Raw genomic sequence first — 49,573 nt, forward strand, 5'->3', positions numbered from 1 at the left:
AAAGAATGGAAGGATTATATTTTCCTCTTTCTAAAGAAATAATTGTTTGCCTAGATACTTTAAGTAAATCTGCTAATTCCTTTTGTGTCATACTATGTTTTTTTCTAAGTTGAGATATATTATTTTTCATTAGGTACCTCCTTCAAAAAGTAAAGTTAACTTTACATTAATCATACCATTTGTGCTTAGAACGTCAAGTAAACTTTACCTTTTATATACCAAAATCCCTGCTTATAAGTAATCGCCCCAATAGTAGGATCACCATTTTGCCAATTAATCACCTATATACCGTATCCAGTTGGAGGAGTATTTACTGGATGAATCTTTTCATTGAAAATTATTTCGGTACCTGGCAAAAGCACTCTGCAAAAGTGAAATATAAGAGACTAAAAATACGAAAGTTTTAGATAATGGGGATGTTCCTTTTACTGAATTCGATTTTGAAGTAGATGATGTATTAAAGGTTGATCAATCAAGTAAGCAAACAAAAAAGCAACTCCAAAGTTAACTTTTCTTGTTAATTTTGGAGTTGCTTTGTTTATTCTATGTTTGTTTCTAACGATACAGCTGAATAAGAATGGCCCTCACCTATAGTTAAGATGACTTCACATTGACGTAATCTCAATTCAAAGAGCGTTATCGAATCATGATATACTTCAGGATTTGATTTCATTTTTTGCAGTGTATCTTGTTTTTCTTGTATTTCTGAATGAGTGTTTTCTACAGCTTGTTCCAACGCGTCAAATGGATTTCTGAAGAACATATTAAGATCCCGCTCTAGTGCGTTTTCAAATAGCTCAAACTGCAAGAAAAATTTGTTCATAATAGTAGTAGTTACATCAGTATAATCTTCATTTTCTAAATACTGTTTGTATTTGTTATAAACAAAAGTATTATTTCTAGGAAGAACTCCAAATAATCTACCGGCACTTTTCAGTAAAAATTGTGCTGGTATAAATCGGCGTAAAATATTTACCTCTTCCAGTTGTACACTAGTTGTCATTCGATCGGTATCTCTACGCCAGTCATCAAGCACTTTAAAGTCCCCTTCTAACTGTATTCGATTTTCTCCATATAAATAATTAAGTCCTTCACTGATTTCTTCTAAGTACGATTGACTTTGAAGGAACTCGTTATTAGAAGTTGCAATCCAGTTTTTCATAGAGCGAGCAAGATTCGGTAACACAGTTTGTTCTAAATATGATTGAACTCTTTCGTTCATCGCTGTATTTAGTTCCATATCAATGTGCCCGAAATCACTTTCTTCACTAATTAATTCAGAACAATCCTGCAATAGTTTTGGAATATGTTCTGCAAGATCATTAGCGATAGCGTTTTTCATTGTCCGATATGATTCTGTAATGATCTGGACTTTTTCATCTTCAAAATCAGTAAGGTTATGAATAAACCCGTTTAATTTAACTAACATATCTTCATTCCAATTAATAGAATCCACCATGGTTTTTTCCATCTCGACGCGTTTATCCAAAAGATGCGTAATTGTTTTTCGAATGAAAAACAATAGCTTTTCAGTACGCTTTACATCAATATTTTTGTGGTTATAGTTAAAATGAATAAACTCAGTTAAATCGTTTAGCTGTAGACTGTTTGTATATAGAGAAGAGTATGGGAAAATTTTCGCTTGCGGGAAATATGTGTTTATTCTTGCTTGCGTGTCATGTATGACTCTTTCCACCTCTGCTTCACTGTAAATGTTATCAATTTTATTCAATAAGAAATGAATTGGTAGATTTGGTGTATGTTCTGAAATACTTAATAGAATATCACGTTCTTTGTCAGTAAAAGGTGAATCCGCATTTAATACAAATAATAATTCGTCTACAGAATTTAAATATTCGAAGGTCTCATCTCTAGTGTCATTGTTCCTATTAAAGCTAGGCGTTACAACGAATGTAAGTTTATTTTTACTTAGATATCTAGATGGTAATTTAAGTTCAATACATGCCAGATTGCCAGTTGTTTGGCGGTCTAGAGACATCATATTATGGAAATCAGAGAAGTTCTCCGTCGTTGTAATCGCTGAATCTGTTATCGCATTAATTTCTGTATGCGTATCATTTTTGAAGACAACTACATTTGAGATTGAGTTTTCTAATATATTTTCTCCCATTATCGAGTTAATAAATGAAGTTTTTCCGTTTCCTGAAGTTCCAGTAATTAAAAGGCGATTTGTTCTTAAATCTGCAAGCTCGTTAACTAACCATCTAAATCGATGGCCTATTTCTAAATCATTTCTTTGTGCCCACTTTGTAATAGATTCGAAAAGATGTAAACTATATTCTAAACCGTCTTCGAACTTGGCAGAATATGACATGAGATTTTCTGCATGTTGTACATCTGCTGCATCAATTTTGGAAGGGAAAATTTCATCCCATGCTAATACTGCTGCAGATGGAAATACAGAATGAGATGGATTGACTATCTTTAACCAATTTGTTAAAAGGTTTGGAATAATCTCATGTAATTCTTTCAACATATATTGACCTTGAATTAATTCAAAGTACGTTTCTTCATAAAGATAAGAAATTTCATCCCATATATCAGACGATTGTATTTCAATATGTAAGAAAAATTCATCTATTGTTGTAAGCCATTGTAAGTAATTTTGTTCATTTTTATAGCTGTGCCAAAGTGATGAAACCATTTGCGTGAATTGTACTTGATCAACATTATTTAATGTAACTAATACAGTATAAAAATAGTCTGGTGAAATATTTTTAGTATATCCTTTATCGATATATTCTTTTAGAACCTCGAACCATGAAATAGATTCTGTTCGAATTAACTCATTTACGGCAAGCTCAACGGCACTGTCAAAATCTTGCTGTTCTTCATAAAAGGCTCGAGCTATTGATGTCACATTTGGATAATCGGGATTTAAAGAAACTGCTTCTTTAATAACAGCGAAAGCTGAATCGAGTTTATTTTGCTCGATATAAAGAGAAAGTAATTGCAGTTTAATTTCAATCATTAGTATTTCGTTGTCAGTAGCAATAGAAGTATAAACTTTTTCAGCTGCTGATAATTGGTTAAGTTCTACGTTAGCATCTGCAATATTCTTTTGTGCCCATGGTGTTAATTCATTATTGACTTTCTCCCATTTAAAAATAGCTGATTCAAAATCTTGATAGTGATAATAAAATTCGCCTTGTGCAAAACGAATAGAAGATCCATCGGAAATCTCACTTTTTTCTTCGTTAAAATAAGCTTCTCCAAGTACTTGAAGAGGTGGCTGTGTTTCATTTTCCATTAGGAATGTTTGATAATATATCTTTTCTATTAGTTGTTTTTCTAAACTCATATTTTTCCCCACTATATCTTGAATTATACATTTTTCTCCATGTATCAACATTTTTTATATTATATTTTTAGTTTAACTAATAATTTTTTGAGGGAAATTTCATTTTTCTTTCATTTTTTAAGTAAGATTGGATTCTAATGAAAAAAGTTTCAGTTTATTTTCAATTTCCTTTCATTTGTAAAATAGCATTAGATGGTCCTAATAACTTGATACGAATATAATATTTCACATGAAGTTGTAACATTCCGTGTAGGGTTCCTTTTTATTGAATATGTTATATTTGCTCGTTGTAGAGAGAGTACATAAAAATTTCATAGTATAATATATTTGCTATTACTAGATAATTTTAAAAAAAGAGGAAATTTTATGGTTGAAGTTTGGGTGAATAAACCTGATGATACATATAAATTAAAAACGCTAAAAGAATCCGATATTAAAAGGGCTGAAAAATTTTTTGGCATTGGCTTACCGAAAGACTATAGAGCGCTAGACTCGGTATTTTTTTCTGATACTTTCGTTCGAATAATGCTCATATAAATAAAAGTGCCAGGTACCCACACAATTGAAGTCTCAATTATTAAACTAGAATTGTTTCAATACCTAACACTTTTATCTACCCTAGAACTTCACCTGCTATTTTTAAGCACGAAAAAAGACACCTTCATTTCAAAGTGCCTAAATAGCTGTTACCATTAATATTTTGTTTTTTCGTTTAACTCATGCTCTAAATCTCGACCACCATACATGACACGAATCACATTAACTAGATTTTGCTGGAATATTGACTATAAAGCAAGCCAAATAATGATCAACTGGCATAAATCTTAGTCCGCGAGATGTCCATGGTTCCTTTTGACATTGAGGGAAGCGTTCTGGAAATTCCTCTAGACTCAATATTCCTTTTTCAAGTCGATCAAGTTGACCCGCGGCATTGCCAGGAGACTTTAATTCAAAAGCAATATATTCGAAAATCCCCCGTAAATCGTTATCCGTTTGTTCGGTTACTTTTACTTCAAAACTCATCAACGATAGTCCTTGCGAATGTCAGCAAACGCAGCTTTTGCACTCTCGGTTTTTCCTTCCAACATATCCACATAGCCTTTTTCAAGTTCTCTATTCATTTCTTCTTCAGTTAAAGAGGAAGCGTCTAAAGCTTTTAGTGCTGGCATTTTCAAATCAAACGGAATACCTCTTTGAAGAATAATTTGTTTATAAAACATATTGATGGCATTAGATGCTGATATACCAAGTGCGTTAAGGATATTCTCTGCCTGTTCTTTTACATCAGGTTCAATTCGAGCATAAAGATTTGCAGTTTTTGCCATAATTTTGTGCTCCTTTCAAAAATTATCTAATTACATTATACATATTTGTAAGCACATCAGCAATACAATTACCTTTTAGAATCATATATCTCTCGGCAACACTTCATCCAAAAATCGCTCAACCTTAGACTTAGCTGGTCCATTATATTGCTTAAGACATTCCCGCAAATCTAATTAATTGCTAGTAGCTTTTACAGCTAAAATACAATTGTTTCGGTATCTGGCAACATCCCCAAATTTATTGCTCGTTTTTCAAGCGATAAAATGAGCAATAACGAAAAATATAAGCGATAAATTAAATCACAATTGGATTTTCTGGTACTCTAACTTGTTCCAATGCTTTAGTGTGCCAGCTATAGAGTGAAATTCCATGAGTAGGGGTTTTCTCCATCACCTACTGATACCATATACGATTTACGTTATTAATAAAATAAATTGAATCGCCTAGAATATTAATTATCGAAGGGTTCATTTTGGATATTTTCTTTTTTGAAGTTCCATTAATTTTTGTTTTATAAAAACCTTTATCATGTCTAGAGTAATAAATCCAGCCATTATTGACATTATAAGCTAAAACATTAGAAATAATCTTTTTATTTTTTGTTCCATTAGTTTTTACTTTACATACTGTACTACTAGATGTTTTGTAATATATCCAGCCATTTGATATTTGACATGATTGAAGATTTTTGGCTTTCTTAATGCATTTATTTCCTTTGCCATTAGTTTTCACCTTACAAATTCCTTTATTTAAACCTATATAATAGATCCATTCTCCTGATGTACAAAAAGGATCTAACCATTCTAGTTATACCAACTTTATTTTTTGTACCATCAGTTTTGATCTTATATAGCATCATTACAGTTATAATAAATCCATCCGTTATATAGCTTTTCTTTGCATCAAAAAAGCCCACAAAATTAACTTGAAGGCTTAGTAATTTATTCAATAACATCTAATTCATCTTTATTGATTATTGTTCCATCACCAATATCAATTCCAACTTCTGTAAAAGTTTTCTTTGCCAATTTAGCAATAGTTCTTGTCGTAACAGTATCGAATGTTCCACCAACAATGGCTCCAGCAAATGGGACAGCTTTCCCCAAGTTAATAGCTCCCTTGGTTCCAAACTTAGTAACTAGTCTAAACCCAACAGCCTGGTTAATTTTAGTTAGTGTTTTTCCAGGAACTTTCTTCACAACGCCCAACAACATTTTATTTCCAATAACAATACCGGTCTTTTTCATGATATCTGAAACTGAACTTCCTGCGAGTGTAGCGTAGACAAATGTTTGAACTTGATCGCTTTTTAAATCATATCCTCTAATCAAAGCAATAGCTGCAATCATACGCATTTGAAATAATATTACTGTTGTTACATTTGCCGGTATGGAGACTGGCATAGTGATGACACCACCAAAACCAGTTATAAATCCAGAAGTTGCTGCTTTGGTTATTTGAAAGTTAATCAGTTTATTGATTGCAGTCTCTTTGTCATACTTTGAAAGATAATCTTCGACTAATTCTTGAATATTTTTTTGACCCGGCAAACCAGTTAGAGTTTTTTCATATGCCCAGTCCAAAGTTTGCAACATTTTTTCTTGCGTAATGTTTACTGCATTATCTAAATTACTTTTAAGTTTATCACTGATATTATTCGCTATTTTTCCCACACCATCAAATAGATTAGCCATGCTATCGCCCTCGTCTAAATATTTGTTGTTAATAATTATACATCATAATTTATGGAATATAAGAAATCACCCTTGAAAATTGAATCTCCCCATATTTCTCTTTCGATTAATGTTGTCGCGATGAGTTCAATTGGCATTTCATTTACTAAAATCCTGGCATGGCATATTTATAGCCAGCAAAAGTTCCATTTAGCGGCATGATTATATCTTCATCAATAATTGCCTGTTCAATATTAGAAAAAGTAAAGGCTGTATGAGCCTCATTTTGAATCCGTTTGTCCAAAGAGGAATTTGGACTAGAAGCATAAAATTGAATCGGCAAAGAAAAACCATTAATATGTCCAGTGTACATATCAAACATTTGAGCGTAGCGTATTTTCAGATTATCTCTTATTTTTTCAAGTGTAGCACTGGCTTGCCAATGTGATGTGATATTTTTCACTACATTTTGAAGCGCCTAGACCACATTGCCAATAAGCAAATCGATATTTATATTAGCATTACCTAATCCTTCCATCAAGTTTGAAATGGACAACTGCATATCTTGAATAAACCCACTAATCATTTCAGTTCATCTTTTAAAAATTGTTACTCTGATTTTGTTTTAATCTTTTTTCCTACATGATAAGTTTAATAGAATCATAACACCTAAATTTCTGACCTACATCTCTATTCTAAAATAAATACAACCCTTGAATATGCCATCAATAGGTCGTTTTCAATGGATTTATATTAACATCAACCATACGACCAATAGTTTGTACCTTAATTTATTTAACCTCTACCTCTACATGCCATTGCTCAAGCGAATAACCCGCTTCATTAAATGATTTTATGCAAAATGCATTGATTGATTTTGCACTTAAATTCATCTCAACATAATGACCATTTTCAAGTTGCTTTGGAGAACGCATATTATTTGTTTTTTCGACCGATAACATGGATGAATGGGTTTTCAATAATTTTGAATAGTACTTTTGATTCTTTTTATATAAGTACATAAGTGAATACTCCAGTACCTCTCGCCAGGTTTTTACTTTAAAATGTTGATTATTTATGGATAATAAGCGTGGTGAACTTCCTGTTACGTCATTATTAACAATGTTATCTAATCCAAAATACGGCCATACTTTTAAGAAATGTTTCGTCATTTTTAATGTTCTATTTCGAATGGCCTGTTCATTCCACTTGTCATTTTGAGCAATTTGTTTATTTAACTCAATATTACTTTTTTCATAGTATTTCTTTTTAGTTAAGAATGGCTCATTAGAAAGTTGACTATTATAAGATGTTAGTGTGAGATTACCAATTACATGCAATAGAGTTTCATGTGTTTGTTCAGCATTTGCTCCTAATTCATCACGCCAATAATCATTTAACGTTTGAGGCATAATATGTTCAATAGTTGTATCTTCCAAATTGACTTTTTCCTTATGTCCAAAGCCTTCTTCTAAAACGGATAAAATAAATTTACATTTATCCCGTTTATCTCCTTGTCCGTATAAAGCTATCTTAGCCAAATCCTGTTCTACTTCTGAATCTTTTGGATAACCACGCACTTGTAAGAACATTTTTAGTTGTTTAATTGATTCTTCTGCATTATATGATTTGAGCTGATTATACAAAGATCCAAAGAGTTTATTTAACGATTTTGAATCAATAGAACATACAAAACGGCGAACTAGAAAATTATCAATAATTGCTAATATCGAACAAAACTGATCAACGGAATACTTTCCACGATCATAATCATTATAAATATATAGTAAAAATGGATAGGCTGTAGTTGCTTCAATTTTTAAAATACGTTCTAGATACGTTCGTATACTAATATGTGATTCTTTTTGGGGGTGTAATAATTTATCATAATAACTTGCAAAAATAGAGAGCTTTTTTAAATATTCTACGACATCCAATTTATCAGCTTGTTCTTTTAACTTCACATAAACATCTTTTTTCTTAACATTTAAATTGATACCTATTAAATAATGTCTAATAAATTCTGTTAAATGCCCTTGAAGATTATTTTGCATTGGGAGCCAATAACCTTTATACATTTCTTCTTGTTCATCAGGATGTATTCTCATGAATAAATAATTTCGAATTAAGTCTGCCTCTGTTAAAGGCTGTCCTTTTGCATTTAAGCTCTCAAATACTAGGTAGGGGTTATCATCTGTCGATAAAACAATACTTACAATGGATAGACTATGTAAAACTACATTCTTAAATTTTTCAAGTTCAATTTGAGTCTTAGATAGTTGCTTTATAAAGAAGTCATATGCCTTCACAAGATTAAAATCAGCAAATTCTTGCAAATTTTCATTTTTGATAATTTTTTTAAAAACCTCTTTATCCACTTGAGTAGGAAGTAGCTTAAAAAATTCTTCTCCTTTTTTAAATCTATTCACCAACATTGTTTCGTGTATTTCGCTAGATAACTCATCGTTCCCATGTTCTTTTGCTCTATCGCGTAAAGCGGACATCAAAATAAGTAGAGTGGTCAGACGCTGTTGACCATCAATAGTCAAAAACTGTTGCACCCCCGTTGGATTGGCATTTACAGGAATTGATACGATGGAACCAATGAAATGATTTTCGTAATCATTATCGTCTACTAACTCCATTAAATCCTCCCATAAAGTTTGCCACTGCTTGAGCTCCCAACTATATGTCCTCTGAAACATTGGTATAATATATTGTTTAGAACCTTCTATTATCTCTTGTAAGTTTGTTTCATTTGCTTTCACCAAATAATTCCCCTTTTTTTAACACGTATTTCTAATCAGCAATAACCACCAATTTAAAATTGATGTAGTTAGTTGCACTAGTTATATTGGAATCCTTACTCTGACTTCAACTTGTAATTACTAAATCCTATCTATATCGTTCGTGAGTACCTGCTTTTTTATCCCGATAATCATTATATTAACAGGTATTAACTTTTCTAACTCAGCTTATTTCTCCACTCTTGACATCAAGACAACACACTCCACATGCCCGGTATGCGGAAACATATCCACTGGCTGCACCTCCTGTGTCTGATAACCACCGTCTTCTAAAATCCGCAAGTCTCTTGCTAGTGTTGCTGGGTTGCAGGAGACGTAAACAATGCGCTTTGGGCGCTGTTCTAAAATGGTCTTCAATAGGGATTCGTCGCAGCCTTTTCTTGGTGGGTCGACCATCAAGACGTCTGCGTTTTTGCCTTCTTTGTACCAGCGCGGGATGACTTCTTCGGCTGGACCTGCTTCAAAATAAGTATTGTCTAATCCGTTTAGTTTGGCGTTGCGTTTGGCGTCTTCGATGGCTTGTGGGACGATTTCGACGCCCATGACGTATTTTGCTTTTTTCGCCATGAAGAGTGAGATGGTGCCGATTCCACAGTAGGCATCAATCACGGTTTCTTTGCCTGTTAGTTGCGCATAGTCAAGGGCTTGTTTGTACAAGACCTCTGTTTGAATGGGGTTGACTTGATAGAAGGATCGGGCTGAAATTTCAAAGCGAACACCGCCGATATGGTCTTCGATCGTGTCTTGTCCCCACAGATGGATGGTTTCATTGCCAAAAATAACATTTGTGGTTTCAGGATTAATATTTTGCATGATTGATGTTACATTTGGGACAAGCTTACGAATAAGGGCTATCGCTTCCTCTGCTTGTGGGAATTTACGTTTTTTTGTGACTAAAACGACCATCACTTCACCAGTTGCTCGAGCTTTTCTTACAACTACATGGCGTAGCATCCCTTGTTTCGTTTGCTCGTTGTATGGTTTGATGCCTAATTTCCAAAGACGTGGTTTTAAACCTGCTAAAATGGCATCTGCCTCTGGTGTTTGGATAAGACAGCGGTCTGTATCGACGATGGCATGGGATTTTGTTTTATAAAAACCTGCAATAGGTGCATCCCCGTTCAAACCGAATGGGATTTGTGCTTTGTTTCGATAGTGCCAAGGGTTGTCCATTCCTTTTACCGGATGAACAGGTGCATCTATTTTGCCGATGCGCTTCATGACATCGCGAACCATTTTTTCCTTCCATTTTAGCTGTGCCTTATAAGAAAGATGTTGCAGCTGGCAACCACCACACTGAGAAAATACGGGACATGGGGCATCTACTCGATCTGGTGAAGCCACTTCAATTTCCACAATTTTGGCAAAGCCATAGTTTTTTAATGTTTTTAAGACATGGACTTTTGCTTTTTCATCAGGCAGTCCACCTTGGATAAAAAGTGGATAACCATCTACTTTGGCGACACCTGCGCCATCATGTGTTAAATCTTCTATATCAACCGACAATTGGTCATTTTTCTTTACTGGTGCTGTCATTCGTGCATCCTCCGTTTCAGTCCTTCTATTGTATCATGACGCAAGCAAAGAAAAAATCCAAGAGCCCCTATTGCCCTTGGATTTCATTTTATTTATCCCGCTTGAACGGACAGTAAGACCCCCACCTCAAGATTTAGAGAAAAACGAGAAGATAGATGGGGGATCTGCCCGTATAAATCCGATTGGTTCGGGCGGGCAGGCTGTTGGTCACTCAGGTGTTTCCACAGGACGTGGCGCTTTAACCTGAGTTCCTCTATTTCAGTGGGGAAGAAGAAAACCCCACTGATGGAAGCTTCACTTTATTTATTTTTCATTCCTTGTAACAGCGCTATCTCTAGAAGCGACATAAAAGCCAATGACAATGGCGACAATTACTACGATAAACGGTGCATAGAAAATCAGAAATCTTTCCATTTGGCTTTTCCTCCTTACGCGTGATGATCTTTTTTCCCTCTTACATAATCTTTGTTAAATAGGAATAATTTCAGCACTAAATACAAAGATGGAATGAGTAATAACAACCCCAGAACAAAAGCGACGACTAAGGCAATGGCCATCGCCTGATTTGTGAACGAATCGTATAATGTGAGAAATGGGTACATTAAGTATGGATAATGCGAAATGCCATAGCCAAAGAAAGCAAATGCAAATTGACCGATCAATAGCCACAAGGCCACTCCATAATGTCGTTTCATAGCGATACACCAAACTGTTACTACAAACATCACTGCGGAAATAGCAAATAAATACCAAAAGTCAATCATTCTATTATAATGCTCAATATTGTGCTTTCTTAGCTCCACCATAATCCCGATCACTGCGATGACTAAAGGGAATGCCCAAATCAATGCATATTTTCGCAATAAACTGGTGGCCGCCGAATCGCCCGCTTTATTGGCATACCAAGTAAGAAATGTGGCGGAAATATAAAGAACAGCCGCTAGTGCTAGCACAACGATACTCCACGTAAGTGAGCTCGTAAACAGCGCACCATAATCCAATATAGGTTGATCATCAATAACGGTGACAAACCCTCCTTCAGAGATTGTCAATACAACCGATAATGCCGCGGGGATTAATAGTCCTGATACGCCATACATGAACGAATACCCTTTATGCCCCCTCGAACCATATGACTCAAATGCATAATAGCTCCCCCGAATGGCGAGTAACACCAATGCAATACTAGCAGGTACGAGTAAAGTGGTGCCATAAAAGAAAGCGGTTTTGGGGAAGAAACCGACAATTCCTACGAAGAAAAATACTAAAAAGACATTCGTGATTTCCCATACGGGTGATAAATAACGTTGAATGATATTGGTTAAAATGTGATTTCTTCCAGTGATCAGACTGTATGCATTGAAAAAACCTGCGCCAAAATCGATTGAACCGATGATGACATAGCCGAATAAGAATAGCCATAATACGGAGATGCCTAGCACTTCCAAACTCATGAGATACCACCACCCTTTTCAGCATGACGATCTGCAATTTCTTTTTCGATAGGATTTCTTTTAAACATGCGGCGAAGCACAACGACACTTCCGATTCCTAAGATGAGATAAACGACACAGAATATCAATAACATTAAATCTACATGATCACTCGAAGTAGCTGCTTCCGCTACCTTCATATAATGTACTAAGATCCATGGTTGACGACCAACTTCTGCAAGCCACCAACCAGCTTCAATAGCAATCATCGATAGTGGTCCACCAGCTACGACCACCCATCTAAACCATCTGGAATGGATAAAGCGCCATCTTCTTAACTTTCCAATCACATAAATGGCAGATACACCTACCATGAAGAAACCAATCATCACCATCAAATCGAATAAGAAGTGAATATAGAGCGGTGGCGTTTCATCCTCTGGAAACTCATTTAAACCTGTTACTTCGGCAAAGGGATCGTTATGCGCCAATAAACTTAAAGCGTATGGTATTCGAATGGCATATTTTACATCTTCCCCATCCCTTAGACCAAATACTAATAATGACGCACCTTTTTCAGTTTCAAAGTGCCACTCTGCAGCGGCTAGTTTTTCCGGTTGATATTCGACCAGATATTTGGCAGAAAAATCCCCAACGATGGCAGTGCCGATCGAAAAGACCAATCCTAGTTTCATAAATAAATACAAGGACTTTTTATAATAGATATGTTTAGAGCCCTTCAACATCCGGAAAGCAGCGATTGAAGCTAGCACAAATGCTGATGTCATATAGGCTGTTAATAGCACATGTCCGACCTTTGTCGGCATAGCTGGGTTGAACATAGCAATGATCGGTTGGATATTGACGATTTGACCATCAACGACATCAAATCCTCGAGGAGCATTCATAAAAGCATTCACAATAGTGATGAAAATAGCGGATACCGATGCGCCAATAGCAACAGGTATTAAAAGTAAGAAATGTTTCTTTTGGTCTTTAAAACGGTCCCACGTATATAAATAAATTCCTAGAAAAATGGCTTCAAAAAAGAAAGCGAATGTTTCCATAAAAAGAGGCAACGCAATAATATTACCGGCTAGCTGCATAAAATTAGGCCATAATAGTGACAGCTGCAAGCCGATTGCTGTCCCGGTGACAACTCCGACGGCTACCGTAATCACAAATCCTCTTGTCATTCTTCTAGCCAATAGAATGTAATGCTCATCATTCTTTTTGATCCCTATCCACTGAGCGATCATGATCATCAGTGGAACACCGACACCAATTGTGGCGTAAATAATGTGAAATGTTAAAGTAAGCTCTGTCAAAAGGCGGCTAAAAAAAACCGCATGCTCATTAACCATTGTTAAACCTCCTTAGTGTCCAATCATTTTTCCTAGTATTGATAGCAGCATAATGCCCGCGACGATAAAGCTAATCCATATCAGCATTTTTTCTTGTTTTTTGTACAATATGGTTTCTCCTTTAACAGCCATGTCCTTCTTGTTATATGAAATGATTTATGAATACATGAGATGACGATTGCTTTTTTAATAAAAACTAAACATTCAATCATATAAGCTTAGTATGCTCAGTTTTTACCGTGATAATGTAGAATAATTTCGACTTTTTTCTAAAAATAGGATTCATCATGTGCCTTGTTGTTTCTAAATGATAAGATTAAATACTCTCTCCATGTTTTCTTGTAGCGAAAACTAACCGCAATTGGATTATTAAAAAAGTCCATTCAACTCTAAAAATGAACCTTCTTCATCCAAATGAAAGAAAAGATGGACTTTTACACGCGTGTTAATTTGATAAAAATTGGAGATGTCTGTTTGGCATAGTTTTTGAAGAACTCTGCATTTTTTAAGACCATTTATATAGATTGGAGCGGAGGCTTGCTCGACTCCTCGAAAATGCATACGCATTTCCTTCGTGCGGTGTGAATTCAGGAAGTCAATTCACCGCAGGAAAAGCGAATAGATGAGACCCCGCAGCGAAGCGATTAAGGAACGGAGTCTAAGGGCGCCACGTCCTGTGGCAACGACTCCTCCGTGACCAACATCCTGTTGCCCCCAGCGTTCGCCCGCAGGAAAGCGAGCAAGCCTTCGCTGTAATCAACAAATCCCCCTATTTTCATGGATTAAATTGGATAATCAACACGCCTGTAAAAAAGTGATACTATAGTTTTTCAGTTGCCTACAGTAACGTTGAAGAGCGCCTAAAAATTAAAAAAAGCTAGAGAGTGTGTGTTTACACTTTCTAGCTTTTTAAGCAAGATATTAGATTTATTATTGATCGATTCCTCTTATTTCATCAATAGGTGCGAACAATTCAATATGACATTTTAGATTTTCAAATTCGGCTGGTGCATCTCCGCCATATTCGCCGTCTAAATTCAATTGTACCTTTTCATCTGATGTAATCTTTAGCTTACTCGCTTTTGTATAAATAATATGAGGGTCTTTCATATGTTCTCCACGGCTCGCTAAAGTTACGATTTTGACGAAATCCGCTACATTACATTTTTTTAGGATAAAGACTGAAAATAGTCCATCGTTTAAGCTTGCATCTGGCGCAAGTTTTTCAAATCCACCCACTGAATTTGTTAAAGCAATTAATACCATCATCGCTTCATCATCAAATACTTGATCGTCAAATTCAATACGCATTTTCGTGGCTTTAATAGATGGCAGCATTTCAATTCCCTTTAAATAGTAAGCAAGTTGCCCTAGTACTGTTTTTAATCTACTTGGGACTTCGTATGTTAGTTCTGTAATTCTACCGCCGCCAGCTATATTGATAAAATAGCGATCATTGTTTACACGACCAACATCTACAGGGATGCTATTCCCTGCAATAATAATATCAACTGCTTTTTCGATATCACGTGGAATATGGACTGCACGGGCAAAATCATTTGTAGTTCCCATTGGGATTAATCCAATTTTAGGCCTTTTTTCAAATTCACTTACCCCTGAAACGACTTCATTTAGAGTGCCATCACCACCCACAGCGATGATAATATCAAATTCTCTTTTTACTGCATCTTTGGCAGCAGTAGTTGCATCTCCGGCACATGTTGTCGCATGACAAGATGTTTCATACCCTGCAACTTCTAGCTTTGCTAATACTTCAGGTAAATGTTTTTTGAAAATCTCACGACCTGAAGTAGGATTATAAATGATACGTGCTCGCTTCATTGTTTTACCTTCCTACTCTAGTTATTCTAACTATATAATAACGAATTCTTTAGGAAATAGTTCCTGCTTTTTTTGATAAAGTGAATCAAAATAAAGGGCTTTCATTGTCCCACAGTCACTATGAAATAAAGCTTATCTATGCTAAAGGATACTGCCCCGATGTTTTGATTATCCAATTCAATCTATAAATGGTAGGGTAATTGTTGATTTTCGCTCCGACTTGCTCGCTATCCCGCGGGACATTGAATTTGCTTCCTGAATCCACACCGCACGAAGGAAATGCGCAGGTATTTCCGAGGACTCGAGTAAGCCTCCGACAATCTATGCAAATGGAGCTAAAAATACATGATTCTTGGAAAACTATAGCAAATATAGATCCTATTTTCCCCCTAATCAACACGTTTGATGACGCTATTACTTTTTATTGATCATTAAATTGAATAGTACTTTTATAAAGTGAAGCTTCCATCAGTGGGGGTTTTCTTCATCCCCCACTGATGGTTAGCTAAACCAATCGGGCTTTTACGGGCAGTTGATCCCCCCACCTATCTTTCTCGTTTCTCTCTAAACCTTGAGGTGGGGGTCTTACTGCCCGTTAACGCGGGATAAAAGCAGAAAACAAGCTGTCTCATTTTACATACATAGAGGCAGCCATATATAGAATTCGTTCGATTTATCAATTACACCCCAGTGTAATTGTGTCAGGATTTTAAATCATACTTAAAAGTAAGTCTGTTAATCACTGTGGTTAGTGTTTAGCGCTTCGCTTTCGTTTTCAAAAGCATTTGCGATTGTTGCTTCGCTTTCACGTAAAAATATCTGTGACTGCCACTTCGTTCTCGTCATCAAAAACATCTGCGACTGTCGCTTCGCTTTCGCTCATTAAAACATCTGCAACTGAGCTCCGCTTTCATGCATAAAACATGTGCTACTGTCACTTCGTTTTCGTGCCTGAAACATCTGCGGCTGCCGCTCTGCTTTCGCAACATAAAACACGTGCTGCTATCACCTCAAATAAATGATTCATAAATGGTCAACAGCCTAAATTAAGCTTTTTTCAAATCCGTGACATCCGCCTAAGGCTTCATCTTCATCTATTTTATACCGAAATAGCTACGTTCTGCAAATCTCCTTATTATGAAAGGGCTAAAATGAGGGCTCTGCTAATGTCTTCATAAACCCAACCCCAGAACTGTTCATTCGTTGCGTTTTCCCTTGTAATACTCGAAAATAGTGCTTGTTGTTTCTCTGCAAATGCAGGATCATCCTTGTTTGGTAATTCACTCATTCTTTTCACCACATATTCTTGAAGCCGTGGTGCACGCGGTCCCCATTTACCGATAACGTTTCCTTGATGATCCAGTAAAATGTAGATTGGAATGGAACGTCCTCCATTTGTTAAATATCGGTCGATCAATTCTATATTTTGATCGCGCAATACGGCTCTTACTTCTATATTCGCTCTTTCTGCAATCTGGCGCAGAACTGCATTATTCATCATTGCATCTCCACACCAGTCTTCTGTAATGACTAAAATATGTGGTCTTCTTTCACTCAATAGAGAGATAAAATTTTCATCATATGGTAGCTTGAAATTCTGATAAACGTTAAAACTTTCATCCTTATGCACTTTCATTTGGTCCATATAGCTTTTGATTGGTAAGCCTTCATGAAAATATTGTTGCTCCGTCTTCATATTCAAATCCCTCCTTTCATCAGTGTAAAGGGTTTCATTTTTTTTCGCAAAAATGGGATATGAAATGAGGAAAAATTCAGTCATTTGTTTGTTCCTCTATAATTCTGTAATATTATTCAATGAAATTAAGGAAGGGATGAAATCTGTTGAAAGTTCAAATTCTATTAAAAGCACACAACTTTTTGTTCTTTGGTTTACTGGCTCTTTTCATTCCATTCTTGCCTGTATTCTTGAAGGAACAGGACTTAACCACGAGTGAAGTTGGTCTTGTTATTGGAGCAGGTGGGTTTATAACGATCATTGCACAACCTTTATGGGGAATGATTAGCGATAAGACAAAAACGTTGCGAAAAGTCATGCTTTTATTAATCCTTCTAGCTGCTGTCTGTGGTTTTATTTTATTTAATATGGAGAGCTTTTGGTTATTGGTTTTTACAGCTATGCTTGTTTACTTTTTCCTAATGCCTCTTGATCCTTTAACGGAAAGCTTAAACTATACAATGACTGAAGCGTCAGGAACAAGTTATGGTTCTGTTCGTACATATGGTGCACTAGGGTATGCGGTCTTATCATTAATCGTTGGTTATGTGATGAAATGGTTTGGGATGAATAGTGTTTCCATTCTTTTTGTGTTTCTTGGTATTGTTTGTTTCATCATCATGTGGAAATTGCCTGATGCTCCTACTTCTTCTAGACCGGTAACGATAGATGGTCTGAAAAAAGTTTTAACCAATAAGCAAATGATTTTATTCTTGCTTTTAATTTTCGCTAGCTCCATACCAGCGCGTATGAATGATACGTTTTTAGGTATCCATATCAATAACTTGGGTGGAGATACTTCATTAGTTGGGATGGCATTTTTTATCTCAGCCGCTAGTGAAATCATCGTATTTGCTTTAAGTTACCTATGGCTGCGTCAAGGAAAAGAATTACTGATTATAACGATTGCGATCTTCTTTTATGCACTTCGCTTTTTCTTATCGGGTTTAGTAGAAGATCCCGTTTTACTAGCAATTATTCAAATTCTGCAAATGTTCACTTTTCCTATCTATTACACAGCTGCCATTCAATATTTATATCAGATCGTTCCTCGAGAATGGAGAGCAACTGGTCAAACAGTTTTAGCATTATTGTTCTTTGGAATTTCTGGAATTATTTCTTCCTCACTCGGCGGATTTCTTTATCATGTATTTGGTGGTCATATATTCTATTACACCATCGCGGCTATTTCCTTTACCGCAGGGGTATTCGGCATCAGTTTATTACTTCAACAAAAGAAAAGAAATTCTGTATAATAACTGATATTAAATTTAAAAATTATTAAATGAATCAATTTCATAATGCAAAATTCAGATAAAAAACACGAAATTTCAAATCAACATGAAAATTAATATTCAGAAATTTTTGTTTCGCTACAGACGGCGCTTTCCACGGGCTTGGCTTCAATCGCCTCGGGTCAACACGATGTTGCCCCCAGCATTCGCCCGCAGAAAAGCGAGCAAGCCTTCGCTGTAATCAACGAATCCCCCTATTTTCATGGATTAAATTGGATAATCAACACGCCTGTATGATTATATCTAATCCTTATTTAAGCAATACACCTGAAAAACTATCTATTTTTAAGCAAAACTCCACACAGCAGCGCTTCATCCCTTATTATAGAAATTAGCTAGATTGAATCTTCATTTGCCTCATGAAAGGAGGTTACTATGGATTCAAAATTGATTATTTTAAGAGGAAATTCAGGAAGTGGCAAAACAACAATCGCAAAGGCTCTACAAAAAGAATTTGGACGAGGAAATCTACTTGTTTCACAGGATGTTATCCGGCGTGATATGTTGAAAGTCCATGATAGAGATGGGAATCTATCTATTGATTTAATTAGTACGATTGCTAAATATGGTAAAGGAAATTGTGCATACGTTATTGTTGAAGGAATATTAGCCCAAAATATATATGGAGAAATGCTGCGTTCACTCATTGAATATTTTGATCATAAAGCGTTTATCTATTATTTCAATTTGTCTTTCGAAGAAACCGTGAAAAGGCAGAGGAATTCGGTTACGAAAAATTGCGCAGTTGGTGGAATCCTAATGATTGTTTAGGTACCAAAGGTGAAACTTCTTTTACAAATGAAATGTCGAAAGAAGAGATCCTTGCCATCATTTATCGTCAATTAAGCCATAAAAAATAGAGCCAACAAAAGGTTGACTCTATTTCTAAGTGATGTTGATTAACGTTTTTGGATTTCTTGTAAAAGAAGTTTGTTGACTAATTGTGGGTTTGCTTGTCCACGAGAAGCTTTCATAATTTGTCCCACTAGGTAGCCAATTGCACGGTCTTTACCGTTTTTGAAGTCTTCGATAGATTGTGCATTGTTATCCAAAACTTCTGTAACCATTTTAAGAAGAGCACCTTCATCTGAAATTTGAACAAGGCCTTTTTCTTTAACAATCTTTTCTGCATTGCCACCGTTTGTTACAAGCTCTTTGAATACTTTTTTCGCAATTTTAGAAGAAATCGTACCGGCACTGATTAATTTAATCATACCGCCAAGACCTTCTGGTGTAAGGGCTGTTTCTGAAAGCTCTTTTTGTTCAGCATTTAAGTAAGCTGAAACTTCACCCATTAACCAGTTAGATGATAATTTCGCATCTGCTCCTGTCGCTACAGTTGCTTCAAAAAAGTCAGCTGTTTCTTTAGAAAGTGTTAATACATGCGCATCATATGCTGGTAGACCGAATTCAGAAACATATCTTTCTTTACGAGCATCAGGAAGTTCTGGAATCAATGCTTTTTCGCGTTCTAACCATTCATCATCAATCACGATATCCACTAAGTCTGGTTCTGGGAAGTAGCGATAATCATCTGTTCCTTCTTTGACACGCATAAGAATCGTTTTACCCGTCTTTTCATCGAAACGACGTGTTTCTTGTTTGATTTCGCCCCCAGCATTTAATACAGCCGCTTGACGTTGTTCTTCGTATTCAAGACCTTTACGTACGAAACTGAATGAGTTTAAGTTTTTAAGCTCTGTTTTAACACCAAATTCTTTTTGACCATAAGGACGAATAGAAATGTTGGCATCACAACGTAATGACCCTTCTTCCATACGTACATCTGAAACACCTGTATATTGGATGATTGCTTTTAGTTTTTCAAGGTAAGCATAAGCTTCTTCTGGCGTGCGCATATCTGGTTCAGATACAATTTCAAGAAGTGGTGTACCTTGACGGTTAAAGTCTATTAAAGAAGAATTTTTACCGTGGAATAGTTTACCGGCATCTTCTTCCATGTGGATACGAGTAATACCGATACGTTTCTTTTCTTCGCCAACTTCGATCTCAATCCAACCATGCTCACCAATTGGTTTGTCGAATTGTGAAATTTGATAAGCTTTCGGATTATCAGGGTAGAAATAGTTTTTACGGTCGAATTTCGTCTGTTTGTTGATATGCATGTTCAATGCTAGCGCTGCACGCATACCATAATTGACAACTTCTTTATTGACAACAGGAAGTACACCTGGGTAGCCAAGGTCAATGACGGAAGTATTTGTATTTGGTTCAGAACCAAATTGGTTTGGAGATGGAGAGAAAATTTTAGATTTTGTTTTCAACTCAACGTGTACTTCTAAACCGATGACTGTTTCGTAGTTCATATTATTTTACCTCCCATGTTTGAGGTGTTTTTTCGTGGAAGTCTGTAGCTTGTTCAAATACATCTGCTACACGGTAAACTGTGCCTTCCTCGAAGTATTTACCAATAATTTGTAGACCCACTGGAAGACCATTATCAAAACCACATGGAATTGAAATAGCAGGAACACCAGCTAGGTTGATCGGAACAGTTAAGATGTCATTTGCATAAACAGTCATTGGATCATCGATATTCTCACCAAGTTTAAATGCAGTAGTTGGTGTTGTTGGACCAACAATGACATCATATTTTTCAAATACTTGATCGAAGTCTTGTTTGATCAAAGTACGGACTTGTTGCGCTTTTTTATAATAAGCATCATAAGTACCTGCTGATAATGAATAAGTACCGAGCATGATACGACGTTTTACCTCATCTCCAAAGCCTTCTGCACGTGTTTTCGTATAAAGTTCATCTAAATTCGATGCTTTTGCTTGATAACCGTAACGGATACCATCAAAACGTGATAGGTTAGATGAAGCTTCAGAAGAAGATAGGATATAGTATGCGGCTAAAGCATATTTAGAGTGAGGAAGTGATACTTCATCTACAGTAGCACCTAGCTCTTTCAATTGATCAATGGCAGCTAGGACAACTTTGCGTACACCATCACTAACGCCTTCTGCTAAATATTCTTTTGGTACAGCCACTTTAAGGCCTCTGATATCACCAGTTAATTGGTCCACATAGTGAGGTACTTCTACATTTGCTGAAGTGGAGTCATGCTCATCAACACCTGCGATTGTTTCGAGGATTAAAGCATTGTCGCGTACATTACGAGTGATTGGTCCAATTTGGTCCAATGAAGATGCGAATGCCACTAAACCATAACGAGATACGCGACCATATGTAGGTTTCATCCCTACGACGCCACAGTATGCTGCTGGTTGGCGGATGGAACCACCTGTATCGGAACCTAATGAGAATGGTACTTCTCCTGCTGCTACTGCTGCAGCTGAACCACCTGAAGAGCCACCAGGTACATGGGCAAAGTTCCAAGGGTTATGAACAGGCTTGATTGCAGAGTTTTCAGTTGCTGAGCCCATTGCAAATTCATCCATGTTCAACTTACCAATTGTGACCATGCCAGCTTCTTTTAGCTTCTCTACAACTGTTGCATTGTAAATGGGGTTGAAACCTTCTAGGATTTTAGAAGCACAAGTGGTTTCTAATCCTTCTGTGACGATATTGTCTTTTATCCCGATAGGTAGCCCATAAAGTGGACCACGTTTTTCAAATGGTACTTCATCCATTTCTTTTGCTTGTGCTAATGCGTTTTCTTTATTTAATGCTAAAAATGCACCTACTTCGCCATCAACTGCGTCAATGCGGTCATAGGCTTCTTGTGCTAAGTCAGCGATTGTGACCTCTTTGCTATGTAATAGCTCTTGTAATTCTGCCGCTGATTTTTTAAATAGTGACATGCTTGTCCCTCCCTACTAAAGTCTTATTCTGTAATGATTGGTGGTACTTTGACTAAGCCATCTTGCTGATCTTTGACATTTTTCATCATGACTTCGCGGTCTAAACCTTTAACTGCCACGTCTTCACGTAATACATTGACTAATGGCAATACGTGAGTTGTAGGTTCTACATTTGTTGTATCTAGTTCATTTAACTGTTCAGCAAAGTCAGTGATTGCACCTAGTTGAGCAGTGAATTTTTCTGCTTCTTCTTCTGTAATTGCTAGTCTAGCAAGATTCGCTACGTGCTTTACTTGTTCTTTTGAAAGTTTCTCCATTTTCCACACCTCCGAAATCGATAACCATACCGATAATAATATCATTATTCTAAAGAAATGTGCAACACACTTCCATTCACTAAAGTGCGTCTAAACACTAGAAAACAAAGGGTTTGATTTCCTTTACCATTGAATAGGCTGTGTAATTTCCATTATATCGAAAATTCAATCAGAAAATTGCCTCTTTACAAATTATACAATTTCTCAACATAAAGTGAAACTTCGCATAACAGAGTTTTTCTTCATCTTTATGTTCATCTAGATTTGAGCAGCAAAAAAGATCAATCTTGCTTCCTAGAATTATCCTTTTGCAAGAAGGAAGCCTTCGTTTATTGTGTAAAGTAACCCCTATCATATGGCGTTTTAATGACATGACTAAAGGGTGGACATTCATATCCATATAGAATCCATATAGAAAAAGAAGTCGCCCTATTCCCTATTGGTCTGGGCAACTTCTTTTTCACTAGTCATTATAAATATGGATATACGGCTCGTCCGTATTTGCTTCTTTGACCACTAATGCCTCTGGTCCATTGATAGATGTAACGTTTACTTCCACTTGAAGACCTTTTGGGAATTGATCCATGACTTCGCCAGCCATATATTGAGTAAAACCTATGATTTCGGAAGATCCATAAAATTTAATAGGAATTTGGATATCTAGTTTCTGAATCTTGCTATTTTGGTAGAATCCTGTTCCGATGATATTCGTATAATTAGAAAAATATTTATCAATATCTTGTTTAAAATTATTAAAGTTTTCGTTTATATCACGATATTTAGTATTTGTATCACTTGTTGGGAATTGTACGTATTTTTCATTTACTTTTTTCCACTCTGTAATTTTGGCGCTACCTTGACCTACATCAGTATATGCAAAATAAGTTCCCGGAACAATATCTGAACGACTTTGTTGTTTAAATAGTCCTATCATGATAGGAACTTCTGCTAGTCCATCCATTTGGCGCAATCGTTTCACCACTTGTGCAGCGATTTTTTTACCTTCCTTATCTAAAGTAGCTTGATCGATTGGTTCTTCATAGGTTGCACCATAATCTTCTTTTTGATAGTAATAGATTGAGTTTAAAGCCAGTCCAATAGAGACACCTGCTAATTTTACTTTATTTTTACCCGTCTTCTGTAAATAGTTTTGTTCTACAATATGGGCTAAGTAAATCGGTGCTTTTTTTGCTCGTTCTGTTGGCGTCATACTTTTGGTTGCTTTTGGATTTAGTCCAGCGGGATCTTGATTACTTCTTGCTAACCAAGAAGTAACCGTATCCTTATCTAAGTATTGTCCTTCTTGAAAATAATATGTGTCTGGATCAAAAGCTTGTTGAGATAAACGCAATAGCCCGCTTTCAGCCTCTTTGACATCATATTTTGTATTAATATTTGAAACAATCAAACCTCTACTTGCGCTTTCTTTATATGGTAAAAGTGTCCGATAGTATTGGTCATCGATTTGCATACTAGGAATGATGGTTGTTTCTTCTTTATCTTTTGATTGATTTGTCTGTACGACGGTTGAATCTTTTGTCAAAGAAGGCAAACTACAACCTGCTAGCATAGCTGTTACAACCATAGCTGGTATAAAGCGACGGTTCATTGTTTTGAAAACTCCTTTACTTATTTAATTCTTCCATAAGGCGGTCTTCATTCCACACTTCAATGCCAAGTTGTTCAGCTTTTGTGAGTTTTGATCCTGCCTCTGCTCCGGCAATGACTAGGTCGGTCTTTTTACTGACACTACCTGTCACCTTTCCACCTAGCTCTTCTATTTTCTCTTTTGCATCCTGACGTGTCAATTGTTCTAATTTACCAGTTAGTACAATTGTTTTTCCAGAGAACGCACTAGCGATTTCTTCTGCATTTACTTTTTTTCCTAAGTATTTCATATTCACGCCGGATTCTCGCAAACGTGCGATTAGCGCTTTTACATCTTCACTATCGAAATAAGAAACGATAGAATCTGCCATTTTTTCTCCGATATCGAATACATCGATCAATTCTTCTTCTGTTACGGTCATTAATCGATCCATTGTTTCAAACTCTTCAGCTACCAATTTTGCAGTTTTGGCACCTATATGCCGAATTCCTAATCCAAATAATAATCGCTCAAGTGAATTCTTTTTGGATTCCTCAACTGCATTAACTAGATTGATCGCAGATTTTTCTCCCATACGATCAAGTGAGATAAGGTCTTCTACCTTTAGATGATAGAGGTCTGAAACATCTTTGACAAGATGTGATTTTAATAATTGTTCGACTACCTTTTCACCACAGCCATCTATATTCATCGCATTACGGGATACAAAATGAGCCATTCCTTCTGAAATTTGCGCGAAACATTGTGGATTCACGCATCGTAATGCGACCTCCCCTTCGATATGAACAAGCTCACTATCACACACAGGGCAATGAGTCGGCATCATAAAAGGTTGGCTATCTTCACTTCGTTGGTCGAATAATACCGAAACCACTTCTGGAATAATATCGCCGGCTTTACGAATAATGACCTTGTCTCCGATACGAATATCTTTTTCAATAATAATATCCTCATTGTGCAGAGTCGCACGTTGTACAGTAGTTCCAGCAATTTGCACAGGCTCTAAAATAGCTGTTGGTGTTACAACACCTGTGCGTCCCACTGTTAATCTTATGTCTAATACCTTTGTCACAACTTCTTCAGCTGGAAATTTATAAGCGATGGACCAACGAGGAACTTTTACTGTGTTCCCCAGCTCTGCTTGTTGTACATAGTTATCGACTTTAATCACGATTCCATCAATTTCATATGGCAATGTTGGCCTTTTTTCCGTCCATTCATCAATATAGCTCATCACTTCTTTTATATCTGCACAGTTACGCCGTTCATGGTTTGTTTGAAAACCTAAGTGATCCATATAATCTAGGGCTTCACTATGGCATGTTAAACCATAAGCCTGACCACTACCACCGATCCCGTAAATAAATGTTGCTAAGTTACGACTTGCTGCAATCTTAGGATCGAGCTGACGCAAAGAACCTGCCGCCGCATTTCTTGGATTTGCAAAAAGTTCTTCACCATTCTCTGCACGTGCCTTATTCAAATTCGTAAAGGAACGCTTAGGCATATAACACTCTCCACGCGCTTCGATTGTAACAGGCTCTTTTAAACGAAGCGGTACTGTGTGTACGGTTTTTAGATTTTCTGTGATATCTTCACCAATTTCGCCATTTCCTCGAGTCGATCCTTGAACAAATAATCCATTTTCATAACGTAAAGATATAGCTAAGCCATCAATTTTTAACTCACATACATAAGAAAAGTCATCGCCGATAACAGATCGAACACGGCGATCAAAATCGTTTAAATCGCCTTCATTGAATGTGTTCCCCAAACTTAACATTGGATATTGATGTGTCACTTTTGTAAATCCAGATAAAATTTCGCCACCCACTCGTTGTGTAGGTGAATCTGGATAAATCAAGTCCGGGTTTTCCTTTTCTATTGCTATTAGTTCATGTAAAAGTTGATCATATACTGCATCAGATACAATCGGATTATCTAATACATAGTAAGCATGCCCATATTCATGAAGAAGCTTGTTCAACTCTTCTACACGCTTTTCCAATTGAACTCTATCCATTTACTTTCCTCCGTATATTTGCTTAGACTTTTTCGATTGGCGCGAATTTCGCTAATAATCGTTTGATACCAGTTGGGCTTGGGAATGCAATATCTAATTCCATATTTTCGCTTTCCCCTCTTACGGCAACAACTGTACCAGTTCCCCATTTTTTGTGGAAAGCTTTGTCTCCAGCCTTCCAATCAATATGGTCACCACCGGTTTGTTGGTATGTTGACGTAACAATCGTTTTAGGTGTCTGTAGCTTAGTATACCCAGATGTACGGCGATTTGATGAACTATAGTCATGATATTCATTTGTAGAATGCTGATGCGTAGAAACTTCTTCTAATATTTCGGTGCCAATTTCTTGCAAGAATCGCGATGGACGGTTAAAACTACTACGTCCAAAAATGGTGCGACATTGTGCACATGTTAAATATAATCGTTGTTCCGCCCTTGTTATGCCTACATAGCATAAGCGGCGTTCCTCTTCCATCTCATCTTCATCTTGAAGTGATCGTGAGTGTGGGAAGATATTCTCTTCCATACCAATGATAAAGACGACTGGAAATTCCAGACCCTTTGCAGAGTGCATGGTCATTAACACGACAGAGCCCTTTGATTCATCTTCTTTATCGAGTGAATCAATATCTGCAATTAGTGCTAAATCCGTTAAAAATGCTACTAATGATTTATCATCACTTTGATCTTCGAATGCCTTTGTAACAGTTAGAAATTCATCGATATTTTCTAAACGGCTTTCTGCTTCGATCGTTTTTTCATTTTTTAACATTTCACGATAGCCTGATTGATCGAGCACCGCTTCAACTAATTCTGTCACTGATAAGTATTCTTGCATTTGGGTGAAATTCGAAATCATTGTACGAAAAGCAATCGCCGCATTTGTAGCTCTTGCAGATAACCCCATAAAATCGACTTCTTTTAATGCATCGAAAATCGACCTATCTTGGTCAATTGCAAACTGCGCCATACGTTCAAATGAAGTTGCCCCAATACTGCGCTTTGGTTCATTGATAATACGCGCTAAAGATAGATCATCATCATTATTAGCAATCAAGCGTAAATATGCGAGTAAATCTTTAATTTCTTTACGGTCATAGAATTTTGTTCCACCGACAATGGTATAATTCATATTTGATTTCACAAGCATCTCTTCCATTACACGCGACTGTGCATTGGTACGATAAAGGATCGCAAAATCATCTAATGGACGATTTTCTTTTTCCATTAACTCTTGGATTGTTTTCACAACGTATTGGGCTTCTTGCTTTTCATCATATGAACGGAAAACGGAAATTTTTTCACCTTCCTCGTTATCCGTACGAAGCACTTTTGGATAACGACTGGTGTTATTCTTTATGACGTCGTTAGCCGCTTGCAAGATGCGAGAAGAAGAACGGTAATTTTGTTCCAGCATGATGACTTTTGCATTTGGATAGTCTCTTTCAAAAGATAAAATATTTTGGATATCCGCTCCACGCCAACGATAAATAGATTGATCTGAATCACCAACCACGCATATGTTTTTGTACTTCTTGGCTAACATTTGAACTAATCGATATTGTGAATGGTTTGTATCTTGATATTCATCGACATGAATATATTGGAATCGGTTTTGATAGTATTCTAAAACATCTGGTACTTCTTCAAATAACCGAATGGTTTCCATGATTAAATCATCAAAGTCCAAACTTTGATTTTTACGTAAACGTTTTTGATAATTTTCATATACTTGTGCTACCGTACGTTCATATGGATTGGATTCATTTACCTGTGCCTGATAGTCCTTTACGTCGACACATTCATTTTTTGCAGAACTAATTGCATTGAGCATTGAACGTGGATCATAACGTTTAGGGTCAATATTGAGCTCTTTCAATGTACCTTTAATGACTGTTAGTTGATCAGATGTATCCAATATTGAAAAGTTTTTGTTAAAACCAATGCGATCGATTTCTCGGCGTAAAATACGCACGCACATAGAGTGAAAAGTGGAAACCCACATACGTTCTCCCGTACCATTGCCAAGTAATCCATCGATACGTTCTCTCATTTCACGTGCCGCTTTGTTCGTAAATGTGATCGCTAAAATTTTAGATGGATATACTTGTTTTTCAATAACTAAATAAGCGATCCGATGTGTAAGCACGCGTGTTTTACCAGAGCCTGCACCTGCCATGATAAGTAGTGGGCCCTCTGTCGTTTTGACAGCTTCTTGTTGTTCTTTGTTCATACCTTTTAATAAATTTTTCGTAAGCTGTTCCATAACGCACCACCTTTATACAAACATTTGTTCCTAATTATACATTATTATTTTTTATCTTTCACTGCTTTTACTGTTTTTAATGCTGTGTCTAAATCATCATAAATAATATTTCCAACAACTACTGTATCCGCATATTTTGCTATTTCCTCTGCTTTGGCTTCAGAAGTGATCCCTCCGCCATAAACCAGCTGTGTCTGTTGTAATTCTTGACTCACTGATCTCACTAATTGCGGATCACCATATATGCCGCTATATTCCATATAGAAAACAGGCAATTGAAAGAAATTTTCAGCCATTCTCGCATATGCGATCACATCTGCCTCTTGTAAATCTGTTTTTGCGCCGGTTACTTTTGCAGCCTTGCAATCACTGTTCAAGATGCAATAGCCTTCAGCAATCAGCTCGTCCCACACCATCACATCACCATATGCTTTGATCGCCTCATGATGTAAATCTTTTACCCACGTTGTATCTGTACTATTTAATACAGAAGGAATCAAATAATAGTCATAGCCCGGTGTTACTGAATCTATATTTGAAATTTCTAATGCTACAGGCACTGTATAACGACGAATGCGAGCAAGTAAATCTAGTACTCCATCAAGCGTTACATCATCTGTTCCGCCGACAATAATGGCATCCGTACCTGATTCGCACAATGCTTCTAATGCTTCATCTGAAATATTTTTTGCTGGGTCCACTTTGAAGACATGCTGCCAGTTTTTTATTTCCATCCATTACCCACCTATTCTAAATTTCTATCACTTAATAGTATACACAAATCATAGCTATTATAGCTTCTACCAACCTATTTGTTTTAAACCGACGAAAAAGATTCTTGGCAAAAATATTAAGATTTTTTCTAATGAACATGTCAAATTCTATACTTCAACATTTAGCATAGAGCCTGAAAAAGGAAAAAACTGAACAGAATCTGTCCAGTTCCTTCATCCTCGTTTTTATGAATTCGAAAATATAGCTTATTTAGGTGCTTGAAAGGGCTTTTCGTCTGGATAAAGACGGCCCAACATTTCATCATATGTGTCATTGCCATAATCAAAACATCTGCGTACACGAGAAATAGTTGCCGTAGATGCACCTGTTTCCTTTTTTATCGTTTCATATGTTTTTTTCAAACGGAGTAAATGTGCTACTTCAAAACGTTGTGCTAATGATTGAATCTCACTGATGGTGCATAAATCATCAAAAAATTTATAACACTCATCCAGATTATTTAATTTTAAAACAGCTTTAAATAATTGGTCTGTTTGATGACCCTTTATTTTTTCAATTTGCATGAAAATATTGCCTCCTTCCTTATCAGTTCAGGTACCTAGCAACTTTTTCGTCCAGGATTGGAAGGTTTAAGATGATCCATGATGGACATTTGTAGCAGACTTACGAGTGCGCCACTCCCTAATAACATCGATATATTATCGTTTATATTTTACCATCATGTATACAGTGATTTCAATTTAACGCTTTAAAGTATTACTATCTCATAACAGATGGAAATAAAACCTTTTTCTTCATCACATCAAAAATACCTCGCTGTGTAATTCGGATATATGGTAAATGAGTGGACTGTAAGAATAACAAAGTGTAAATCGCATCTCCATATGGATAGCCTCTCTCTGCTAATGCTGTTTTTAATGCCTTTTCTTGCTCCATTAGCTGTTCTAGTGGTTCGATCGATAAGCCTCCACCAAGTGGCAACGGTAAACTTTCTATGACTTTTCCATTTTCGACAATCACTATGCCACCATTCATTTCCTTCATCACTCGGAAGGCCTGAAGCATCGCTTGAACGTTTTTGCCTATCAATATAATATCTCCCGTACAAGAATAAGAAGAAGCAAAACCTTGAAGGTGATTTGCAAATCCTTTGATCAACGTATTCACACGCCATTTGCCATGACGATCAATCAGTATTAAATAGCATTCATCGTGTTCTTCGCTTAAATGCCCTTCATTTGTATGGATCGATACTTTATATGGTTTTGTAATCACATCATTGACCATCTCAATGCCGAATGGAATAGAAAATTGACAATCTTCTTCCGTTATATCAAAATCTAAGTCTAAAGAGCCTAATGCCGAAAAATCGACACCCTTCAATGTTTGTACCTTTTCGCCATCTCGTTTTAACCAAATTCCTTTTGATAAAACGCTGACGGGAACAGGATGATACTCATCTTGTAAAATATTCAATGTTGCATAACGACCCGTTGCGATAAAACCATGAATATCCGTCATATTGTAGTAACGTGCAACATTGTATGAAGCCATTTGATAGGCATCGATCGGGTTCACCCCAGCATCAAGAGCGATTTGAATACATTGATCCATAATTCCATTCTTATAGAAAGATGGTGTTGAGCCATCTGTTGTCATCATTAAATGATCGAAAATATCTAAATCCTTATCTAAAATATCTTTTAGTAGATTTGGTAAATCTGGACGAATAGAAGAATGTCTTAATGTAACAAAATAACCGTGTAGAATTCGGTTCTCTACTTCTTCAAGAGTCATTGACTCATGATCTCCATCTACACCAAATAATTTCATGCGTGCTAATGTACGAGAAGAGGCTCCCGGTAAATGTCCTTCAATTTTTTTACAATATGCTTTTGCCGCTTGCAGCCAGTAAAGCATCTGATCATCGCCAGCTACCAATCTTGGCCAGCCGGTTAACTCGCCTCCTAATAATACATCCCGACGTTCCATCCATTCATGAATGGTTGTCGTCGTAAATAGATCATGTTCGTGGAGTAATTCTGTTTGCGAATCAAATCGAACCCACCAATAGAATGTGAAAGGTAATTGTTTTAGCTGATCTAAAATTGAAAACGTTTTCTTATTATTGATCTCTAAAAAAAACGACATATTGTCTGAAATGAATGTAGTAGTTCCTAGTTGTGCAGAATAATCCGCTAATGTTTGGGGATTATAAAGTTGAAATGGATGTACATGTGGTTCAATATAGCCTGGAACAATTGTTTGTCCCTTCACATTTACGATTTCTGTCCCTTTTGTATTTACAGGCATTTTAGGACCAGCGTAAACGATGCGGTCTTCTAAAATCCAAATATTTCCCTGCACCCATCGTTTATACATGCTATGTAGATAACGTGCATTTGTTAAAACAATGCTGGGTGCAATCTTACCATCTATGACAGCAATTTGCTGACGAATTTCCCCAATTTTCCAAGCTGGATCAATCATTGCATCCATCTCCTTTCTTTTAAAGTGTGTGCTTTTTTAGCACGATTATTTTGTAGATGAAAATTTTATCAAAATTTTTAAACTATAATTTATATCGTATCATAGCACTTTAGGAAAGCCAAGTAAACGAGTAAGATTTAAAATTCATGACAAACTGGAGGTCAAATGGATGGCGTTAGAAGAAAACTTAAGTATTAAAAATGCATTTGCTCGCTTTGCTTGTGGTGCCAGTTGTACAGCAATTGGTATTAGTAAGCTTGTGCGGAAACCTGATTGTATTAGAGGAAGAGCCATGATTTTATTTGGAGCTATGAAGATGGCAGAAGGTGTTACAAAATATTGTCCTACAAAGGCGATGTTAAACAGTTCCCTTTCTTCTATCCTAAGCGAATTGCAAACGGGTAATTCTGGAACCTCTACTGCAGGAACAAACTCTGGAATGGCATCCACGTCAAAATCGGGTTCAAATTCTGGAACAGGATCTACATTGGGTGCGATGGCTTCTGCAGTTATGGGAGGAACTTCTTCTTCTCAGTCAAATCCGCTATCTGGTGTTACTCAAATAGTGAAAGACATTACAAGTGCAGCCATGCCCAATACGTCAACTAATCAACAACAAAATCAACAACAGGCGAATCCTAATACTCAATCCAATTCCAATCAAGCCTCTAACTCTGGCCAACAATCTAACCTTGGTCAACAAAATAAGCCCAATCAGATGTCCAATTCAGCCCAAAGTAAAGCAAAACAAGCCAATTCTAATCAGCAATCCACCTCAAAGGGTTCAACAGGACAATCGTAAAGTGGACTGCCCGAAAATGATTCGGGCAGTTTTTATGTTACGAATCGTACTTTCCAATCAGATGCCTACAGAGTCATAAGTCTACTAGTCATTGTAGCCGATGTTTTATCACTAGGCCACCTTTTTTGAACAAGTTCATCTTATCTTTACAATTTTTACAATAGGAAGATGACAGGCAACACAAGATTCTTGAATAATGCATCCCACTGTTAGTAAGCCAGCTTACTAACTATCGGAACCATTTCACTTTGTTGTTAAAAGTTTTCTGGATTCAAAGAGTTTCAGTATTCGTCGTAGAATGGATCACTTTAAATTCTCCATCCTATATCTTTACGATAGAAAAAGCCTTTCCAATCTTCTTTTGCTAATCCCTGATATACTTTTTCCTGTGCTTCTTTTAGTGAGGATGCTTTTGCGGCTACTAATAGAACTCGACCACCATTACCTACATATTGGCCATTGTCCCACTTTGTTCCTGCATGAAACACTGAAAATTCTTGAGAAATTTCTTTTAGAGATGGTAACGGATTCCCTTTTATTACATGACCAGGGTAACCTTCAGAAGCAATAACGACTCCCAACATCGCTTCATCTGACCATGTTAGCTCATATGGTTGATCATGCATTAAAGCCATCATGAATTCGCCAAAATCAGAAGTCATTCTTGGTAAAACTACTTGCGTTTCAGGATCTCCAAAGCGAGCGTTGAACTCAATCACTTTCGGACCATCTTTTGTCAAGATGAGACCGGCATATAAAATACCTGTAAAAGGTGTCCCTTCTGCGATCATTGCTTGTACAGTTGGCTCAACAATCTCATGGTATGCACGTTGAATAACTTCATCGGAAATTTGCGGTACTGGAGAATAGGCACCCATACCACCTGTATTCGGACCTTTATCACCATCATAGGCACGTTTATGGTCTTGTGCAATAACCATCGGATAAATTTGCCCATTACGGACAAATGACATATAAGAGAATTCCTCTCCATCCAAAAATTCTTCAATCACTACACGCGAGGAGGATTCACCAAAACGTTGATTGCCGATCATATCTCGAACAGCTTCAATTGCTTCTTGTTCTGTCGATGCCACAATAACACCTTTACCAGCGGCAAGCCCATCTGCCTTCACCACAATTGGAGCACCCATTTTTTGAATATATGAAACCGCTTCTTGTGCATCTGTGAATGTAGCATACGCTGCAGTTGGAATATTATATTTTTGCATTAATTCTTTTGCAAAAGATTTACTTCCTTCAATTTGCGCAGCCGCTTGAGTTGGTCCGAAAATCAACAATCCTTCTGCATTAAAGGCATCAACGATCCCTTCTGCCAATGGCTGTTCAGGTCCTACAAATGTTAAATCAATGTTATTTTCTTTTGCAAATGCAATCAATGCATCGAAGTCTGTTGCAGCAATATCAACACAGGTTGCATCTTGTGCGATCCCATCATTTCCTGGTGCAACAAATACTTTTTGAACAGATGAAGATTGAGCAAATTGCTTTGCTATGGCATGTTCTCGCCCACCACTGCCTATGACTAAAATATTCAACGATAATCCTCCTTATGTTAAGAAAACACGCTCAAAATACGGGCGTGTTCTTTTTTATGAACTATTGTAAAACTTATAAAATCGTTTAGGCGTTTTGATTATCCAATTTAATCCATAAAATATAGGATAATTGTTGATTTCCGCTACGGCTCGCTCGCTTTCCTGCGGGCGAATGCTGGGGACAACAGGATGTTGGTCACGGAGTCGTTGCCACAGGACGTGGTGCCCTTAGACTCCGTTCCTTAATCGCTGCGCTGCGGGGTCTCATCTATTCGCTTTTCCCGCGGGACATTGAATTGGCTTCATCGAATCGACACCGCACGAAGGAAATGCGCATGCATTTTCGAGGAGTCGAGCAAGCCTCCGCTCCAATCTATGCAAATGGAGCTCAAAATACATATTTTAGAAAAATTATAGAAAATATAAATCTTAATTTTTTCCTAATCAACACGCCTAAAAATCGTTTAATTTGTTTAAACCAATTTTATCAATATTTTTTAAAAGATGAATTTTTTTATACTCAAATTGTATTTTTCCGCTACAGATTACAGATGGATGTTTCTATGAGCGTGGCAAAATTCTTTTTGTATCTGAAGCAAGGAATTTTCTTGCCATCAAGATTAGTGTTTAAAGTGGCGAACTCCTGTTGTTACCATTGCGATGCCATATTTGTTGGCTACATCGATGGAATCTTGATCGCGTTTAGAGCCTCCTGGATGGATAATCGCTGTTATTCCTGCTTTTGCTGCTTCTTCTACTGTGTCAGGCATTGGGAAGAATGCATCAGATGCTAAGGCTGCACCTTTCGCTTTGTCGCCTGCTTGTTCTAGTGCGATTTTAGCTGAGCCTACGCGATTCATTTGACCTGCGCCTACGCCCAAAGTCATTTTGTCATCTGTTACGACGATCGCATTAGATTTCACATGTTTTACGACAGACCATCCAAGTTTTAGAGCTTCCCATTCTTTTTCTGTAGGTTGACGTTCAGATGTAACAGTAATTTCTGCATCCTCAAAGCCTTTACGATCTGGTTCTTGAACAAGTAATCCACCTTCAACAGATACGGTGTTGAATTGATCTCGTTTTTGTTGTTCAAATGAAATCTTTAGTAGACGGACATTTTTCTTAACTGTCAATTTTTCAATTGCTTCTGCTGTAAATCCTGGTGCAATAATGATTTCTAAGAAAATACTAGCTAATTTTTCTGCTGTTTCTGCATCCACCTCACGGTTAAGTGCTACAATCCCACCGAAAATAGAAGTTGAATCAGATTCATATGCTTCATTGAATGCTTGTGCAATCGTTTCTCCAACCCCAACGCCACATGGATTCATATGTTTCACTGCAACTGCGGCTGGTTGTTTGAATTCTTTAATGATTTGAAGTGCGGCATTCGCATCTTGAATATTGTTATAAGAAAGTTCTTTACCATGTAGTTGCTCTGCATATGCGATGGAAAAATCGGAACCAAGACGTTTTTGATAAAATGCGGCTTTTTGATGAGGGTTTTCGCCATAACGAAGTGGTTGTTTTAATTCGTATGTTAGTGTTAATTGCTCTGGGAATTCTTCGCCTAAGTATTCTGTTAAGTAATTTGAAATGTATGAATCATAAGCTGCCGTATGGCGGAATACTTTTGCTGCTAGATGACGACGTGTTTCCAATGTTGTAGAACCATTTGCTTTTAATTCTTCCAATACTTTAGGATAGTCATTAGCGTCTACAATAACCGTTACGTATTTTTGGTTTTTGGCAGCTGAACGTAGCATTGTTGGACCGCCAATATCAATATTTTCAATTGCATCAGCAAATTCAACATTAGGTTTTGAAATGGTTTCGACAAATGGATAAAGGTTGACACATACAATTTCGATTGGTTCGATACCATGTTCTTGCATTTGTGCTTGATGTTCTGGGTCATCATATTTTGCAAGAAGACCACCATGGATCATAGGGTTTAATGTTTTAACACGACCACCTAAGATTTCAGGAAAATTCGTTACTTCCTCTACAGATGTAACTTTTACTCCATTTTCTTGTAAGTGTTTTTTAGTCCCACCAGTTGATAAAATTTCATAGTCTAAAGCCTCTAATTCTTTTGCAAATTCTAAGATTCCTGATTTATCAGAGACACTGATTAATGCACGTTTTGACACAATAATTTCCTCCTTGAGTTTATGCCAACATCATCATTGTTGGTATGTAGATTATGGCGATATTCACTATGATTAGACAAATAACGACTGTAATGCAGCTGGGTAAAGTACATGTTCAACTTCATGAATGGCTTGTTCGGTTTTTTCAAGATTACCATCAACCACATGAACAGCTCTTTGCATGATAATCTTCCCCGTATCCATCCCCTCATCTACAAAATGAACAGTGACTCCGGTTACCTTCACGCCATGTTTCACTGCTTGTCCAATGGCATCTTTTCCTGGGAAAGATGGCAATAAAGATGGATGGATATTTACAATTTTTGATGGGAAAGCGGCTAATAATGTATGGCCTATCAAACGCATATACCCTGCAAGCACTAACCATTCCACTTTTAACGTTTGCAGATTGCGTAAGATTTCTTTTTCATAAGCTTCCTTCGTGTGAAAATCTTTTGGACTCAACGCTAATACTGGGATACCTTTTTCTTCTGCACGCTTTATGACATATGCATTTGGTTGGTCTGTCACCACTAACTCAATTTTGGCTCGTAATTGTCCATTTTCAATGGCATTTTGAATAGCTTGGAAGTTTGTCCCATTTCCTGAAGCAAATACTGCAATAGATACTTGTTTATCCATTATGCCAAACTCCCATCATGATCACCGTTGAAAATAACTCCTTCTCCTTTGACGACGCGCCCAATTGTATAAGCTTTTTCACCGTGTGCTTCAGCAATTTCACTAATACGTTTAGCTTCAGTTGCGGGCACTGCTAATACGAAACCAATCCCCATATTAAAAACATTGTATAAATCATGTTGTTGTAAGTTACCTTGTTGTTTTAAAAATTCAAAAATAGGTAGTACAGGCCATGTGCCCAAATCAATGGCAGTTGCAAATCCTGCTGGCATCATACGAGGGAGATTTTCATAGAAGCCCCCTCCTGTGACATGTGCCATACCATGAATATCGCATTTTTGGAGCATTTCTAGTACTGGCTTTGCATAAATTTTAGTAGGTGTAAGCAACGCTTTTCCTATTGGTCCAAGTTCTTCAAACCCAGCTACGATAGTATCTGGTGTCAATCCTGCATCTCCAAATACAATTTTGCGTACTAATGAATATCCATTGGAATGAACCCCGCTTGAGGCAAGGCCAACTAACACGTCACCTTCCACAATACGTTCACCTGTAACGATATTGGCTTTTTCAGTAGCACCTACTGCAAAACCTGCTAGATCATATTCATGTACATCATAAAGACCTGGCATCTCAGCAGTTTCTCCACCGATTAATGCTGCGCCCGATTGCACGCAACCATCTGCTACCCCTTTCACGATCTGCTCTATTTTGGCAGGCTCTGCCTTACCAACTGCTATATAGTCTAAGAAATACAGTGGTTCAGCTCCTTGTGCTACGATATCATTTACACACATAGCTACACAGTCAATACCGATCGTGTCATGCTGATCCAGCATAAAAGCAAGTTTTAATTTTGTTCCTACACCATCTGTACCAGAAATAAGAACTGGTTCTTTTAAATTCAATTCGGACAAATCAAACATACCGCCAAAGCCACCGAATGTACCTAAAATACCTTTTCTTGCTGTACGCTCTACATGAGATTTCATACGCTGTACAGCCTCATAACCTGCTTCGATATTCACGCCTGCTTGTTCATATGCTTTTGACATGATTTTTTCCTCCTAAAATTAACGTGCCAATTCTTTTTCATGCGGCAAGATTGTATCTGGAAAGATCTCTGTAGGATATTTTCCAGTGAAACATGCTAAGCAATGACCACAATTTGGACCTTCATCTGTCCTACCAATGGCTTTTATCAATCCGTCCACTGATAAATAAGTCAATGAATCAGCACCGATTGCTTCGCGGATCTCTTCTACACTATGATTAGATGCAATGAGTTCTTCATGTGTAGATGTATCAATACCGTAATAACATGGGTCCGTCATAGGCGGTGAGCTAATGACAACATGTACCTCTTTGGCACCTGCTTCTTTCAGCATATTCACAATTCTTCTGGAAGTCGTACCGCGTACAATCGAGTCATCCACCATTACCACTCTTTTGCCTTGTACTACTTGACGTACAGGTGAAAGCTTCATCTTAACGCCTCTTTCACGCATCTCTTGAGAAGGTTGGATAAATGTACGACCAACATAACGGTTTTTGATCAAACCTAATTCGTAAGGAATACCACTTTCTTCGGAAAAACCAATTGCTGCTGAAATGCTGGAATCAGGAACACCTGTTACAACATCTGCCTCAATATTTGCTTCTTTCGCAAGTTGTTTTCCTAAACGTTTTCGCGCCATGTGAACGTTAATACCGTCAATATCAGAATCTGGGCGAGAGAAGTAGATGTATTCCATTGAACAGATAGCACGTTCGGCAGGATAGGCAAATTTTTCTGATTTTAATCCTTCATCATTGATCGTTATGAGTTCGCCTGGTTCAACTGAACGGATAAGCTCTGCTCCAATAATATCAAAAGCACATGTTTCAGAAGCAACGACCCAAGCATCATCTAATTTTCCGATGGATAGAGGACGTAGACCATGTGGATCTAAAGCAACCAGCATTTCATCCTCAGTCATGATTAAAAATGCATATGCACCTTTTAACAACGTTAATGCATTTTTAGCACGATCATTCATAGAACCAAAGCCGCTTCGTTTCAATAAATGAGCTAACACTTCTGTGTCAGAAGTAGTTTGGAATATGCTTCCTTGTCGTTCTAGATGTTTTTTCAAATGATTAGCATTTACTAAATTCCCATTATGAGCAATCGAAAGACTGCCTGTAGATGAACGGAAAAGCAATGGTTGTACGTTTTCAATGCCCCCGCCGCCAGCTGTTGCATAGCGAGCATGAGCAATGGCCGCTTTTCCTTGAAGTTTACTTAATTTATCCCCTGTAAATACTTCGTTGACCAAGCCTTCGCCTCTTACAGCTTGCAATTTTTCTCCATCCGTTACAACAATGCCAGCCCCTTCTTGCCCACGATGTTGAAGAGCGTGTAAGCCATAATAACTTATTTGAGCAGGATTAGGATGTCCCCAGATACCGAATACTCCACATTCTTCATTTAAGCCTCTGATTTCACCAAGCATGGGATAGCTCCTTTCCAAGCATCTTCGAATTCTTTCACAGAGCCCTGAATTAAGATTTCGTCATTTTCACCACGAATGATCAATTGTTGCTCGTTCAATACGCTACCAATTTTCACTGCGTCTTGAGCGATTTCTTCAAATGCTTTTGCATTTTCTTTTTTCACAGAAACTAAGAAACGGGATTGAGATTCACTAAATAATGCTGTTGCTGCAGAACCACTGACTGTCACATCTGCACCGAATGGAGTTCCAAATGTTGTTTCTGCGAACGCAACTGCAAATCCACCTTCTGCTAAATCATGTGCTGATTCCACAAGACCTTGTTGGATAGCATTCAACAAAGATTTTTGTCTCTTTGCTTCTACCTCTAAATCAATGGTTGGTGCTAAGCCAAAAATACGACCATCATTTTGCAATTTTTGTAATTCTGAACCGCCAAACTCTGTTCTTGTTTCGCCAATTAGGTATATGAAGTCGCCTGCTGCTTTTAATTTTTGGGTTGTTGTATGTGATAAATCTTCGACTAGACCTACCATACCAATGGTTGGTGTTGGATAAATAGCAACACCGCTTCTTTCGTTATAAAGAGAAACGTTCCCACCAATAACAGGTGATTGCAATGCTTCACACGCCGCTGAGATACCTTCTGCTGACTTTTCAATTTGCCAGAAGATTTCTGGCTTCTCTGGATTACCAAAGTTCAAACAATCTGTAACAGCTAAGGGTTGTCCACCAGAACAAACAATATTACGTGCAGATTCTGCAACGGCAATTTTACCGCCAGTTTCTGGATCTAAATAAATATAACGAGAGTTACAATCTGTTGTCATCGCAAGTCCTTTGTTTGTACCACGAACACGAAGAACAGCCGCATCAGATCCTGGAGCTATAACAGTAGATGTACGCACTTGGTAATCATATTGGTCATAGACCCATTCTTTTGAAGCAATAGTCGATTGTTTTAATAATGCGAGTAATGTTTCTTTATAATTTTCTACAGTAGGCTCTTCATTTTTCATTTGTTGAAATTCTTTAAAGTATGCCGGCACTGCAGATGGTTTATGGTAAACAGGTGCATCCTCCGCTAAAGCATCTGCCGGAACATTTGCGACTACTTCTCCTTTATGGATCAAACGTAGCATTTTATCCTCTGTTACATGACCGATTGCTACAGCATCTAATCCATATTTTTCAAATAAGTCGATAACTTCCTGTTCATGCCCTTTTTTCACAACGATCAACATACGTTCTTGCGATTCGGAAAGCATCATTTCATAAGGTGTCATGTTTGTTTCACGTTGTGGCACTAAATCCAAATTCATCTCTACGCCAAAACCTGCTTTAGAAGCCATTTCTGCTGAAGATGAAGTAAGACCAGCAGCACCCATATCTTGAATCCCTACAAGAGAGTCATATTTGACAAGTTCTAGACAAGCTTCTAATAATAATTTTTCCATGAATGGGTCTCCAACTTGGACAGCTGGTCTTTTTTCTTCTGAAGATTCACTTAATTCCTCTGATGCAAACGTTGCACCATGAATACCATCACGGCCTGTTTTTGCACCCACATACATGACTGTGTTACCTGCGCCAGATGCAATCCCTTTTTGGATATCTTTATGATCGATTAAACCAACACACATAGCGTTCACTAGTGGGTTTCCTTCATAGCAAGGATCAAATTGAACTTCACCGCCAACTGTTGGAATCCCTATACAGTTCCCATAGCCTGCAATCCCGGCTACAATTTCTTCAAATAGATATTTGACACGTTTAGATGCATCTAGTTCTCCAAAACGTAGAGAATTCAACATAGCAATAGGTCTTGCACCCATTGAAAATACATCACGAATAATACCGCCAACACCTGTAGCAGCACCTTGATAAGGCTCTATTGCGGAAGGATGATTGTGTGATTCCATTTTGAAAACAACCGCCTGCTCATCACCGATATCAACAATCCCTGCACCTTCTCCAGGTCCTTGCAATACGCGAGGCCCTTTCGTTGGGAATTTACGTAAAACAGGTTTGGAGTTTTTATAAGAACAATGCTCAGACCACATAACAGAGAAAAGACCTGTCTCTGTCCAGTTCGGTGTGCGTCCTAGAATCTTCTCTACTAAAGCAAATTCTTCGTCTGACAATCCCATTTGTGCATATAGCTTTTGCTCTTTAATTTGCTCAGTTGTTGGTTCAAGCTTGGACATATGATTCCCTCCACTGTTTAACAATTGATTTGAATAAGGCAAGGCCATCTATACCACCGATCAATTCATTCACTGCACGCTCTGGATGAGGCATCATACCAAGAACATTTCCCTTTTCGTTGATAATACCAGCGATGTTTTCAACACTACCATTTGGATTTTCACCCTCATACGTAAAGACGATTTGATTGTTGTCTTTTAGTTTTTGTAAGGTTTCTTCGTCGCAATAGTAATTACCTTCGCCATGAGCGATTGGTATTTGAATCATTTCATTGTCATCATATTGGTTTGTAAATAATGTATGATTGTTGACTACTTTCAAATCTACCGTACGACATATGAATTTGAGATTTTTGTTTCGTAACAAAGCGCCTGGAAGTAATCCTACCTCTGTTAAAATCTGAAATCCATTGCATACACCAAGTACAGGCTTACCAGCTTCTGCAGCTTTGACTACTTCAGTCATTACATTAGAAAAACGAGCAATTGCACCACAACGGAGATAATCCCCATAAGAGAACCCTCCTGGTAATAAAATACCGTCATATCCGCTTAAGTCTGTTGCGTCATGCCATACATATTCTGCTTCTTCTCCGAGTTCGTCTTTAATCGCGTGATACATATCTAAATCACAGTTTGACCCAGGAAATACGAGTACTGCGAATTTCATCTCTAGTTAGCCTCCTCGATTTCATAACGGTAATCTTCAATTACTGTATTTGCTAGTAGCTTTTCACACATTTCTTTTACTATGCCATCGATATCACGTTCAGAAGGATCGATTTGCAATTCTAAATATTTACCAATGCGAACATCTGCCACTTCGTTATAGCCCATTGTGTGTAGTGAACCCTTGACAGCAGTTCCTTGAGGGTCTAAAACACTTTCACGAAGTGTTACATAGATTTTCACTTTTTTCATTTAGTTACTCCTCCTAGACGGGATAATATGATTTTATAGACTTCTGTTAAATCGCCGAGATCACGGCGGAATACATCCTTATCAAGATGTTGCTTTGTTTTTGCATCCCATAAACGGCATGTATCAGGTGAGATTTCATCTGCTAATAGTACATGACCGTTTTCATCACGACCAAATTCCAATTTAAAATCAACTAATATGACATCGATCTCTTCGAAAAATGGGCGCAAGATTTCATTTATCTTTAAGCCATTGTCGTAAAGGGCCTTCACTTCTTCTTTAGAAGCAATGCCCAATACGTCAATATGTTCTTCCGAGATCATTGGGTCTCCAAGGTCATCATTTTTGTAATAAAATTCTACGATTGGGCGTTTAAGAGGTGTTCCTTCTTCAATGCCTAATCGTTTAGCAAGGCTACCAGCCGCAATATTACGTACTACCAACTCGATTGGAATAATATCTACTTTCTTCACAAGTTGTTCGTTATCTGAAATTTTTTCAACGAAGTGCGAGTCAATGCCAGCTGTTTTTAGTTTTTCAAAGATCAATGACGTAATGTTGTTATTTAAAACACCTTTGCCTGCAATTTCTGCTTTCTTTTCACCGTTGAATGCTGTAGCGCTATCTTTGTATTCAACGAAAAGGATTTTTTCATCCTCTGTTGCATACAATTTTTTTGCTTTTCCTTCATACAAAAGTTGACCTTTTTCCACTGTTGATACCCCCGGTTTAGGTTTAGTTATTTAGTTTAAGCCTAGACGTTCGAAAATCATATCTACATTTTTCAAATGGTAGTGATAATCGAAACAATCGTCTATTTCTTCTTTAGATAGATAAGAAGTGATCTTCTCATCTGCGTCGACAAGTTCACGGAATTGAATTTGTTCATCCCATGCTTTTGCAGTCAATGGTTGAACAGTATCATAAGCTTCCTCACGTACAAGACCCTTGTCGATCAATGCAAGTAACACACGTTGTGAATAAATCAATCCAAAAGTACGACCCATATTGCGTTTCATATTTTCTGGGAATACTGTTAAGTTTTTCACGATATTGCCAAAGCGATTTAACATATAATTTAAGCCGATTGTTGTATCTGGCAAAATGATACGTTCTGCAGATGAATGTGAAATATCACGTTCATGCCATAAAGAAACATTTTCGTATGCAGTTAGCATATGACCACGGATAACGCGTGCCATACCGACCATATTTTCAGAACCGATTGGATTACGTTTATGAGGCATTGCAGAAGATCCCTTTTGTCCTTTTGCAAAGAATTCTTCTACTTCACGTGTTTCTGATTTTTGAAGTCCACGAACTTCTGTCGCGAATTTCTCGATAGAAGTAGCGATCAATGCAAGAGCCGCAAGATATTCAGCATGACGATCACGTTGCAATGTTTGAGTGGAGATCGGTGCAGGCTGTAGTCCTAGCTTTTGACAAACGTATTGTTCCACAAATGGGTCAATATTTGCATAAGTACCTACAGCACCAGAAATTTTGCCCGTTTCAATTGTTTTGGCTGCAGCTTCAAAACGTTGTAAGTTACGTTTCATTTCTTCGTACCATAATGCAAGCTTCAATCCAAAAGTAGTTGGTTCAGCGTGTACACCATGTGTGCGGCCCATCATGACTGTGTATTTATGTTCTTTTGCTTTTGCAGCAATTATGTCGATAAAGTTGTGAATATCTTTTCTTAAGATTTCGTTTGCTTGTTTTAATTGATAAGAAAGAGCTGTATCAACCACATCTGTTGAAGTTAACCCATAATGTACCCATTTACGTTCTTCGCCAAGCGATTCGGATACGGCACGAGTAAATGCTACTACATCGTGACGAGTGTCTTTTTCAATTTCTAAAATACGATCAATATCAAAAGTTGCGTTTTCACGAATTTTGGCTACATCTTCTTTTGGAATATCTCCAAGCTCTGACCAAGCTTCACAAGCTAGAATCTCTACTTCCAACCAAGATTGGTATTTGTTTTGTTCTGTCCAAATTGCGCCCATTTCAGGACGAGTGTAACGTGCTATCATGTTTGTCTCCTTCTATTCCGCCCAAATGGCAGAATCATTAATTTCTTTAATAGTATGATCAAGATCATCCGTCATTATTGTAACATGCCCCATCTTCCGATTCTTCTTCGCTTGTTGCTTTCCATAAAGATGAATAGACCAATCTGGGTATTTTGACAATGAGTTCGTTACCGGCATCACATGTTGTCCTAGAATATTGACCATAACGGAAGGACTCCAAAGCTTTGGTTTGCGTAGTGGCCAACCGCATATCGCGCGGATATGTTGATGAAATTGCGATATATTACAAGCTTCAATGGAGTAGTGTCCAGAATTGTGTGGTCTTGGTGCTAATTCGTTAATCACAATAGTCCCATCTTCAAGAACGAACATTTCAACAGCCAATGTACCAATTAATTGAAGATAGTCTGCGATTTTTTCTGCTGCTTCGACCGCTAATTTAGCTGTCTTATTGTTAATGCGCGCAGGTACGATTGTTTCATGAAGAATATGGTTAACATGAATATTCTCACCTATTGGCAAGCAATAAGTTTCACCCTGAACATTTCTTTGAACAATCACTGAAATTTCTTTCGTAAAGGGTACAAACGCTTCAGCTACGCAAGCTGAATGTTCAAATAATGGACTTGCAAGCTCTAAATCATCTGCTGAGTATATCGTTTGTTGCCCTTTTCCGTCATATCCTCCACGTGCAGTTTTCACGATACAAGGATAACCGACCTTTTCAATATTCTGCACAAGCTCATTAAAGTTTTGACAAGCAATATAATTTGCGATAGGACAATCTGATTGACTGATGGTTATTTTTTCTTGGATTCGATCTTGTGTAATTTTGATGAGTTCAGCACCCTGTGGTACATATGCGATCTCTGTTAATCTTTTTAATCCATCATAATCGATATTTTCAAATTCAAACGTGATGACATCACTGACTTCAGCCAATTCTTCAAGAGCTGTTTCATCATTGTAAGGTGCAACAATACGAATATCAGCTACTTGACCACATGGTGAATCCATTGTTGGCTCTAATACGGCAATTTTAAAACCCGCTTCTTTTGCAGCAAGTGCCATCATACGTCCAAGCTGACCACCCCCAATAATCCCAATTGTTTGGCCAGGAAAAATCGTCTTCATCACTGTAACTCACCTGTGCTTTCTAAAGCTTTCATTTTCATCACTTGTCGTCTTGCCTCTATTTTTTCTGTAATGGTTGAATCGGTTATAGACAAGATTTGTGCTGCTAACAGCCCTGCGTTCGTTGCTCCAGCTTTGCCGATTGCAACAGTAGCTACTGGAACACCACCTGGCATTTGCACAATTGATAGTAAAGAGTCAAGTCCATTTAATGCCTTAGATTGAACTGGAACACCAATAACAGGCAATGTTGTTTTAGCAGCCACCATTCCCGGTAGATGAGCTGCACCACCAGCACCAGCTATAATGACTTGTAATCCTCTACCACGTGCCTCCTGAGCATATTCAAACATCAAATCAGGTGTACGATGAGCAGAAACGACTTTCTTTTCATACGGGATTTCTAATTCATCTAAAATATCACATGCATATTTCATAGTTCCCCAATCACTTGAACTTCCCATGATGACGCCAATTTTCGGATTCATGTATGTGCCTCCTATAATTACACTTCGACGTAATGACATTCAGATAGACCATGAATAATTTTTTACACTTTCTAAATCTGTGACATCAGCCTAAGGTTTAACTTCTTTTGCTTTGTAACTACATTTATGAAAGAAGTTCATCCAATAAAAAATCCTCAGATACCCATTTCACTACATTATTACTACGCGTGAAAAGCAGATACCTAAGGATTTATAGATAACATGGCTATGAAAGCATTCCATAAATGCTTTTCGCCTATGTATACACCTATAGTTTAGTTGCTTTCCCGCATAGTCCAGCATTTACGGTGCCGGGTAGAGACACTAGAGCCAATCCTCTAGCATATATGGGGGATTCAATGTTTTTTCTTCTCACATTTTAACAAGAGAAAGAACACAAGTCAACCATAAAATACGAACATTGAAATATACAAAAAGTATATCGTTCGTATTTTAAATAATTTTTATTCTATTTTTCGATGAACAATCCTTTAAATTTAATAATTTGACGAATAGGAACGGGTTCTCCATTCACCATTTGAAAAAGCGGTTCTTCTTTTCGACCGACCGGCATATATCCTTGTTTCTTCATTCTTTCCAAACATGCGTCAATTGTTTCTGTTTCTTCTACTTCAAACCATAATTGTTTTTTAGTCATTCTATCACTTCCTGACTTGAATCTTTTTTATATTATAGCGGCTAAAACGGATTTGTTCTATCAGTTGTGAGTGCCAACTTATTTTTTACATAAAAATGAACTTTTCTTTCAGACCCTTTTCAATACAATTGGAGCAATTGCTTTTAATCATGCGTTCAGTTAAGTTCACATTCTAAGTGCAACAGAAAAAGCCAACCCATTAGTTGACTTTTACTATTTTTATTTAACTAAAATCTCTAGTAAACGGCCAATTTCAGTGTTAAATACGTCGTCTGGTGCTTAACTAGGGCCCTAGTAAGCTTCATCATAACTACCAAGTTAAATTATTTAAGAACAACAGAATATCTTTATTGATGTCGTTAATGTCGTTTCCTAATGTCATCAAGTGTTTAGAGTTCGGATACCCTTTTATTGTTTTTTGATTTGTTGTAACACTACGAAAAATTGTCTCTGCACTCTCTTTATACAACGGCTCATCTAATTCACCATATAGTATACAAATTGGTGAAGTAATAAGAGATACATGATCCATTATTGCATCAATTAACTGTTGGAACTCAACCAATGAACTTATAGGCATATTTTGAAGAAGTTTCATTTCTAAATCGATTTGTTCTTCAGTTTTCCCTTCAAGCTGTTTATATCTTTTGGCATAAAAAGATACTCGTTTTTGCAAAAAAGACGCTTCTCTATGGTTTGGCACTGACATTGTCACGACACCATTTACATCTAACTCCTGCCCAACTTTTAATGCAAATATGCCTCCAAGAGAAAGACCAATCACCGCTATTTTTTTAAAACCCTCATCCTTCAATAACTGATAACCATTTAGCACATCTTGCCACCAATCTGACGGGCTATATGTAAGAAGCTCTTCTGGTGTTAAACCGTGTCCACTATATAATGGTGCATAGCAAGAATAATTTTCTTTATGTAAATATTTTCCTAACTTTTTCATATCCATCGTATTGCTTGTAAAAGAATGTAATAACAGTACAGCTTTCTCCCCGCCTTTATAGAAAAAAGGCTTAGGAGGTACCAATTTAATCATTTTGTTGAATCCCCCACTTGTTTTATATCTTCCTATCCATTAGTAAAACATCTGAACAGCGAATATTTATATTTTTGTACCATAATCAAGAAAAACTATCACGGATTCATTTTAATAGTGATAATTATTTTAAACAACTTTTTTCAACTAAACTATCCAGTTAAAAGAATGAGGGCAACACTTTAATGGTATTGCTCCAAACACCTCGACCGCTTATTTAAATTAATTTCAACTCCTCGATATCATAAAAAATCGAAGTGATCATGCGTCTATAAAATAATAGTCAAAATCATTTGTTTTCAACTGGTGAAACTTATCACTCATTCAGAAATTATCCACATTAGCTACTATTGTTCAACGGAGATTAAGTACAGAAACCTGTGGTAAAATAAGGATAACTTTTTATTATTTATTGGAATGGGAGGGCACTAATGAATATTGAAGCTGACTACTTAAGGATTGTAACAGAAAGGTTTAAAATCATTAAAAGTCTTGGAGATAAGACAATTGAACAACTATCTGAAGATGATATTCATTGGACTTTAAATGAAGAATCAAATAGTGTTGCCATTATCGTAACGCATTTAAGTGGGAATATGGTATCAAGATGGACAGATTTCCTACATTCCGATGGGGAGAAGCCCAATCGGAATCGTGAGCAAGAATTTGTAGATAACATAGCATCAAAAACTGAGTTGAGAGAGACTTTAGAAAAGGGATGGAACACCCTTTTTAAAGCATTAAATAATCTAAGCGAAAAGGATTTATTAAAGAATGTATCTATTCGTGGCGAAAGTCATTCGGTAATAGAAGCCATTGAAAGACAATTAGCTCATTATGCTTATCATATTGGGCAAATCGTTTATATTGGTAAACAATTAAAGGGTAAAGATTGGAAAAGCCTAAGTATCCCAAAAGGTAAGTCAGAATCTTATTTACAGCAGATGCTAAAAAAACACCAGTCTAGACAATAAAAGAGACCCAGGTTTCAAATAGATATTTTTATTTAATTAGATTTGATGAGATTTTTGGAAAGAAAGGAATAAAATAATTTTTCTTTACTAAATGAAGAGTATAAGTTTAATAATACAAAAAAGGTTATTTTTCAATATATTGAAGATTCTTTATTTATAATAATTTATTCGAGTATGTTTATTATCCAATTTTCTCCACGAAATATAGTGTATTCGGGTGATTTCCACTACGGCTTGCATGAACTCATGTGGGCACGGCTTGAGCTTGAACCTCCATGGGGCAAGAGGACGTTGGTCACGGAGTTCGTTACCACAGGATGTGACGCAATGTGGCGCACCATAAGTCCGTTCCTTAATTGCTCATGCTGGCTCTCAACTGTTCGCTTTTCCCATGAGACATTGAATGGGCTTCACTGAACAGGCACCGCACGAAGGAAATGCTCATGCATTTTCGAGGAATCGAGCAAGGCGCAGCGACGATCTATATGAATGGAGCTAAAAACACATGTTTTCCCAGAATTATGCCAAATTTATCACCTGTTTTTTCCTAATTAACATGCTTTTGATTTATTAACAACATTAATTAGCATAGTCCAAGATAAAAAAAGAATTTTATATTTTCTCCTTTTTTCAAGACTTCATATGACTATTCATAACTATGATCCCAATAACTTATTATAAAACCTTGCCTTTTTTTATCTCAAGTTTTAATAGAAACCAATGCAAAAAAAGGTACTGCCAATACATTATTAGCAGTACCTTAATACGCCTAGCAATGTCCTACTCTCACAGGGGGACAGCCCCCAACTACCATTGGCGCTCAAGAGCTTAACTTCTGTGTTCGGCATGGGAACAGGTGTGACCTCTTGGCCATCATTACTA

At 37.1% G+C, this 49,573-nt stretch carries 42 protein-coding genes, 1 rRNA gene, 1 pseudogene and 1 riboswitch (1 of these 45 only partly in view); of the genes and pseudogenes, 6 read left to right on the forward strand and 38 right to left on the reverse strand.

Annotated features, from left to right (window positions below):
- On the reverse strand, positions 1 to 130 hold the 5' portion of the coding sequence (locus tag FEU33_RS13210; RefSeq protein WP_146549810.1) for a helix-turn-helix transcriptional regulator. It extends 74 nt beyond the left edge of the window; the window shows 130 of its 204 coding nt (coding positions 1-130); its start codon is at positions 128 to 130; the stop codon falls past the left edge of the window.
- A 408-nt stretch (positions 131 to 538) separates the two neighbouring features.
- Positions 539 to 3,322 carry a dynamin family protein gene (locus FEU33_RS13215; protein ID WP_146549811.1) on the reverse strand — a complete coding sequence of 928 codons (2,784 nt, stop codon included), beginning with the start codon at positions 3,320 to 3,322 and terminating at the stop codon, positions 539 to 541.
- A gap of 366 nt (positions 3,323 to 3,688) precedes the next feature.
- Between FEU33_RS13215 and FEU33_RS13220 the strand changes: the two genes are divergently transcribed.
- Complete coding sequence (locus tag FEU33_RS13220; protein ID WP_146549812.1) at positions 3,689 to 3,859, forward strand: SMI1/KNR4 family protein; 171 nt, start codon at positions 3,689 to 3,691, stop codon at positions 3,857 to 3,859.
- Positions 3,860 to 4,081: 222 nt separating this feature from the next.
- Here the strand turns inward: FEU33_RS13220 and FEU33_RS13225 are convergent, their stop codons facing one another.
- The 7 genes from FEU33_RS13225 to rlmD form a co-directional block, all read right to left on the reverse strand.
- Positions 4,082 to 4,345 (reverse strand): type II toxin-antitoxin system RelE/ParE family toxin, encoded by a 264-nt coding sequence (locus FEU33_RS13225; protein WP_222433424.1) that lies wholly within the window; start codon positions 4,343 to 4,345, stop codon positions 4,082 to 4,084.
- Positions 4,345 to 4,647, reverse strand: coding sequence for a type II toxin-antitoxin system RelB/DinJ family antitoxin (locus FEU33_RS13230; RefSeq protein ID WP_222433425.1), 303 nt, complete (start codon positions 4,645 to 4,647; stop codon positions 4,345 to 4,347). Before FEU33_RS13230 ends, FEU33_RS13225 begins: the two co-directional genes overlap by 1 nt.
- 394 nt (positions 4,648 to 5,041) lie before the next feature.
- On the reverse strand, positions 5,042 to 5,380 hold the full coding sequence (locus FEU33_RS19425) for a DUF5050 domain-containing protein (RefSeq protein WP_425328601.1): 339 nt from the start codon (positions 5,378 to 5,380) through the stop codon (positions 5,042 to 5,044).
- A 209-nt stretch (positions 5,381 to 5,589) separates the two neighbouring features.
- On the reverse strand, positions 5,590 to 6,342 hold the full coding sequence (locus FEU33_RS13240) for an EcsC family protein (protein WP_146549814.1): 753 nt from the start codon (positions 6,340 to 6,342) through the stop codon (positions 5,590 to 5,592).
- A gap of 145 nt (positions 6,343 to 6,487) precedes the next feature.
- On the reverse strand, positions 6,488 to 6,784 hold the full coding sequence (locus FEU33_RS13245; protein ID WP_222433426.1) for a hypothetical protein: 297 nt from the start codon (positions 6,782 to 6,784) through the stop codon (positions 6,488 to 6,490).
- Between the two features lie 328 nt (positions 6,785 to 7,112).
- Complete coding sequence (locus FEU33_RS13250; RefSeq protein ID WP_146549815.1) at positions 7,113 to 9,089, reverse strand: DUF262 domain-containing protein; 1,977 nt, start codon at positions 9,087 to 9,089, stop codon at positions 7,113 to 7,115.
- Between the two features lie 207 nt (positions 9,090 to 9,296).
- Entirely contained in the window at positions 9,297 to 10,664 is a 1,368-nt protein-coding gene (rlmD, locus tag FEU33_RS13255; protein ID WP_146549816.1) for a 23S rRNA (uracil(1939)-C(5))-methyltransferase RlmD, read from the reverse strand.
- Between the two features lie 76 nt (positions 10,665 to 10,740).
- Between rlmD and FEU33_RS18860 the strand changes: the two genes are divergently transcribed.
- Positions 10,741 to 10,911 carry a hypothetical protein gene (locus tag FEU33_RS18860; RefSeq protein WP_186731405.1) on the forward strand — a complete coding sequence of 57 codons (171 nt, stop codon included), beginning with the start codon at positions 10,741 to 10,743 and terminating at the stop codon, positions 10,909 to 10,911.
- Positions 10,912 to 10,967: 56 nt separating this feature from the next.
- Here the strand turns inward: FEU33_RS18860 and cydS are convergent, their stop codons facing one another.
- The 5 genes from cydS to FEU33_RS13275 all read right to left on the reverse strand — a co-directional run bounded on the left by cydS (position 10,968) and on the right by FEU33_RS13275 (position 16,999).
- Positions 10,968 to 11,078 (reverse strand): cytochrome bd oxidase small subunit CydS family protein, encoded by a 111-nt coding sequence (gene cydS, locus FEU33_RS19430; RefSeq protein ID WP_376752449.1) that lies wholly within the window; start codon positions 11,076 to 11,078, stop codon positions 10,968 to 10,970.
- Positions 11,079 to 11,092: 14 nt separating this feature from the next.
- Positions 11,093 to 12,118 (reverse strand): cytochrome d ubiquinol oxidase subunit II, encoded by a 1,026-nt coding sequence (locus FEU33_RS13260; RefSeq protein WP_146549817.1) that lies wholly within the window; start codon positions 12,116 to 12,118, stop codon positions 11,093 to 11,095.
- The gene (locus FEU33_RS13265) at positions 12,115 to 13,461 is read right to left on the reverse strand and encodes a cytochrome ubiquinol oxidase subunit I (RefSeq protein WP_146549818.1); all 1,347 of its coding nucleotides are present in this window, start codon (positions 13,459 to 13,461) and stop codon (positions 12,115 to 12,117) included. The genes FEU33_RS13260 and FEU33_RS13265 overlap by 4 nt, the downstream gene beginning before the upstream one ends.
- Before the next feature lie 930 nt (positions 13,462 to 14,391).
- Positions 14,392 to 15,303, reverse strand: coding sequence for a diacylglycerol kinase (locus tag FEU33_RS13270; RefSeq protein ID WP_146549819.1), 912 nt, complete (start codon positions 15,301 to 15,303; stop codon positions 14,392 to 14,394).
- 1,135 nt (positions 15,304 to 16,438) lie between these two features.
- Positions 16,439 to 16,999, reverse strand: coding sequence for a thioredoxin family protein (locus tag FEU33_RS13275; protein WP_146549820.1), 561 nt, complete (start codon positions 16,997 to 16,999; stop codon positions 16,439 to 16,441).
- A 146-nt stretch (positions 17,000 to 17,145) separates the two neighbouring features.
- Between FEU33_RS13275 and FEU33_RS13280 the strand changes: the two genes are divergently transcribed.
- Both FEU33_RS13280 and FEU33_RS13285 read left to right on the forward strand, forming a co-directional pair.
- Positions 17,146 to 18,294 (forward strand): MFS transporter, encoded by a 1,149-nt coding sequence (locus FEU33_RS13280; protein ID WP_243881295.1) that lies wholly within the window; start codon positions 17,146 to 17,148, stop codon positions 18,292 to 18,294.
- A 414-nt stretch (positions 18,295 to 18,708) separates the two neighbouring features.
- A pseudogene (locus tag FEU33_RS13285) lies at positions 18,709 to 19,193 on the forward strand (kinase).
- 39 nt (positions 19,194 to 19,232) lie between these two features.
- Here the strand turns inward: FEU33_RS13285 and gatB are convergent.
- The 9 genes from gatB to FEU33_RS13330 form a co-directional block, all read right to left on the reverse strand.
- Positions 19,233 to 20,660, reverse strand: a complete 1,428-nt coding sequence (gene gatB / locus FEU33_RS13290) for an Asp-tRNA(Asn)/Glu-tRNA(Gln) amidotransferase subunit GatB (RefSeq protein ID WP_146549822.1) — start codon at positions 20,658 to 20,660, stop codon at positions 19,233 to 19,235.
- A gap of 1 nt (position 20,661) precedes the next feature.
- Entirely contained in the window at positions 20,662 to 22,122 is a 1,461-nt protein-coding gene (gene gatA, locus FEU33_RS13295; protein ID WP_146549823.1) for an Asp-tRNA(Asn)/Glu-tRNA(Gln) amidotransferase subunit GatA, read from the reverse strand.
- Between the two features lie 23 nt (positions 22,123 to 22,145).
- Positions 22,146 to 22,439 carry an Asp-tRNA(Asn)/Glu-tRNA(Gln) amidotransferase subunit GatC gene (gene gatC, locus FEU33_RS13300; RefSeq protein WP_146549824.1) on the reverse strand — a complete coding sequence of 98 codons (294 nt, stop codon included), beginning with the start codon at positions 22,437 to 22,439 and terminating at the stop codon, positions 22,146 to 22,148.
- Positions 22,440 to 22,902: 463 nt separating this feature from the next.
- Positions 22,903 to 24,048, reverse strand: a complete 1,146-nt coding sequence (locus FEU33_RS13305; protein WP_146549825.1) for a CamS family sex pheromone protein — start codon at positions 24,046 to 24,048, stop codon at positions 22,903 to 22,905.
- A 16-nt stretch (positions 24,049 to 24,064) separates the two neighbouring features.
- Positions 24,065 to 26,071, reverse strand: coding sequence for an NAD-dependent DNA ligase LigA (gene ligA / locus FEU33_RS13310; RefSeq protein WP_146549826.1), 2,007 nt, complete (start codon positions 26,069 to 26,071; stop codon positions 24,065 to 24,067).
- A gap of 22 nt (positions 26,072 to 26,093) precedes the next feature.
- On the reverse strand, positions 26,094 to 28,340 hold the full coding sequence (gene pcrA, locus FEU33_RS13315; RefSeq protein ID WP_146549827.1) for a DNA helicase PcrA: 2,247 nt from the start codon (positions 28,338 to 28,340) through the stop codon (positions 26,094 to 26,096).
- Between the two features lie 44 nt (positions 28,341 to 28,384).
- Positions 28,385 to 29,074, reverse strand: a complete 690-nt coding sequence (pcrB, locus tag FEU33_RS13320; protein ID WP_146549828.1) for a heptaprenylglyceryl phosphate synthase — start codon at positions 29,072 to 29,074, stop codon at positions 28,385 to 28,387.
- A gap of 246 nt (positions 29,075 to 29,320) precedes the next feature.
- Positions 29,321 to 29,638: a YerC/YecD family TrpR-related protein gene (locus FEU33_RS13325; protein WP_146549829.1), complete on the reverse strand. Its 318-nt coding sequence runs from the start codon at positions 29,636 to 29,638 to the stop codon at positions 29,321 to 29,323.
- A gap of 196 nt (positions 29,639 to 29,834) precedes the next feature.
- Positions 29,835 to 31,565, reverse strand: coding sequence for an adenine deaminase C-terminal domain-containing protein (locus FEU33_RS13330; protein ID WP_146549830.1), 1,731 nt, complete (start codon positions 31,563 to 31,565; stop codon positions 29,835 to 29,837).
- 169 nt (positions 31,566 to 31,734) lie between these two features.
- Between FEU33_RS13330 and FEU33_RS13335 the strand changes: the two genes are divergently transcribed.
- Positions 31,735 to 32,367, forward strand: a complete 633-nt coding sequence (locus tag FEU33_RS13335) for a YgaP-like transmembrane domain (protein ID WP_146549831.1) — start codon at positions 31,735 to 31,737, stop codon at positions 32,365 to 32,367.
- 308 nt (positions 32,368 to 32,675) lie between these two features.
- Here the strand turns inward: FEU33_RS13335 and purD are convergent, their stop codons facing one another.
- The 14 genes from purD to FEU33_RS13405 all read right to left on the reverse strand — a co-directional run bounded on the left by purD (position 32,676) and on the right by FEU33_RS13405 (position 47,717).
- Positions 32,676 to 33,926, reverse strand: coding sequence for a phosphoribosylamine--glycine ligase (purD, locus tag FEU33_RS13340; protein ID WP_146549832.1), 1,251 nt, complete (start codon positions 33,924 to 33,926; stop codon positions 32,676 to 32,678).
- Between the two features lie 620 nt (positions 33,927 to 34,546).
- On the reverse strand, positions 34,547 to 36,082 hold the full coding sequence (gene purH / locus FEU33_RS13345; protein WP_146549833.1) for a bifunctional phosphoribosylaminoimidazolecarboxamide formyltransferase/IMP cyclohydrolase: 1,536 nt from the start codon (positions 36,080 to 36,082) through the stop codon (positions 34,547 to 34,549).
- A 72-nt stretch (positions 36,083 to 36,154) separates the two neighbouring features.
- On the reverse strand, positions 36,155 to 36,724 hold the full coding sequence (gene purN / locus FEU33_RS13350; RefSeq protein ID WP_146549834.1) for a phosphoribosylglycinamide formyltransferase: 570 nt from the start codon (positions 36,722 to 36,724) through the stop codon (positions 36,155 to 36,157).
- Positions 36,724 to 37,779, reverse strand: a complete 1,056-nt coding sequence (gene purM, locus FEU33_RS13355) for a phosphoribosylformylglycinamidine cyclo-ligase (RefSeq protein WP_146549835.1) — start codon at positions 37,777 to 37,779, stop codon at positions 36,724 to 36,726. The genes purN and purM overlap by 1 nt, the downstream gene beginning before the upstream one ends.
- Before the next feature lie 18 nt (positions 37,780 to 37,797).
- On the reverse strand, positions 37,798 to 39,219 hold the full coding sequence (gene purF / locus FEU33_RS13360; RefSeq protein WP_146549836.1) for an amidophosphoribosyltransferase: 1,422 nt from the start codon (positions 39,217 to 39,219) through the stop codon (positions 37,798 to 37,800).
- The gene (purL, locus tag FEU33_RS13365) at positions 39,195 to 41,426 is read right to left on the reverse strand and encodes a phosphoribosylformylglycinamidine synthase subunit PurL (protein ID WP_146549837.1); all 2,232 of its coding nucleotides are present in this window, start codon (positions 41,424 to 41,426) and stop codon (positions 39,195 to 39,197) included. Before purL ends, purF begins: the two co-directional genes overlap by 25 nt.
- Positions 41,413 to 42,096, reverse strand: coding sequence for a phosphoribosylformylglycinamidine synthase subunit PurQ (gene purQ / locus FEU33_RS13370; protein ID WP_146549838.1), 684 nt, complete (start codon positions 42,094 to 42,096; stop codon positions 41,413 to 41,415). The genes purL and purQ overlap by 14 nt, the downstream gene beginning before the upstream one ends.
- Before the next feature lie 2 nt (positions 42,097 to 42,098).
- The gene (gene purS / locus FEU33_RS13375) at positions 42,099 to 42,347 is read right to left on the reverse strand and encodes a phosphoribosylformylglycinamidine synthase subunit PurS (RefSeq protein ID WP_146549839.1); all 249 of its coding nucleotides are present in this window, start codon (positions 42,345 to 42,347) and stop codon (positions 42,099 to 42,101) included.
- Positions 42,344 to 43,060: a phosphoribosylaminoimidazolesuccinocarboxamide synthase gene (gene purC, locus FEU33_RS13380; RefSeq protein ID WP_146549840.1), complete on the reverse strand. Its 717-nt coding sequence runs from the start codon at positions 43,058 to 43,060 to the stop codon at positions 42,344 to 42,346. The genes purS and purC overlap by 4 nt, the downstream gene beginning before the upstream one ends.
- Before the next feature lie 30 nt (positions 43,061 to 43,090).
- Positions 43,091 to 44,386, reverse strand: coding sequence for an adenylosuccinate lyase (gene purB / locus FEU33_RS13385; protein WP_146549841.1), 1,296 nt, complete (start codon positions 44,384 to 44,386; stop codon positions 43,091 to 43,093).
- A gap of 12 nt (positions 44,387 to 44,398) precedes the next feature.
- Entirely contained in the window at positions 44,399 to 45,523 is a 1,125-nt protein-coding gene (purK, locus tag FEU33_RS13390; protein WP_146549842.1) for a 5-(carboxyamino)imidazole ribonucleotide synthase, read from the reverse strand.
- The gene (gene purE / locus FEU33_RS13395) at positions 45,520 to 46,008 is read right to left on the reverse strand and encodes a 5-(carboxyamino)imidazole ribonucleotide mutase (protein WP_146549843.1); all 489 of its coding nucleotides are present in this window, start codon (positions 46,006 to 46,008) and stop codon (positions 45,520 to 45,522) included. The genes purK and purE overlap by 4 nt, the downstream gene beginning before the upstream one ends.
- Positions 46,009 to 46,280: 272 nt before the next feature.
- Positions 46,281 to 46,379, reverse strand: a riboswitch (purine riboswitch).
- Between the two features lie 98 nt (positions 46,380 to 46,477).
- Positions 46,478 to 46,666 (reverse strand): NETI motif-containing protein, encoded by a 189-nt coding sequence (locus FEU33_RS13400; protein ID WP_146549844.1) that lies wholly within the window; start codon positions 46,664 to 46,666, stop codon positions 46,478 to 46,480.
- Between the two features lie 310 nt (positions 46,667 to 46,976).
- Positions 46,977 to 47,717, reverse strand: coding sequence for an alpha/beta hydrolase (locus FEU33_RS13405; protein WP_244951028.1), 741 nt, complete (start codon positions 47,715 to 47,717; stop codon positions 46,977 to 46,979).
- Between the two features lie 431 nt (positions 47,718 to 48,148).
- On the opposite strand from FEU33_RS13405, the gene FEU33_RS13410 reads away from it, so the two are divergent.
- Positions 48,149 to 48,691, forward strand: coding sequence for a DUF1572 family protein (locus FEU33_RS13410; protein ID WP_146549845.1), 543 nt, complete (start codon positions 48,149 to 48,151; stop codon positions 48,689 to 48,691).
- A gap of 767 nt (positions 48,692 to 49,458) precedes the next feature.
- Here the strand turns inward: FEU33_RS13410 and rrf are convergent.
- Positions 49,459 to 49,573, reverse strand: a 5S ribosomal RNA gene (gene rrf, locus FEU33_RS13415); the annotation flags it as partial.

This window comes from Rummeliibacillus suwonensis (assembly GCF_007896435.1).
GTDB lineage: Bacteria > Bacillota > Bacilli > Bacillales_A > Planococcaceae > Rummeliibacillus > Rummeliibacillus suwonensis.

Bases quoted from the DNA above. Each gene is read 5' to 3' on its own strand.
- purN (WP_146549834.1), bottom strand. From the start codon at position 36,724: ATGGATAAACAAGTATCTATTGCAGTATTTGCTTCAGGAAATGGGACA.
- FEU33_RS13220 (WP_146549812.1), top strand. From the start codon at position 3,689: ATGGTTGAAGTTTGGGTGAATAAACCTGATGATACATATAAATTAAAA.
- pcrA (WP_146549827.1), bottom strand. From the start codon at position 28,340: ATGGAACAGCTTACGAAAAATTTATTAAAAGGTATGAACAAAGAACAA.
- purS (WP_146549839.1), bottom strand. From the start codon at position 42,347: ATGAAAAAAGTGAAAATCTATGTAACACTTCGTGAAAGTGTTTTAGAC.
- gatA (WP_146549823.1), bottom strand. From the start codon at position 22,122: ATGTCACTATTTAAAAAATCAGCGGCAGAATTACAAGAGCTATTACAT.
- FEU33_RS13275 (WP_146549820.1), bottom strand. From the start codon at position 16,999: ATGAAGACGGAGCAACAATATTTTCATGAAGGCTTACCAATCAAAAGC.
- FEU33_RS13225 (WP_222433424.1), bottom strand. From the start codon at position 4,345: ATGAGTTTTGAAGTAAAAGTAACCGAACAAACGGATAACGATTTACGG.
- FEU33_RS13270 (WP_146549819.1), bottom strand. From the start codon at position 15,303: ATGAAGCGAGCACGTATCATTTATAATCCTACTTCAGGTCGTGAGATT.
- rlmD (WP_146549816.1), bottom strand. From the start codon at position 10,664: ATGACAGCACCAGTAAAGAAAAATGACCAATTGTCGGTTGATATAGAA.
- FEU33_RS13260 (WP_146549817.1), bottom strand. From the start codon at position 12,118: ATGAGTTTGGAAGTGCTAGGCATCTCCGTATTATGGCTATTCTTATTC.
- purL (WP_146549837.1), bottom strand. From the start codon at position 41,426: ATGTCCAAGCTTGAACCAACAACTGAGCAAATTAAAGAGCAAAAGCTA.
- purM (WP_146549835.1), bottom strand. From the start codon at position 37,779: ATGTCAAAAGCATATGAACAAGCAGGCGTGAATATCGAAGCAGGTTAT.
- purE (WP_146549843.1), bottom strand. From the start codon at position 46,008: ATGAATCCGAAAATTGGCGTCATCATGGGAAGTTCAAGTGATTGGGGA.
- gatC (WP_146549824.1), bottom strand. From the start codon at position 22,439: ATGGAGAAACTTTCAAAAGAACAAGTAAAGCACGTAGCGAATCTTGCT.
- purQ (WP_146549838.1), bottom strand. From the start codon at position 42,096: ATGAAATTCGCAGTACTCGTATTTCCTGGGTCAAACTGTGATTTAGAT.
- gatB (WP_146549822.1), bottom strand. From the start codon at position 20,660: ATGAACTACGAAACAGTCATCGGTTTAGAAGTACACGTTGAGTTGAAA.
- FEU33_RS13305 (WP_146549825.1), bottom strand. From the start codon at position 24,048: ATGAACCGTCGCTTTATACCAGCTATGGTTGTAACAGCTATGCTAGCA.
- ligA (WP_146549826.1), bottom strand. From the start codon at position 26,071: ATGGATAGAGTTCAATTGGAAAAGCGTGTAGAAGAGTTGAACAAGCTT.
- FEU33_RS13410 (WP_146549845.1), top strand. From the start codon at position 48,149: ATGAATATTGAAGCTGACTACTTAAGGATTGTAACAGAAAGGTTTAAA.
- FEU33_RS13405 (WP_244951028.1), bottom strand. From the start codon at position 47,717: ATGATTAAATTGGTACCTCCTAAGCCTTTTTTCTATAAAGGCGGGGAG.
- pcrB (WP_146549828.1), bottom strand. From the start codon at position 29,074: ATGGAAATAAAAAACTGGCAGCATGTCTTCAAAGTGGACCCAGCAAAA.
- FEU33_RS13325 (WP_146549829.1), bottom strand. From the start codon at position 29,638: ATGCAAATTGAAAAAATAAAGGGTCATCAAACAGACCAATTATTTAAA.
- FEU33_RS13400 (WP_146549844.1), bottom strand. From the start codon at position 46,666: ATGACTAAAAAACAATTATGGTTTGAAGTAGAAGAAACAGAAACAATT.
- FEU33_RS13240 (WP_146549814.1), bottom strand. From the start codon at position 6,342: ATGGCTAATCTATTTGATGGTGTGGGAAAAATAGCGAATAATATCAGT.
- cydS (WP_376752449.1), bottom strand. From the start codon at position 11,078: ATGGAAAGATTTCTGATTTTCTATGCACCGTTTATCGTAGTAATTGTC.
- FEU33_RS13265 (WP_146549818.1), bottom strand. From the start codon at position 13,461: ATGGTTAATGAGCATGCGGTTTTTTTTAGCCGCCTTTTGACAGAGCTT.
- FEU33_RS13230 (WP_222433425.1), bottom strand. From the start codon at position 4,647: ATGGCAAAAACTGCAAATCTTTATGCTCGAATTGAACCTGATGTAAAA.
- FEU33_RS13215 (WP_146549811.1), bottom strand. From the start codon at position 3,322: ATGAGTTTAGAAAAACAACTAATAGAAAAGATATATTATCAAACATTC.
- FEU33_RS13335 (WP_146549831.1), top strand. From the start codon at position 31,735: ATGGCGTTAGAAGAAAACTTAAGTATTAAAAATGCATTTGCTCGCTTT.
- FEU33_RS13330 (WP_146549830.1), bottom strand. From the start codon at position 31,565: ATGATTGATCCAGCTTGGAAAATTGGGGAAATTCGTCAGCAAATTGCT.
- purB (WP_146549841.1), bottom strand. From the start codon at position 44,386: ATGATAGCACGTTACACTCGTCCTGAAATGGGCGCAATTTGGACAGAA.
- purF (WP_146549836.1), bottom strand. From the start codon at position 39,219: ATGCTTGGTGAAATCAGAGGCTTAAATGAAGAATGTGGAGTATTCGGT.